This is a genomic window from Nostoc favosum CHAB5714 (assembly GCF_020829495.1).
GTDB classification, from domain to species: domain Bacteria; phylum Cyanobacteriota; class Cyanobacteriia; order Cyanobacteriales; family Nostocaceae; genus Nostoc; species Nostoc favosum.
Genome location: NZ_JAIVFQ010000029.1, coordinates 1 through 57,671, shown reverse-complemented (window position 1 = coordinate 57,671; position 57,671 = coordinate 1). Strand labels below are relative to the sequence as shown.

The following is a 57,671-nucleotide window of genomic DNA, read 5'->3' as shown; positions in this document are numbered from 1 at the left end:
AGTTGGGCAGAAAGCGACCTCCAAAGCGAAAAATTGGAGTTTAATGCAGATAAAGACCTCAAAGGGCCTCTAACCTTAGGCGTTGCCTTAACAAGAAAACAAACACCCAAATCTGCTTCCACTCCCCAACCTGCACCGACACCTTCACCCCTACCATCACCAACCACTCAAAGCAAGACTTCCCCCACTCCCCCCCCTGCCTCCCCTGCTCCCTCTGCCTCCCCTGCTCCCTCTGCCTCCCCTGCCCCTACTCCCTCATCTCAAACAGCCACCGAGTCCCGTTTAGTGGTTTTAGGAAATTCCGATTTCGCCACCGATGGCTTGTTTCAACAGCAATTAAATGGAGATGTATTCCTCAACTCAGTTACTTGGCTGAGTCAACAGGATCAGCAACCCCTTTCTATTCGCCCCAAAGAACCGAAAAACCGTCGGATAACCTTGACAACCACACAAGGCAATCTTTTAATATTGTCATCTCTGTTGGTTTTACCCTTAATTGGGTTTGCGATCGCAGTTATTATTTGGTGGAAACGAAGGTAAGAAGTGAGTTAGGAGACGCGATTAATCGCGTCTGTACAGGAGAGTAGAGACGCGATTAATCGCGTCTAATGCCCAATGCCCAATGCCCAATGTTTAAAAAATGAAATTGCCGCGAACGACTTTAATTTTAATACTGCTAGCGCTAGGTTTAGGTGGTTTTGTTTACTTCTATGAAATTCGGGGTGCGACTGTGCAAGAACAAACCAAGGAGCAAAAGCAGCAAATTTTCTCTTTTGCCGAAGATGATGTGCAGTCTTTAACAGTCACGACAAAAAAACTCACCCTGAATCTGGAACGGAACCCTGAATCTAGTAGTAACCCCAAGTGGTTAATCAAATCTCCGGTATCGGGGCCAGCAAATGATGCTATTGTTTCTTATTTAATGGATTTGTTAGTCAAAGGTAATAGCGAGCGCACTCTCTCAACTCCAGCAAAAGAGCTTAAAGAATTCGCCCTAGATCAACCCCAAGCAACTATCAACATCACCCTGAAAAACCGACAAAGCCATCAGTTGATTTTGGGTAAATCTAACTTTAACGGTCGTTTCTTGTATGCTCAAGCAGACCCTGCTGCTAAACCTGATGGAAATATAAATGTGCTGTTGGTATCTACAGATTTTGCAAATGCCGTAAATAGGGAACTATCAGAGTGGAAGCAACCTGTAGATAATAGCCAGAAACTTCCTCCGCTCACCATTCCTAATCCGACTCCGACAAACAGCAAATAATTAATTCAAAATCTGGCGATATTATTATGATAAATCCGACAGTAACATTGCTGATTTCCTGCCCCGATCAACGGGGATTGGTGGCGAAATTTGCCAATTTCATCTATTCTAATGGTGGTAATATTATCCATGCAGATCAGCATACAGATTTTGCTGCTGGGTTATTCCTTACCCGCATTGAATGGCAACTAGAGGGGTTCAATTTGCCGCGAGAGTTTATTGCACCTGCATTTAATGCGATTGCCCAACCTTTAGACGCTAAGTGGGAAATACGTTTTTCTGATACAGTACCACGCATTGCTATTTGGGTAAGTCGCCAAGACCATTGTCTATTTGATTTGATTTGGCGACAACGTGCTAAAGAATTTATTGCTGAAATTCCTTTAATTATTAGTAACCATTCTAATTTAAAGGTAGTAGCGGAGCAGTTTAATATCGACTTCCAGCATATTCCCATCAATAAAGATAATAAATCAGAACAAGAAGCCCAACAACTAGAATTACTGCGCCAGTACAAAATAGATTTAGTTGTATTGGCGAAATATATGCAGATTGTTAGTGCAGATTTTATTAATCAATTTCCGCAAATTATTAATATACATCATTCATTTTTACCAGCTTTTATCGGAGCAAACCCTTATCACAGAGCTTTTGAACGTGGTGTGAAAATTATTGGTGCAACTGCTCATTATGCCACTGCTGACTTAGATGCAGGTCCAATTATTGAACAGGATGTGGTGCGAGTTACTCACCGTGATGAAGTTGATGATTTGGTGAGAAAAGGCAAAGATTTGGAGAGAGTTGTATTAGCAAGAGCGGTGCGATCGCATTTACAAAATCGTGTATTGGTATATGGTAATAGAACAGTAGTCTTTGAGTGATTTTATATCCGAAGGAATGCAAGAGAGCGATGCCTACGGCGGGCTACGCCTACGCGGGAAGTTGTGATATGATGTTTTCTAGCCAGTCTTTGTCAATTATCTATCTCCCAATCTTCAATCAGCAAGTTATTAACCCGCTTAAATTCTCTGGTGTTATGGGTAACAAGGGTTAAGTTATTTGTCAGTGCGATGGCGGCAATTTGTAAATCATAAGCTCCAATTGGAGTGCCTAATGCTTCTAGCTGAGATCGAATCATTCCAAATGTCATTGCTGCGAGATCGTCAAACGGTAGTGATATAAATTGAGCTAAAAATTCTTGCTGTAAGGTAAGATTACGTTCTGGGTTGGCACTTTTCATTGCACCATAAAATAGTTCAGCTTTGACGATTGAGCAAACGGCAATGTCTTTGGTAGCAGTGGTTTCTAGTTTCTGCTTTAAAGTGAAATTTTTACCACGCATATAGATAATGCAAGTGTTAGTATCTAGCAGAAATTTCACAGGATGGGTTCGCGTTCTTGTTGTTGTCCTTGGGGATGGCGAAAGAATGTTTCATCTTGGATACATCCATAGAATTTAGTCAGGGGATATTCTGGGGTTTCGGTTTGGGTTTCTGGTTGTAGGGACTCAATGAGGGTTTTTAGCAATGTCCAGCCTCGGCTAAGGTCGAGTTCTTCGCTGAGTTCAGCCAGGGGGGATTGACGAAAGAATTCTGAGAGTTTGGTGGGTTGGTTTGGGTGGATGTTGTGTGTGGTCAGGCTTTGGGCAAGGAATTGGATAATATACAGTTTATCGTTGGGGGAAAGCTGAAGGAGTTGTTGTTCGAGTTCTGGGATAGCCATGATGGGGTTTAAGTGGAGGATAATTTTATTTTACTTTCACTCTTCAGGGGTTAATCTAGTTTGACTGGTTTTTTACTTGTTAATAGTTATTGCATTATTGGTGCAACTGCTCATTATGCCACTGCTAATTTAGATGCAGGCCCAATTATTGAACAGGATGTGGTGCGAGTCAGTCACCGTGATGAAGTGGATGATTTGGTGAGAAAAAGCAAAGATTTGGAGAGAGTTGTATTAGCAAGAGCAGTGCGATGCCTACGGCGGGCTACGCCTACGCACTTGCAAAATCGTGTTTTAGTATATGGTAATAGAACAGTAGTATTTGAGTGATTTGTAATTATTAACTAGTTCCGTGGGTTTAAGTCCCCCGGTTCAATAAAAAAGCAAGTTTTGTGTTGGGGTTAAATCCCCATTACAAAACAAAATTTACGAAAGCGTTGCGGGGCGAAGCCCATTACGAATTACGAATTACGAATTATTTAACTACCTCTTTCCTTCTCTTCCTCTGTATACTCTACGCCTCTGTAGGATAAATGCTATGAACAAGATACTATTCAAGGTTTTGAGGCAGATTTCGAGATATTATCAATTAAAACAGATAATAAATAACTAATAGTAGCAGCCCCGAAAGAGAATATAGCAATAATCGCATCACGGGGTAAAATACCATCTAACCAGCTTCCTTGAATACTGGAAACAGGAAAATCCTTATCTAGACCGATTTTAATCTGTTGAGTTTTACCAGCAATGCGAACTTCTAACCCCTTGTTGGGAACAATCTGAAGATGGCGTATCAGTTCTATATTTAGGGGAATATCAGGTTTTTCTCCCATGAGAAACTGATTGTCTTTAATTTTCCTTTCCTGTTCAATCATGCGGATTTCACCTTCAATAATAGTGGAAATAGCTAAATCATCTCTGATATCGCCACTCCTATCTATTCGTTGAAACTGTACATCTTTAGTTGTTATTTTTCCTCTAAACCATTGCTCTGAGTCATTTTTAATAGGTGCAGATGTGGTGAGATAAATATTAGTATCTTTTGCTAATTCTAATTTGAATTCTTGATTATCTGGAGTGAAAGTAAATTCTAGTGGTGTTTGTTCATCTGAGCTATTTAGTAAATTTAAGCTTGGGAATTTATAACCTTCCAAACTAACTTTGAGTGGTTGATCTCCCCAATAAAGTTTTAAATTATTCGGTTTATTACCTGACTCTAACGTCGGATGAGGTTGGAGAGAAAAAGCAAGCCTCTTATAATAAGAGTCGTAGCTTAGTCCAGTTACTTTTGTATTTGGTTGCAGCCGCAGTTCTGCAAGGTCTATTTCACTGGGTACTTTGGGATTTACTGGAGCAATAATCAATTTACTTTTGCTATTCTTCAGCTCGATTTTAAGGTTTTTTAACTGATTAATTTGAGGAAATGATTCACTTTCAAATTTTCCTGTAAAATTCAGAGTTTGAACACCCTCACTTTCCAAGTTACTGATACTACGCATTGATTGGAGAAAGAGTTTTGGTTGTTGCCCATTCTACATGGCGATTAGTAACAATCCAGGCTTTGTTTCCCTCTCGTTTCACTACCCAGCCAGCAGCAATATTATTCCCCGTAGGAATCTCGGCAATAATTCGCACAACAGACCGCAACACACCAACCAAAGGTTCCTCTTGTGGACTGGGTAACGATTCTTGCTCAACCTCAATCGGAAGCTGCAACTCCGGTTTTTGTCGTAACGCCAACAACCTCTGCGCTTCCTTGAGATTGTTTTGGGCAATTACATAATTCGGGTCTAACCTAGTCGCTTGCTTAAACTCCTGAATTGCCTCTTTTAACTTCCCTTGCTGCTGAAGTGCGTAGCCCAGACCATTGTAAGCATAGGCATATTTGGGGTCTAGTTGGATGGCTTTTTGGAAAGCAGCCATCGCTTCATCATGTTTCCCCTGGTTTCCCAGCACATAGCCCAAACCGTCGTATGCATAGGCATATTTGGGGTCTAGTTGGATGGCTTTTTGGAAAGCAGCCATCGCTTCATCATATTTCCCCTGGTTTCCCAGCGCCCTTACCAAACCGCCGTATGCATAGGCATATTTGGGGTCTAGTTGGATGGCTTTTTGGAAAGCAGCCATCGCTTCATCGTGTTTTCCCTGGGTTCCCAGTGCATAGCCCAAACCGTCGTATGCATAGGCATTTTTGGGGTCTAGTTGGATGGCTTTTTGGAAAGCAGCCATCGCTTCATCATATTTCCCCTGGTTTCCCAGCGCCCTTACCAAACCGCCGTATGCATAGGCATTTTTGGGGTCTAGTTGGATGGCTTTTTGGAAAGCAGCCATCGCTTCATCGTGTTTTCCCTGGGTTCCCAGTGCATAGCCCAAACCGCCGTATGCATAGGCATTGTTGGGGTCTAGTTGGATGGCTTTTTGGTATGCGGCGATCGCTTCATCATATTTCCCCTGGTCTCCCAGCGCCTTCCCCAGACCGCCGTATGCATAGGCATTGTTGGGGTCTAGTTGGATGGCTTTTTGGAAAGCAGCCATCGCTTCATCATATTTCCCCTGGTATCCCAGCGCATTCCCCAAACCGCCGTATGCATAGGCATTGTTGGGGTCTAGTTGGATGGCTTTTTGGAAAGCAGCGATCACTTCATCATATTTCCCCTGGTCTCCCAGCGCCTTCCCCAGACCAACGTATGCATCGGCATTGTTGGGGTCGAGTTGGATGGCTTTTTGGAAAGCAGCCATCGCTTCATCATATTTCCCCTGGCTTCCCAACGCCTTCCCCAGACCAACGTATGCATCGGCATTGTTGGGGTCGAGTTGGATGGCTTTTTGGTATGCGGCGATCGCTTCATCATATTTCCTCTGGTATCCCAGCGCCCTCCCCAGACCAACGTATGCATTAGCATTTTTAGAGTCAATTTGCAGAACTCTACGCCAAATTGCTTCGGCTTCGGAGTATTTATTGGCTGTTTGGGCAGCAGTACCTTGTTGAGATAGCTGTTCAACACTGGTTTGGGCAACTGCCACTTGGGGCATTGGGCATTGGGCATTGGGCATTGGGCACAAGAGGCAGAGGGGCAAAGGTCTGGGGAAAGACTTACTGCAACTTCTCCCCTGCTCCCTGCTCAAGAGCTTGTCCCCAATCCCCAGTCCCTTTTACCGTTGGTAACAAAAACTTCGATGCTAGCAACAAATATTTCAACGTTTGTAACAAATGCTTCGATGCTAGCAACAAATGTTTAAACGTTTATAACAAATATTCAAATATTTGCAATAAATCTTCAAACCTTTGCAACAAATGTTTGAAGATTTCCAGCAAATGCTTAAACCTTTGCAACAAATGTTTAAACGTTTATAACAAATGCTTCGATGCTAGCAACAAATGTTCAAACATTTCCAACAAATGCTTAAACATTCGCAATAAATGTTTCAACGTTTGCAACAAATGCTTCGATGTTAGTAACAAATATTTCAACGTTTATAGGACTTACGCAAATTGAACGTATTTTCGTCATTGCAAGCAAAGCGATGTCTACGACGGGCTACGCCCAATACCGTTCGGATAAGCAGGGGAGGCTCTTGAGGCTCTTGAGGCTCTTGAGGAAAGAAGGTTATTGTTCAGCAATTCTTCTCTCAAGAACAGCTTCTCTTCTCCCCCTGCTCAAGAACAGCCTGCCTCAACCAAAAAATTCCTTAACCGAACGGTATTGGGGCTACGCCTACTAAGGGACTTCCAACTAAAAAAATATCCTATCGCGGTGTAGGCAGGGGGAGAAAGAAAAATATTATCTGAGTAAATTGGATAATTTATTTTCTGGAAGTCCCTAAAGGTAGATTCTTTGCGTCTTTGCGCCTTTACGCGAAACAAAATTCATCCGATTAATCAGCAACGCCGATTTTTGCAGCTTTTAGCTTTTAACAAGGGCTGCGATCGCAGCTACCAGTTTGGCAGGATCGGCTGGTTTAGCAATGTGGAGTTGAAATCCGGCTGTAAAAACCTGTTTTTGTGTCGTTTCTGCGGCGTAAGCAGTTAGGGCGATCGCGGGAATTTGTCCACCTAAATTGGCGGGCATTGCTCGTAACTTTCTGATCAAAGTGTAACCGTCAAGATTTGGCATACCTAAATCGCTTAACAGCAAATCTGGCTTTGACTGCATAATTGCAGTAAGTGCTTCAGTGGCAGATGCTGCGATCGTCACGATTGCTCCCTGCTGTTCTAATAGAAAAGCCAGAAACTCACGGGTATCAGCATTATCATCTACAACTAACAAACGTATTCCTTCTAGTGGAGCATAAAGCATACAGGATGGATAGGAATCGTCTAATACATTGTGATTTTCCCTTCCTAATTCCAGATGTTGAAACACGGGTAGGGTAACTGTAAATGTCGCACCTTGCCCTTCTCCTAAGCTCTCTGCCAAAACTGTACCGCCATGTAACTCGACAAGTTGGCGCACAATCGCCAAACCAAGTCCTAGTCCACCAAAACTTCTGGTTGTACGACTATCTGCCTGACGGAAATACTCAAATACGTGTGGCAGAAAGTCAGGACTAATACCTTTACCCGTGTCAGTAACTCTCAGTTCTACCTCAGAACTAATCTGTTCTAAGTAGACTTCAACCTGTCCACCGGATGGTGTGAATTTAACAGCGTTAGAGAGCAGATTCCAAATAATTTGTTGAATACGATTACTATCACCCTTCACCTGTCCAATTTCTCTATCCAAATGAAGATTAATTTGAATAGATTTTGCTTCTGCTGCTAATTGCACTGTCTCTAAGGCAGCTTCAATAGTAAAAACAAGATTAACCGTTTCTAAATTAAGTGCTAGCTTGCCCTGGAGAATGCGAGAGATATCCAACAAATCTTCAATCAACTGAGCTTGTAGTTCAGCATTTCGTTCGATTGTCTCAAGGGCACGCACAGTAGTAGCTTCGTTTAATGAGCGATTTTTCAGTAGCTTTGCCCAGCCCAAAATTGGATTAAGAGGAGAACGAAGTTCATGAGAAACAATTGCTAAAAATTCATCTTTAATTCGGTTTGCTGTCTCAGCAGCTTCTTTCGCCTGTTGACGTTGTTCTGCTATTGCTAGAGCCTGATCGCGTAGATTTTTATATTCTTGAACTCGGAACGTTAAATCTGTCAAATCTTCAATTGAAAACAGAGCATAAAATCTATCTCCATCCAACGCAGACACAGCAGTAACAGTTGTGTGTTGAATACGGTATTTATCTTTGGATATAGGTACTGGAATGATATACTTATGTAGTTGAGAAGAAAAAATTGTCGGAGGCCCGCCTTGAAAAATTTGGTACAAACGGCTAGCATAACGAGGTTGATTCAGATGAGGAAAATATTCATGAATAGAATTTCCCAAAATCTGGCTTTTCGGAATTTTTGTCCATTCCTCTAAGCAGCAGTTCCAGAAGATAACAATATAATCTGACTGTAGAACAAAAGCTCCTAAAGGAATTTTATCTAAAAGGCTAAATTTTTCCTGAGCTTGTTCAATTATATTCATTGTATTCTCAAAGTTTTTTAAGACTTTTTTCACCGATTTTTGCTAATATTATATTATTGGATTATTCCAATTTCCTCATTCATTGCATTGATGAGCGCATCAAAAGTACCCACTAGAAAGATTAAAATAATATCTCCGATAATTTCTAAGCGTTCAATTGTGAAACTAGCTTGTGCCAGTAAGATTTTTGAATCGCTCTCGTATGCAGATAATAATAAATTTTCAAGGGTATCTTCTAAATAAACGGGCAATGTGTAGTTTAGATGCCTCTTTAGCACATTACTGAGTGAACCCATTACCCCATTTATGACAATGTTACCAATTTCGCTCAGAGTGCCAATTTTCACCGTATCTAGGTCAGCCGATCCTGGCTTTTCGCCTGTAAGGACTGCAACCAATGTTGATGCGCTGTCAGTTGGAAAAATTAAGCTAGCAGTGCCATAGAAAGAGCCTGTAAAGCGTAGTTTTACCGATGCTAAAGTATCATCATGAAATCGTTTTGTTAATTCTTGATAGGCATCGGTAGCAGTTAACACTTTAACAACCGGAATTTTCAGACGAATGTGAGAGTCTACCATTTCATTAAGTAGGCTTGCTGCTCGACCGACTCCAATATTAATTAACTCTTGCAGGGCATCCAGTTCTTCTTCTGTCACATTCATGAAAACTTATTCCTTGGTATTAAGAACTTGCTGGACTGCCTTTCGCAATTCACTTTCTTTAGGCGGTTTATTAATAAAGTTGACTGCCCCCAAGTTATAACTTTGATTGCGTGCCCCATCTTGGATATCGGCAGAAATGATAATGGTCGGAATTTTTAATTCTTTATCTTGCATAGCTTTCAGAAATTCAAACCCATTCATATCTGGCATGAGAAGATCCGCTAATACACAATTTGGCTTATGGTTGTAAACCATTTCTAATCCCTCACGCCCATTAGTTGCTTCGATAATTTCATAACCATCGATTTGCAGAAACTTACGGATCATTCTGCGAGAAAAAGCTGCATCATCGATAATCAAAACCATTGCCATCAGCTTTATCCTTTTATGCTTTAGCTTAATAATTCTTGATTTAGACTAATTAGCCTATATTATTAATTAAAAATAATCAATTAAATAATAAATAAATATAATTTTACAATTATCAATAATGAGAGTTTCGGAAAAATTATCAAACTCGCTAAAACTATAATGGTATGCTGGGGAGCTAAAATTATTAATAATGGGAACTTTTAAAATTTTGTTAAGTATTTAAAATTCGGTCTAATTCCAGCTTTCCTATCCGTTGCCAACGCACAATTGTTGTGTGTTGGATATCGGTTACTTGCTGGATTTCTCGCACGCTTATGGCATTAAGATACATTTTGAGGTATACCTGCTTGACATCGTTTGAGTAGTACCAAGGTTGGTAAAATTAGAGAAACTGACGTTAGCGTTCGCGTAGCGTCTCGTAGAGAAGCGGGGCGGAACGCACGTCGCATTGTTTGCACTTGTAACACTGTCTGTCTTGACGACGACTATTGTTGAAAGTTTAAGTTGAATGGCAACGAGAACATTGCCTGTCTTTTAACTATATCATTAGGGCAAATATAATGTCTTCAACCGGAGAAAAGCCAAACATCTCTCTTTAGATAGAGATTGGTGAGGTGGAATATTAAATTAGTATTAAAGTAAAATATATAAAACTTTACTTTATTAACCAATGGAGTTAAATGAAATTGACGATGATATAGAAGCATTTCTCGTTGAAAGCTATGAGAACTTGAATCAAATTGAAGGCGATATTATTGAGCTAGAGAAAGCATCTGGTAATGGAGAAGCATTAGTTCGGATTTATCGCTCACTCCATACGCTTAAAGGAAATTGCGGTTTTTTACCGTTTCCTAATTTAGAATCACTTGCTCATGCTGGAGAGAATTTGCTCTCGTGTCTGCGCGATCGCCAGCTAGCAATCACCCCTGACATTATTAGTACTTTACTACAAACAGTTGACAGCATTCGGCAAATTCTGTCTCAAATTCAAGCTACAAAGCATGAGGGCGATCGCGATTATTCAGCAATAATTGGGGCTTTAACCCAATTGTCAGAAACTAAACAGACTCCAAAAGCCTCTCAATCTGTTAATACCCAAACGCCACAAATAGATGCAGAAGCTCAAAAAGATCCAGCAGGTAGTGAGTCTGTTGAGTCTTTCAATCACGAACTCACAGAAATATCAACTTCGACAACATCAGAATCTGCTTATATCCGAGTCAATGTTAATCTGCTAGATCAGATGATGAACCTAGTGGGTGAACTCGTTTTAGCGCGTAACCAGGTAATCGGATTTAGTACGAAGTTTAAGGATAATGGTTTTGCTGCTACCTGCCAGCACCTGAGCCTACTTACAGCCGAGTTGCAAGAAGGGGTGATGAAAACTCGCCTGCAACCAATTAGTTCCATTTGGCAAAAGTTTCCTCGCGTCACCCGCGATTTAGCGATCGCTTCCGGTAAAGAAGTTGAAGTAGAGATGGAGGGGGCAGATACTGAACTAGACAAAAGTATTATTGAAACAATTAAAGACCCCTTGACGCACTTATTACGCAACTGCATCGATCATGGAATTGAATTACCAGCCGAGCGGGTTGCTTGTGGAAAGCCAAGCTTAGGACGGCTATTTCTCAGAGCCTTTCACGAAAGCGGCAAAGTCAATATTGAAATTGGCGATGATGGTCGCGGTCTGAATTTAGAACGGCTGAAAGGGCGAGCGCAGCAACTTGGTTTAGTGAGCGCTGTGCAGGCTGCAACCATGAGCGAGTCAGAAGCGATGAACTTAATTTTTTTATCCGGCTTCTCGACTGCTGAACAGGTAACTCACCTTTCCGGGCGAGGGGTTGGGATGGATATTGTCAAGAGTAATATTGAGAAGATTAACGGAACGGTTGAAATTTACAGCCAACAGGGACAAGGAACGACTTTTAAAATCAAGATTCCCTTGACATTGGCAATTATTCCAGCATTGATTGTCACTAGTGGGGGCGATCGCTATGCTATTTCCCAAGCGAGTCTACAAGAGCTAGTACGCCTAGAAGCACTCAATAGTATTGAGATATTATACGATGTGCCTGTGTATCGCTTGCGGGGTAATCTTGTACCCTTGATTTATCTCAACGAAGTATTGCAACAGGATAGTGTCAGCAACTTAGAAACGCTCAGTCTGGTAATTGTGCAAGTTGATAATTATCGCTTTGGACTGGTCGTAGACACAATTGAAGACATTCAAGATATTGTAGTTAAACCTTTAGGAAGACAGTTAAAGGCACTATCCCTATTTGCAGGAGCCACCGTTTTAGGAGATGGCACAGTGGCATTAATTATTGATGTTGTCGGTCTGGCAAACCGAACTGGTATAACCGCCAAACAAAAGCAATTGTTGAGCGAAAATGCTGCAAATAGCCAAGAGCAAGGAGGCTCACGCCAAACAATTTTGCTGTTTGAGGGCCCCCAAGGCGCACGCATGGGCATTCCACTAGCGCTCGCATTTCGGCTCGAAGAAATTCTTGCTTCTGCTGTCGAAAAAGTGGCTAATCAGGATGTCTTCCAGTCTTACGGTCAAATTCTGCCGCTAATTGATCTTCACAAGATATTTTGCGATGGCGATCGTAATCACCTTAATGATCAGGCTTTGGCGACAGTTGCAGAAACGCTCCAGATAATTATTGTCTCTCCATACTCAGAACTCAGTGTTGGGCTAGTGGTCGATCGTATTCTTGATATTGTGGAAGAACCACTAACCATTAAAGGTATCCCTAGTAGACCTGGTGTGCTTTTCTGTGCTGTAATTCAAAGACAAATCACAGAAATTCTTGACATTGAGACTGTAATTCGGATTGCTAACCCTCATTTGCTGCAACTAGCGACTCATGGCTGAACAACAAATTTGCACATTTTTTCTCAAAGGAGTTTACTTTGGTATTGACGTGCAACACGTTCAAGAAGTGATTCGTCCACAAGCAATGACTCGTGTACCTTTGGCACCACCAGATATCTGTGGGTTGATTAATTTACGTGGACAAATTATTACTGTCATCGATTTGCAGCGTCGATTAGAGATGAGCGAACCGCAGACACAATCAACTACAAAACTTGTAGATGAGCCTGACTTTTCAAGCTATGTGGAAAAACCAACGCGAAACCTAACCCCCCAACCCCCTTCCCTACCAGGGAAGGGGGAGAATTCAAAGCCTCTCTCCTTCAAGGAGAGAGGTTTGGAGAGAGGCTTTCCAAATCACGTGAAAAGTCAGGTAGATGCAGCCCAGGGATTTAATATCATTGTGTGTTCTGATCATGAAGTAGTCAGTCTGCTGGTCGATTATGTGGGAGATGTTTTAGAGTTCGCACAAAACACCTTTCAACCCCCACCCGCAACGTTAAAAGGTAGAATGCGTCAGATGCTAGCAGGAGCTTACCCGCTCCCAGACGGATTTCTGTTAGTTCTAGACGCCGAGAAAATTCTAGATGTTAATTTAACAAATTAGATTATCGAGTAATTAATTTAGGAGCGCTTTGCAATGACTACAAATCGGGCTGGGAAAACAGCCAACTCTAAATCTCCCTCGGTGGATAGTGCAGATTCGCAACCGACCGATGACAGTGTGATAAAAGTGCAATTGCAAGCGTTACTAATAGCACTTAAGGCTGCAAAAAACGGTGATTTTACCGTCCGTTTGGCTGATGAGAATAATCAACTGGGTGAAATAACCTCAGTTTTTAATGAATTGGTGAGTTTAAATCAAAACTTTGCTAACGAAGTTAATCGCTTGGCATCCGAGATTGGTATCCAAGGGAAGCTTGGTTCTCAAGCCGTTGTCAAAGCAGCAGGTGGGAGTTGGAAAGAATCGCTCGACAACTTGAATCAGATGTCTACAAATTTAAGAGAGCAGATAAAAGGTATTAATGAGGTCAGCCTTGCCGTTGCTCAAGGAAATTTGTCCAAGCAAATCGAGGCAAGCAATGCAGGAGAGTTTAAGCAGCTCACGGATAATGCAAATCAGATGATTAGCAGCCTGAGGTCTTCAATCAGACAGATGACAGAGGTGGCAACAGCAGTTGCGTCTTCGGCAGAAGAACTGACCGCAGTCAGCAAAGAAATGACTGAGAACGCCGAACAAACAGCCGAACAGGCCACTTCTGCATCCGCCTCTGCTGAACAAGTAAGTCAGAATACCAATACAGTTGTGACTGCCGTGGAAGAGATGAATGCTAGCATTCGAGAAATTGCTAAGACCGTTACTGAAGGAGCAAAAGTCACGACTGAGGCAGTTAAAACGGCTGACCGCACAAACGAGACAATTAACAAACTCGGTCAAAGCAGCATCGAAATTGGCAAAGTTATTAAAGTCATTACCTCGATCGCAGGGCAAACAAACTTGCTAGCACTCAATGCTACGATTGAGGCGGCTAGAGCCGGGGATGCAGGTAGAGGATTTGCCGTAGTCGCAAACGAGGTGAAAGAATTAGCCAAACAAACGGCAAGTGCTACTGAAGATATTAGCTTGCGAATTGAAGCAATTCAGACAGATACAAAAAGCGCCGTTCAAGCCATCACTCAGATTACTAGTATTATCAATCAAATCAACGACTTCCAAAGCACCATCGCCACCGCTATTGAGGAACAAACTGCAACTACAAATGAAATTGGTCGAAATATGGCTGAGGCAGCCAAAGGAACATCAGATATTGCCAAAAGTATTGGAATTGTGGCACTTAATACTCAAAGTACGACTACTGGAACTAGTAATACCTTAGAGGCAGCCACAGAACTATCCCGAATGGCAGTAGATTTGCAGAAAGTCGTCAATCAGTTCAAATATTAAGAGGAGGCAGGGGGCAGGGGGCAGGGGGAGCAGGGGAGGCAGGGGAGGCAGGGGAGGCAGGGGGAGATTAACGATTCATCAACCAAGGTAATGGATGATTAATCATATTTACTAGACCAGATAAAACTTGGTTGTAACTTGCGTAAAGCTCTCGTCCTGTTTGCACATCCATATAGTTGCATTTGACGGCAAATTCAATCCAAGTTTGAGTTTCAGATGCCTCAGCCTCACAATCATTCAACTTAGCTACAAATGCTGCCTCATAACGGCGTTTCCGCCAAGCTTCTGCCATGTTCGCACATACAGAGCGAGAAGAACGACGAATTTGGTCAGTTAAAGAATATCGTTCTTCCACAGGAAACTTTTTTGATAGCTCAAAAATTTTCATTGCTGTTTCAAAGGCAATTTTATAAATTCCCAAGTCTTTATGGTCTTTAATAGCTTCTTTAGTCATTGTCTTGCCTCCTCTGCTCCCCCTGCCTCCCCTGCCTCCCCTGCTCCCCCTGCCCCCTGCCCCCTGCCTCCCCTGCCTCCCCTGCCTCCCCTGCCCCCTGCCTCCATTCCCCAATCCCCAGTCCCCAATGCCCAAAATCCGGGTACTCGTTGTTGATGACGCCGTTGTAGTACGGAGTCGATTAAGTAAAATTTTGTCTAGCGATCCAGAACTGGAGGTGGTAGGAGTCGCGGCTAATGGTCGCATTGCTCTTGCCAAGATTTCCCATGTTAATCCCGATGTCATCATCCTGGATATTGAGATGCCGGAGATGGATGGTTTGCAAACTCTGTCGGCTATCCGACAAAAGTATCCACGTTTACCAGTGATTATGTACAGTACCTTCACACGCAGTGGAGCGATCGCAACGCTGGAAGCTCTTTCTTTAGGTGCTTCAGACTATGCCACAAAACCTAGTAACTTAGGAAGTGTAGAGGCAGCAACCCAACATATTCGGGATGATTTAATTCCTAAAATTAAGGTATTTGGTGGATTTTTCACACCCAGCAGAATTACCCATCCAGTTGTTTTTCCCGTTCGTAGCGATATACAGCAGGTGGAGGTTGTGGCAATTGGGGTTTCTACCGGAGGCCCAAATGCTCTGGCTGTAGTGCTTAAGCAGTTTCCAGCAGATTTATCAGTGCCGATTTTGATTGTGCAACACATGCCGCCAATGTTTACAAAACTACTAGCTAAACAATTAGCTTCCAAGTGTCACATCCCAGTAGATGAAGCGGTTTCTGGACAGATATTAAAACCAGGACATGCCTGGATTGCACCAGGAGATTTTCATCTAATTGTGCAACGCGACAAAACTGGGGTTAGACTTGCTACCCATCAAGCATCTCCCGAAAATTCCTGTCGTCCTTCAGTCGATGTGCTGTTGCGATCGGTTGCACGGGTTTATGGTGCTGGGGCGATCGCAGTTATCCTCACGGGTATGGGGCAAGATGGGTTACATGGCTGTCGGTGCATACGGGAGGCGGGTGGACAGGTACTTGCACAAGACAAAGCTACTAGTGTCGTGTGGGGAATGCCTGGTTTTGTCGTTAATGCCGGGCTTGCCGATCAAATTCTTCCGCTTAACCAAATCGCAGATGAAATTATGCACAGAATTCGTTTCAATCAAGTTCCTCTTTCAGACCTGTAATGACACAGATTATGGGTGTAAGCACCACTGATTTTGAGTATCTTCGTCAATTAGTTCACGATCATTCAGCCGTTGTGTTGTTTGGTGATAAAACTTATTTAGCAGAGTTACATTTGCAGCCAATTGTCGAATCGGCAGGATTCGCTGACATCCCTGATTTGGTTACTTACTTGCGAACTCAGCCGTTTAATAGTCTTCACGTCCAGACAATCGAGGCACTAGTCACTAACGAAACCTCATTCTTCCGTGATAGCCACCCTTTTAAAGCACTGAAAGAATACGTGCTACCAGAGTTAATTAAACAACGAGCAATTGAGCGATCGCTCAACATTTGGTGTGCTGCCTGCTCTAATGGACAAGAACCTTATAGCATCGCCATATTAATTCATGAACATTTTCCCATGCTTACCAATTGGTCGCACAAGCTAATTGCGACTGATTTTTCTACTAAGGTTTTAGCGCGGGCCCGCGAAGGGCATTATAACCGACTTGAAATGAATCGTGGACTATCTAAAAATATTCGCGATCGCTACTTTCACAAGCTAGATTCTGACTGGCAAATAAAGGAACACATTCGCCAGATGGTTGATTTTCGTCAGTTAAATCTTTTGCAATCTTGGTCATCTCTGCCGCAATTCGATGTTATCTTTTTACGGAATGTTTTAATCTACTTTGATGTTGTTACCAAGAAAGCCTTGCTAAAAAAGATCAAGCAGCAATTAAGGCCAGATGGCTACTTGTTTCTTGGTAGCGGTGAAACGACTATCAGCCTAGATGAATCATTTAAGCGGGTTTTATTTGACAAGGCTATCTGCTATCGATTGCACAATCCTGATGTTAAAATTGCCGATTGAGTTAAAAATCAGCAAACTGCTGTTTCCCGACATTCCCCTCATAATCATTAAGGGTTTTCACGGCATCTGGAAAACCTCACTTCTATTTCTCTCTTCCTTTAAGGAGAGAGACTTTGAATTTTCCCCCTTCCCGCCACGGGTTGGGGGTTAGGGGGTTAGATTTTTGGTGGACTTTTCCACATAACGTGAAAAGTCAGCATAATCATTAAGGGTTTTGACAAAATATTGACAGTCACAAGTTATACCAATTCAAAATTCAAATTACTCCTCTACTTTCTTAAGAGCATCAGGCTTGTGAGCAGCTTGTTTTCCTGTCTTATCACTTTCAACTAAGTACTCAGGGTTATCTTCACTTGCAGCAATATGGTGTTCTTTAATATCTGTAGGTGAAGTTAGTTTCTTTACTACTTTGCCAGTTGTCTTGCCTTGTGAAGTGTTCCATTCAACCCGATCGCCCTTTTTGAATTGTTCAGCCACATTCATCTCCTATTTGATGTTTTATACACCTACTAAGGTCACATTATGTCTGCGACTGGAAAAGCAGCCATCATTCTAGTGATAGAGAAAAAATCCCTTATAAAGCCAGTATAAGATGAAAAAATTAGGCGATCGCTCCAACCACCTTGATACAAAAGCTGTGCGAACGCCTGATAATGAAAAAAGATTAAGCTGCATTCAAAAAACTCTCAATGAGCCAGACTAGCCTAAATTTAGTTGCAATATCTATCTTTCTGATGACTGTATCGGTACTGCTGGGGCCATTCTTGAATTTATCACCAGCAGTACCGGCGATCGCTACCTTCGCTATTTTGGGAATAGCCACTTTTGACAGTTTTAGCTTGCAAGGCAAGGGTGGTACTATCTTTTTAGATTGGATTGCTGGATTTTCAAGTGAACACCGCGATCGCATCGTCCACCACGAAGCAGGGCATTTCTTGGTTGCTTACCTGTTAGGTATTCCCGTTAGCGGTTACACCCTCAGCGCTTGGGAAGCCTGGAAACAGGGTCAACCTGGGCAAGGCGGCGTTAGCTTTGATGACGGCGAATTAGCATCTCAACTAGAAGTGGGTAAAATCAGTGCCCAAATGCTAGACCGCTACTGCACTGTTTGGATGGCGGGTATTGCTGCTGAAACCCTAGTTTTTAATAATGCTGAGGGGGGATCTGATGATAAAAATAAGCTGATAGGAGTCTTGACAATTTTGGGATTTTCTGAATCAGTTTATCAGCAGAAATTGCGGTTTCATACCCTGCAAGCAAAAACCCTACTGGAAGAAAATCGCTCTAGCTACGAGGCTTTAGTTAATGCCATGCGACAACGTACTTCGGTAGAAGATTGTCATGCAAAGTTAGGAGTTAGGAGTTAGGAGTTAGGAGTTAGGAGTTAGGAGTTTGGAGTTAGGAGTTTGGAGTTTGGAGTGGGGGAGGTAGGGGAGAAGAGAATAACTATTGATTATTGCCCAATTCCCAATTCCCAATTCCCAATTCCCAATTCCCAATTTTAAGAAGAAACAACTTTTAGATGTGGGACATGACATAAATAGTTCGAGGCAATAACCCGATTACGCCCAGTAGTTTTAGCTTGTAGCAAGCATTGATCGGCACGATGTAACAGACTTACTCCTTGATCGTCATCCTCAGTTTGCAGACAGGCTGTGCCGAGACTAATGGTGATATTAATTATCAGTTTATTGCTGAGTGAAAATGGTTCTTCCCTGACTACCCGATTAAGACGACGGGCGACGACTACTGCTTCCTCATCGTTAGTGGAAGCCAGAAGAATCACAAATTCTTCGCCACCATAGCGAAATGCTGTGTCTTGACAGCGCAGATTGTGTCGCAGACGCTTACATAGCAGCTGTAAGATGCGATCGCCAACTAAATGCCCGTGAGTATCGTTAACTTTTTTGAAATGATCTACATCCAGAATAATCAAACTCATGGAAGTCTTTTGACTCCTAGCTTTTTTTATTTGCCTGGGTAAGTCCCATTCTAAAGCACGACGATTATTTAATTCTGTCAAGGAATCAGATAAAGCGATCGCTGATAACATATCATTTGTCCGAATCAAATCTCGGTATTTTTGTGCTTTTCGCAAGCCAACAGTCAATTGAGCAAGTATTAGTTCATGATTGGCGGTCAATTCTGCCAAGCTATGGTCTGTTTTTTCATCAAGAAGATGCCAAATATAAGCATCGGCTCCTTGCTTGAGTGCCGCAGCACTCATCTCTAATTCCCTGTGCCAACCCTTATTTCTATCAATAAGCTGCTGGGGACGATCCTCGAAGAGAATACAGTATATCCAGGATAGTTTTGCCTGGTCTTTCAACCAACTGCAAAGTTCCATACTGCCATCCAGACTAGCCTGCACAAGTATTATATCGGGGGGCGTAATTTCAATCCGCGACACTGCCTGATTAAGATTGTCTATAACTTCTACACTAAAAGCAGTCGCATAACGGATCTGATCTGGAAGTGTAGCGATAAAGTTATTTTTTCCCAAGACCAGAATAGACATATTCATTGCTTTATTTTTTACCCTATTTAACTTTTAAAGAGATTAACTTTTTAAGACTTGCTGCTCTTGTTGGGTAATACCAAATATGATCTTTTAGGTTGAGTTATATTTGCTGATATATTATTTGTTCGCAGAATTAGAAGATTTTTACAATAGTAATGTCCTCTTTAGACTTTATTTTTACTACTACCGTTTCTGAAACCTCCTCTTCTGACAACTAATGTCTTCTTTACAGTATTTTTTTTAAACAGTAAAAATACTGAATATTATTGAGATGTATAAAAACTGTTTCTGTACTTTCTTAAGTGTTCTTCTCCTCAACTAATTACTAAAATAAATAATTTGTAATAACTGTCATATTAAGCAGATAATTTTATCCCTAAGTAGAAAAATAAATAACTTATAACTTTTTTCCATTTAATTATACAAGCCAAAAGTTTTTCATTGAAGGATAAATGTTATTAACCAAACAGTAGTTAAGCCTTTTTCTTTAAAGAATAGGCTTTTATGAAGTATCAAGGTAGGGGTTGAATTGCAAAAAAATGCGAATTAAATAGATAGCAAAAGTTACCACTACTAAGGCAGTAAGCTTATAGCACTAACCTACCCTACAATTCCAGAGTTAATTTTTAAGGTAAAAATTCACAATTTAAGTGAAGTTCCACAATGTGTTGGTAGAAAACATAAATGGTTTCTGTATACACTTTTGCGATGTTGGTTTATTTACTTAATTCACATCTTTTTTTTGTTTACCGCAACCTCATAAATCTAGAAGACAAAGCTAAATAAAAGAGTTTATGTTAAAACCTGCTCCTAATGTGGGGAAATTAGTTCAATTTTGCCCGGAGAAAGGGCGGAAAAAATATAAAAAATTTTGTTAGCGTACCCTAAAATATGAAATTCTCAACTTCTGTGAAAAGCTAGAACCCGATCAATAACCCTCAACAGCAGAACCAGCAGCAACAATTACCTGTTTGATTGACTCTTCAGAAGCTGCGGATTCCACCGTGACAGTTTTAGCATTACAGCAGTTTTCATGTATTTCAACCACATCTGTCGTAAGGGCACAGCAATGCTGTGCCCCTACCGCGTGGTCTATTTACCTGAAAATAGCTGTAACATCAATATCCATCTTAGCCTCAGGTTCCATAACGTGGATTGATTCAGTAATTATTTCTGCACATCTCTCACAAGCAATATTTGATACTTTCAGTTTTAGTGCCATTTGCTACCCTAGTATGGGATTTTTAAAGTATCTCTTAAGGATTAATTTTAAAGATCAAAATGCGATGTCTACGACGGGCTATTGGGCGTCGCGCATCCTGCCAGAGTCGGATTATGGTGTAAAAGCTTCCTAATCGCTGCATTTTGCTCACCGACTGGCACAATTCGCTGGCAGTAATATGAAACAAAATGCAAGAATATATAAAGCTATTTATGAAAATACACTTACCTAGTGCCGCTACGCCCAAGTCTGTAAAGTCTAAAGTTAAAAACACCCATGTCTTCAAATCCCCAGTACCTAAGCGGTAACGAAATTCGCAACATATTTCTCGACTTCTTTGCCCAACGGAATCACCAAATTCTCCCAAGTGCCTCCCTCGTGCCAGAAGACCCAACCGTGCTGCTGACGATCGCGGGGATGCTACCATTTAAGCCGATATTCTTGGGGCAGCGCACACCAGAATTTAAGCGGGCTACGACTTCGCAAAAGTGTATCCGCACCAACGATATCGAAAATGTCGGACGCACCAAACGACATCACACGTTTTTTGAGATGCTGGGCAATTTCAGCTTTGGTGATTATTTTAAAGAACAAGCGATCGCTTGGGGTTGGGAAATCTCTACACAAGTCTTTGGCTTCTCACCAAACAATCTTGTCGTCAGCGTTTTTGAAGATGATGATGAAGCTTTTGGCATTTGGCGCGATCAAATCGGTGTGCCGATAGCGAGAATTAAACGCTTGGGCGAAGATGATAACTTTTGGGTATCTGGGCCGACTGGGCCTTGTGGGCCTTGTTCAGAAATTTATTACGACTTCCACCCAGAACGGGGTGACGAAAATATAGATTTAGAAGACGATTCCCGGTTCATCGAGTTTTACAACCTCGTGTTCATGCAATATAACCGGGATGCGTCAGGCAATTTAACGCCACTGCAAAACAAGAACATCGACACCGGCATGGGTTTGGAGAGAATGGCGCAAATTCTCCAAAAAGTACCCAATAACTACGAAACTGACCTGATTTTCCCAATTATCCAAACAGCCGCGCAAATTGCTGGCATTGATTACCACAAAAGTGATGAAAAAACCAAAGTTTCTCTAAAAGTCATTGGTGATCACGTTCGTTCTGTTGTCCACATGATCGCCGATGAAATTCGCGCCTCCAACGTAGGACGGGGTTATGTGCTGCGGCGGTTAATTCGGCGCGTGGTGCGTCATGGGCGATTAATTGGGATTTCTGGCGAATTTACTACCCAAGTTGCCGAAACTGCGATCGCTCTTTCTGAATCAGCTTACCCCAATGTGCGTCAACGGGAAGCCGCAATTAAAGCTGAGTTGCAACGGGAAGAATCGAATTTCCTCACAACTCTCGACAGAGGCGAAAAACTACTGGAGGAAATCGTCCAAGAACTGAAACAGCAAGGAAGCACCCAAATCAGTGGTAAAAGTGCCTTTAAACTTTACGACACCTACGGTTTCCCACTCGAACTTACTCAGGAAATTGCTACTGAAAATGACCTCACAGTTGATGTTGAGGGATTTGAGGTAGAAATGGAAATCCAAAAAGGACGTGGTAGAGATGCACACGAAACCATCGATTTAACTGTGCAAGGTTCCCTGGACAAATTGGCAGAACACATCCAAGTCACCGAGTTTTTAGGCTATACCCAACCTGCGACGACGGCGAAAGTCGAAGCGATTTTGGTAGAAGGTGTTTCTCAAGAGGAAGCAGAAGCGGGGACAGAGGTGCAAATAGTCCTTGACAAAACGCCATTTTATGCTGAATCCGGGGGACAAATTGGCGATCGCGGTTATATCTCTGGTGATGGAATCGTAGTTCGGGTGGAAGATGTGAAGAAAGAATCTGATTTCTTTGTTCACTTCGGACGCATCGAACGCGGTACACTGCGCGTAGGCGATAATGTAACCGCTCAAATTGATCCGGCTTGTCGCCGTCGCGCCCAAGCTAACCATACCGCAACGCACCTGTTGCAAGCGGCTTTGAAAAAAATTGTTGATGATAGCATATCTCAAGCTGGTTCCTTAGTATCCTTTGATAGGTTGCGCTTTGACTTCAACTGTCCCCGCGCGTTGACAGCAGAGGAAGTGCAACAAATTGAAGAACAGGTGAACACTTGGATTGCTGAAGCACATGCTGCAAAAGTGGAAGTATTACCTTTAGCAGAGGCGAAAGCTAGGGGTGCTGTTGCGATGTTCGGCGAAAAATACGGCGAGGAAGTGCGGGTGATTGACTTCCCTAGCGTATCAATGGAACTATGCGGTGGAACTCATGTGAGTAATACGGCTGAAATTGGCGTATTTAAAATTATTTCCGAAGCTGGTGTGGCTTCTGGGGTGCGGCGCATTGAAGCTGTTTCGGGGCCAGCAATACTAGATTATCTCAACCTGCGGGATAAAGTAGTTAAAGATTTGAGCGATCGCTTTAAAGTTAAACCCGAAGAATTGCCAGACAGAATCACAAGTCTGCAAAGCGAACTGAGAAATAGCCAAAAGGAATTGGAAACCTTGAAGGTACAGTTAGCGATCGCAAAATCTGACAGCTTGCTGCAAACAGCCGAAACGGTAGGCGATTCTAAAATTATTGTCGCCCAATTAGAAGATGTTGATCCAGAATCATTGAAAACCGCAGCCGAACGCTTACTGCAAAAAATCGGTAATGGTGCGGTGGTGCTGGGTTCTGTTCCTGAAGAGGGGAAAGTTAGTATAGTTGCAGCTTTTAGTTCAGAAGTGAACAAAAAAGGTCTGCAAGCTGGTAAATTTGTGGGTGCGATCGCTAAAATCTGCGGTGGCGGTGGCGGTGGAAGACCGAACTTAGCCCAAGCAGGCGGACGCGATGCAACTAAATTACCAGAAGCGTTGGAACAAGCGGAAAGTGAGTTAAAGTCCGCTTTAGAGCCTTTTTGATGTTGCTTGGGCAACTCACCTCAATTCGACCCACCCACAACAATCCTTCCTCATTGAGCACTCGTTGTACTTCTCTTAATCCGGCTATCTGCCGATATATCAGACTCAATACTACTGCCATCATGATTGGCAATGTCAGTATCCGCTCGCACAATTTTTTCTTGTCTTTGCCTTCACATAGTTTGAGTGGCTTGAAGCTGCGTGGTGATAGCAATAGACCTCTTGCAAAAGTCCTTAACACCCCACCCCCAACCCCTCCCCAAAGCATCGGGGAGGGGAGCGTTTGCTTTACTCAAATGCGGGGTGGGGTTCTTTATTTTTGATTTATGCAAGAGGTCTAATGAATATAGTTGTTTTTCGATTTATTCTATTGGCGGCGCTGGTACATGTTTTTGTTGCCGCAAGTCTGGGTTTCCTTTTCGCACTGGGCGTTTTGTACTCATGATGTATCACTAAGGACATCAATCAAGATGTTCTTAGTGATACATTTTATGGTTTCTGTATGCTTAAGTTGACACTAATGCCCATCACCGCGCTCCCCCTGTGCCGCCACCACCGCCATTGCCGCCGCCACCCCCACTGCCACCATTGCCACCAATGGCAGTGCCCTGACCCGATCCGATAACAATGACAATTGCATTGCCGCCATTGCCGCCGCTACCCCCTCTGCCGCCGCCACCGCCATTGGCATTGCCGCCATTGCCGCCGCGATTGGCATTGCCGCCGTTGAACCTGTTGTTACCCCTACAACCACCTACCAAGCTGGCTTCATCACTCAGAGTGAGTTCAGTGAAAAGTGTGCCTTCCATAGTTCTCTCTATAAATTTACTTAATGCAAGTTACCTGGGAGCATTAGACCCCCTGCGTGAATATTAAGTACCACGACAGAATTAATTACATATTGCTTATTTGCCAATTCTTTACCAGTCAAAGATTTCAGACCAGATTTTGTGTAATTAATTTTGTACGATTACTTAAATTAGGTAGATCGATACCTTCACCTATTTACGAAGCGTTAACATTAACTGGAACGGGATGAATACGACCCAAATCTGTAAGCTTGTGGAAAACCTTGGCCAATAAAATAGGCTCAGGTTTTTGAGCAAGCATTTTTATGGTTTCGTGGACATAATGAAAACGTATCTTCTCAATAGATAAATTCAGGGAAAATTGTCTTTCTTATTGCCTTATACCTCCTGCTTACTGCCTTATCCCAACGACAAATTTTTACGCTGACCTACTTATTTTACTAACTGGGTGTTTTACCTCACTAAAAGAATAACGAGTATCATTGCTATCTGTAATATCTGTCACTTAATTTACTTTTTAAAGTGTTCAGGTTTCTAGACTTTTGCTGTTCGTTATTCATCACAAATTAATATTCTCAACAATCACAAAAAAATACGAGGGGGGTTTTGTGGGATTAAGTGGGAAATTAGCAAAGATTAATATTCATGCCAATAGACCTCTTGCAGAAAAGTTTTGTGGTATGATAAGGAGTTTTATAAAAATCCATATCAGAACCTATATAGAGAACTTTTGTTACCTCGTTGGGATGTCTGATAGAGATAGAAAGCAAATTGCAAGTTAGATTTCAACCTTGGTGAAATGTTTTATGGCATCCAAAATATACATACATTTATCTAACGGAGTTTTGCAACGCTTGCAAAATGTGAAAGATTTTGTAGGTGAAAATGTTAACTCTCTAAGTAACTCAGCACAACAAGTTGGGGAGTCTTTGAAGGCAACAGCAACTACAACGACTGATAAAGCAATTGATACAGTTACGACAAGTTTAGAGGAAACTTGGCAAACTGCTGAGAAATTTAAGAGTACAACATCAGGCGCAGTTAAAGATGCGATGGCATCTTCTGTAAGTGATTGGCTGACACAACACCCCATATTATTTAGGTTAGTTCAAATACTAGGTTGGGCGACTAATCACCCAATTGTTAGTATAGCGATTTTGCTGTTTGCGATCGCTCTCATCTGGAGCATCATCAAAGCAATTGTCCGCTTGATTGAAACGGCTAGTTGGTCAATACTGCAAGTTCCGTTAAAATTGCTTCAGGCTTTGATTAAAGTTAGTTTTCTATCCTTAACTAAAGTTGGTAGTTTTACAATTCAACGAATGACAGTTACTAAAACAGTTGATAACCTGCCAGCTTTGCCACCTGAAAATTTCCAACCAAGTAAGCAACAACGATTAGCAGAAATATCTCATCGTTTAGAAGCAATTCAAAAGGAACAGCATGAGCTTTTACAAGAAGCCGCAGACTTGATTGCTTCAGATACAATTGATATAGAACTATCAAAAATTAAACAGCTAAAAAGCGTTGAATCACATCTTGGCTGAGTTCGGCTGTGGAACCGGAGGCGACAATACCACCTTTTTGCATAGCGTAATAGTAATCAGCCTGACGGACAAAGTGTAAATGTTGCTCTACCAATAAAACCGAAATGCCTGTGGTTTCGACGATGCGACGGACTGCGGCTTCAATTTCTAGGATGATGGAGGGTTGAATACCTTCGGTGGGTTCATCCAATACAAGTAATTGAGGTTCTCCCATTAAAGCACGAGCGATCGCTAATTGTTGCTGCTGTCCTCCACTCAAATCACCACCCATCCGCGAAAGCATGGTTTTTAACACCGGGAATAAGCTAAAAACTTCCTCTGGAATTTCTGCTTTTTTTACTGGTTTGCGTCTAGCTTCCAACCCCAGCAGCAGATTTTCTTTAACTGTCAACCGGGGGATAATTTCTCGTCCTTGGGGGACATAACCAATTCCCAACTTTGCCCTTTGGTCTGGAGATTTCGAGTTGATTAATTCTCCAGCTAAGTTAATAGTACCACTGCGGGGTTTGAGTAAACCCATTATTGTTTTAAGTAATGTCGATTTACCTACGCCATTGCGTCCAATTAGGCATATCATTTGCCCAGATGGTACGCTTAAATCTACATTGCGGAGAATATGGCTTTCACCGTAGTAAACGTTAAGGTTAGAGATTTTTAGCATTAGAAATTACCTGTATATGAAAATTTCACCCAGAGGCGCAGCGCAGTGTTAGCCTATTGCCCCAACAAACGAGTAAAACCTTCTTGCTCAAAGTGTTTATCAGTTGTTAATGCCTCCATAATTCCTTGCCTACGCATTAACACAAAGCTTACAGCATCACATAACGAATAGGTTTTATCCTGTCTTGCTAACAATAAATCTATTGCTTCTCGATGTAGCGGCTCATCAACCCATACAATTTGAACGTTTGAATTGTTGATCAGTTCAAGGCTGTATGACAGTACAATTGAACGGGAAAAGCCTCGAACCAATGCTAGAGCCACTAATTCTGCTAAAACATAGTTGTGCGTAAGCCGAGTTCTGCTTGTACTAGCAATCAGTTCAACTGCCCTTTCATGTTGTGGCTCATCTTTATGGAGAAAGCAGAGCAATCCTGACGTATCAAGCAGCATAATCTACATCCCAATGCTTAAAAGTCATTGGTGTAAGCTTTTGCCAAGTCAGCATCAATGCTTTCGTTATCTATACCTGTGGCATAACCCAAGCTAATTGCACCTGCATAACTAAGTAAACGTTGATGTGCTTCTTCTGGCTGAACTTCTGGTTGTAGCTTTGCACCAGTCAGAAGACGATGCTGCCCATCAAGAGATGTCACAATCAATTCTGCTACCGAAAGCCCGATGGCATCAGCTTGCTGCTGCAAAGCTGCATAGACATCATCACTTAATTCCAGTGTTAGCAGTTGGCTCATAGGAATAAACGATTGCAAGTAAAGCTAGGGCAATTATAGCTCAATACAGTTCAGTTAAGCCCCAAATCATTTGTAGAGACGTTGCAATTGCTAGTCTCTACATACCTAAAATCAATACCAAAAATCCTTAACCCAAGCATATTGCTATATAGAATACTGTAGTGGCTACTCTCAAGTCTGTAGCGACTACTCTCAAGTCTGTAGCGACTACTCTCAAGTCTGTAGTGACTACTCTCAAGTCTGTAGCGACTACTCTCAAGTCTGTAGCGACTACTCTCAAGTCTGTAGCGACTACTCTCAAGTCTGTAGCGACTACTCTCAAATCTGTAGCGACTACTCTCAAGTCTGTAGCGACTACTCTCAAGTCTGTAGCGACTACTCTCAAATCTGTAGCGACTACTCTCAAGTCTGTAGCGACTACTCTCAAGTCTGTAGCGACTACTCTCAAGTCTGTAGCGACTACTCTCGTGTTTCCTACCTTTTGCCTTATTACATGAGTAATTATATACCGAAATATTACTGAGGCAAGCTCAAAAATTTTATTATCAGAAATTGCGATTTATGCTGAAGCGGAATCGGGCTTAATTGAGGCAAGCTAGCTCTAGAAGTATCTTAAAAGAGAAATTGTATGTCTCGTCAAAAACGTACATCCCGTGTTTTAGAAAAAGCTGAATTAAGAGCATCTGGGATGAAATCGATTGTTCCAAGCATTAAATTTGAACAAGATTATACATTAGAAAAACTGATTGAGTCAATCCAACAGTTACGCAACAAACTTGATGTTCATAATAGCGCTCTGGCTATAGTTGACTCTTCTTTAACAGAAGTTGAAGAGATGGAAAAAAACTTGAGACAGCTTTCTGAGAAAATGTTAATGGTGGTTGCTATCAAGTATGGTAAAGACAGCGCTGAATATGAAATGGCGGGTGGTGTTCGCAATAGCGATCGCGTCCGCAAAATGAGATCGAGCCGCTTAAAAAATATTGCAGAACAAGCATCAGATAAAAATGCTAAAACTGCATAGAAAATTATGCTTTGCCTCCCCTCTCCGATGCTTTGGGGAGGGGATTAAGGAATGGGATGTTAGAGATTTGTCTAAGATAGCTAATATTATTCTTTTGTAACTTTGGAGGAATAAAAATAATTGTAGGTTAGCAAACTATAATTTTTACACTTTTGTACAAGATGGGATTATTCAACAGTTAGACTAGGATAAACAACCTTATAATATTCAGTGGTAGTCTATGTAGGGTAAGAAGGCAAAGCAAATGACCCAAACGACGAAAACCCAAAAACTGCTGACCTTTGAGGAGTATCTTACCTATGACGATGGTACAGACACGCGCTATGAGTTGGTGGATGGAGAACTAGTCGAGATACCACCAGAAAGTCAGGAAAATAGCAATCTGGCAAGATTTTTATTTGTTGAACTCCTAAAACATTTCCCCTTTTATTTAGTTGCTCACAAGGATACAGAAATTGAGGTGGCGGGGCGACGGGCGAGATGTCGTTTACCTGACTTAATGGTTCACACAGAAGAATCTTATGCTGCCCTTATCGGTGCTACTCGTGCTACCCTCACCCGTGATATGCCGCCGCCTGCGCTAGTGATTGAAATTGTTTCACCGGGAACAGCGAACCGTGTTCGTGATTATCGCTACAAGCGGACGGAGTATGCCGCTAGGGAAATATTGGAGTATTGGATTGTTGACGCACAGATGCAACAAATTACGATTTGCCAGTGGGTGGAGGGACAGTATGAGGATAAGGTATTTACAGGTGCGACTTACATGGAATCAGTGGTAATTGCTGATTGGGTGCTAACAGTAGAGCAGGTGTTTAATATCATGTCCGGATAAATAGTTATGATTCCCACAGTCATTGCACCCCACCCCCAACCCCTCCTGCTTGCGGGGAGGGGAGACAAAGCGACGATTGTCGGGGTGGGGTTCTTCGGGTTTAATAAGTAATCAAGCGGACATGATATAACAGCGCAATCCGACTAGAATTACCAGGCGAATAGAATCTTATTGAAAAATAAAAACTGGGATGCACTCCGCATCAAATTGCAGAAACAAACTCGTTGACTGTAAGCCCAGCAGTGCGAATCAAACTTCGCAACGTTCCTTTTGCTACTTCACGATGCTCAGGAACAGACAGTGTGGCTAACTCTCCTTCCTTAACCAGGATGATATGGCTTCCACTTTGACGTGCAACTTCCCAACCAAATGATATCATGTCCGCTTGATTCCTTATTAAACCCCAAGAACCCCACCCCTTAATCCCCTCCCCGCAAGCGGGGAGGGGAGACAAAGCGTAGCTTTGGCGGGGTGGGGTGGAATGACTGTGGGAATCATAACTAATTATGCGGACATGATATGACTCAAATACACGAACAACTTCACGTCCGCTAAGAACAGGAATGTCAAGCTACTCACGACCGTGATGCAAATGCAGCATTAAATATCAGAACTGAAGGCATACGGATATTACAAAACAATGGCGGAGGGAACCCCGTTATTGCCGAGTCGAGGCAGCGTAAGACCAATAAGCCACAAGGTGGAAAGGCTGTTGTCGTTGAAACCGGAAGCCTACACCGACCCGCAAGGGCGGTGTAGGTAGTTCACTCTTCCTGTTTTCCTAGATATACTTCAATAACACGAGAATCATTTTGCACTTCCTCAAAATTCCCTTCGCACAGCACCGAACCTTCATGTAACACCGTTACTTTCCGGGCAATTTGACGCACAAATTCCATATCGTGTTCAATTACTAAAATGGAATGACTTTGTGCTAGTGCTAAAAGTAATTCACCGATGTTATAGGTTTCTTCATCTGTTAAACCCGCAACTGGTTCATCAACGAGTAATAAATCTGGTGACTGTGCTACTAACATCCCAATTTCTAAACGCTGCTTTTCGCCGTGGGAAAGTAAAGCTGCTCTGATATCTGCTTTCGGCGTTAAGCCGATGGTTTCCAATAATCCTTTAATATTATTCTTTTCAACAGCATTAGAACGCTCAAACAAAGTAGAAAAGACATTTTTATTCTTGTTACTGGTAATTTCTAGATTTTCACGGGGCGTTAAATTTAAGTAAATTCGGGGTGTTTGAAACTTGCGCCCAATTCCTAACCGCGCAATTTTATATTCAGGTAAAGAACGCAGGTTTTTACCTTTGAATAAAACTCGCCCAACAGTTGGTTGCACTTTCCCCGTAATCACATCCAGAAATGTTGTCTTTCCCGCACCATTGGGGCCAATTACTACTCGTAATTCACCCACATCCATGCTAAAGTTAAGCTGATTTAGAGCCTTAAAACCGTCAAAACTAACAGTTACGTTTTCAGTTTCCAATATTTTCGCGTTCATGTTGCACTTCGGCGTCTTCTTCCAAGGTGGGATATGTAGCAATTTGTTGACGGCGGTTGAAAAGAGAAATATTCTGGCTACGCAACCATCCCACTATGCCGTCAGGAAGCACTGTAACGACTATCAAAAATAGTGCGCCTTGGAAAAATAGCCAGATTTCAGCAAATTGTTCACTTAAAAAAGTGCGGGCATAATTTACTAACAAAGTTCCGACAATCGCCCCAATTAAAGTAGCGCGTCCTCCCACCGCTACCCAAATCACCATTTCAATCGAAAAGGCAATATCCATTGATCTGGGTGAGACAGAACCACTCTGGATGGTGTAAAATGCTCCTGCGATGCCTGCGATCGCACCTGAAACTGCAAACACCAGCACCTTATAATCTGTAGGATCGTAGCCAGAAAATCTTACCCGACTTTCATCATCACGAATAGCTATCAACAATCTCCCAAAGCGTCCAGTTGTCAACCAGCGACAAATTCCGTAAGTGGCTGCGAGAAACACTACCGTCAAAATGTAGAAAACAAATTGCGTCTTCGCATCACTGACTGTTGCCCCAAACAAAGTTGTAAAATCTATCAGTCCATTTGTACCGTTGAAAAGCTGTTGTTGACCGTTAAAAAAATTAAAAAATACAATAGTTCCGGCTTGAGTCAAGATAGAAAAATAAACTCCCTTGAGGCGATTTCGGAAAACCAAATATCCCAATAATCCCGCCAATAACCCTGGAATTAGTACCACAAAAGCTATTGTCAAAGGAAAAGAATAAAAAGGTTGCCAAAACGCGGGAAGTTGCGTAACCCCATAGAGCATCATGAAATCAGGCAATTCACCAGTGGGAACTTGCAGCTTCAGGTACATTGCGATCGCATATCCACCCAAACCAAAAAAAATACCATGTCCCAAACTTAGTAAACCAGTATAACCCCAAATCAAATCGATACCCAAAGCCACAATCGCCAGCGACAAAAATCGCCCCAACAAATTTAGACGAAACTCCGTAAGCAACAGTGGCATAATGATAATGAGGAAAAGTGCGATCGCAACCACCACCCCCACCTCAATTAATAACCCTCCTCCCCTCTTCCTCATTCTCTGTGTCCTTTGCGTCTCTGCGGTTTAAACATCAACAGTACGTCCCTTCTGCGGAAAAATCCCCCCAGGCTTCCACTGTAAAAACACAATAATCAGCGCAAACACCATCACTTTAGCCATACTCGTCGTCGCAAAAAAACTAAACAAATCAGCCAAAGGCTTCACAGGACTCAACAGCAAAGCTAAAGTCCCAGAACCAATTAAAAAATTAGCCGTACCAATACCCAACGCCGCCACAATCGTCCCGGCTAAATTGCCCACACCCCCAACAACAACCACCATAAAAGTATCAATAATATAATTTTGTCCCGTATTTGGCCCTACAGAACCGAGCAAACTAATTGCACATCCAGCCACACCAGCTAAACCAGAACCCAGTGCAAAAGTAATTGCATCAACCTTTTGAGTTGGAATACCCAAACAAGCACTCATACTCCGGTTTTGCGTCACAGCCCGAATTCTTAAACCCCAGCTAGAACGTTGTAAGAATAGATAAATTCCCGCCACACAGATTACCGTTAAACTAATAATAAATAACCTAGCAAAGGGTAATTGTACACCACCCAAAGATATCCCCGCTTGTAACCAACTAGGCGCTGTTACATCTACATTTTGAGCGCCAAACCAAGGTTGAGTAACTGCTAACTGATAAGTTTGACTCAAGAAATTGCCCGTTGTGATTGTCACCCCCAGCGATAATAAAAATATTACCGCCACAATCCAGTTACGAACTCTTCCCAAATCAGTGCGAGAATTTAAAATCCATAAACCTCCAAAAAACAACAGAGAAAATAAGCCTATGCCAATTATCAATACCCAATTTACGCTGCGAACAAACTGTTGAAAAATCAAACTTACTCCCCAAGTTGCCAAGAGAGTTTCTAGAGGCCGTCCATAGAGATAACGAATCACGCCTCTTTCTAGAATTAATCCCACAGCAGCCGTGAAAATAAAAGCGATAATCAAAGCCAAAAATATATATATTTCAAACCACACTCCACCCAATTGTTTGCAGGCATTTTGCACAACATAAGTTGTATAAGCGCCGAACATCATCAATTCACCATGCGCCATATTGATAACGCCCATCAATCCAAATATAATCGCCAATCCCAAGGCAGCAATTAATAATACAGCGCCAATACTAATGCCATTAAATACAGCTTCTAAAAATCCTGCTAACACTTATTTCTCCTACATAGCATCTCTTTTTCATTAGTCATGTATCATTTGTTATTCACTAATGACTAATGACTAATGACTAATGACTAAGAAATTAAACTTTATTGTACTTACCACCCTTAGCCGGGTCACTCCAATCACAAGCAAATCCCTTAGTCTCTTTTACAAATTGATTCCAAGGAACTGGCTCAACGGCTGTCGGAGTAGCATAAACAATATCAAATAAACCATCTAGCCTTACTTGACCAATCCGCACAACTTTGGATATGTGATGATTGGCATCCATTGTCACTTTACCTTCAGGTGCATCTATAGTTTGACCATACGCCGCAGCCCGTACCTTCTCTAAATCAGTAGTGCCAGCTTTTTCTACTGCTTGCTTCCACAAATAAACGGCGATGTATGCTGCTTCCATTGGGTCATTTGTTACCCGATTTTCACCGTATTCTTTTTTGAAAGCTGCTACAAATTTTTTGTTAGCAGGTGTGTCTACTGTTTGGAAATAGTTCCAAGCTGCATAGTGACCTTTGAGATACTCTACACCAATTGCTTTGACTTCTTCTTCAGCAATACTTACAGACATAGAAGGATATTTTTCTGGTGTCAATCCAGCCCCTTTTAATTGTTTGAAGAAAGCGACATTACTATCACCATTTAGGGTGTTATAAATCACGCCACCATTGGGCAAATTTTGTTTTATTTTAGTAATGATAGGCGTAACTTCTGTATTGCCAAGAGGTAAATAATCTTCACCAACTGTTTTCCCACCTAAAGCTTCTAGTTGAGCTTTAATAATTGTGTTAGCAGTGCGGGGAAAAACGTAGTCAGAGCCAACTAAGAAGAATTCTTTTCCTTTATTTTTTAACAGCCAATCAACAGATGGTTCAATTTGTTGATTTGGAGCAGCACCAGTGTAGAAAATATTTTTAGAACACTCTTGACCTTCATACTGCACAGGATACCAGAGCATGTGATTTTTGCTCTCGAATACTGGCTTAACATTCTTGCGGCTAGCAGATGTCCAACAACCAAAAACTACACTGACTTTATCTTGATCAATTAGTTTAGTTGCCTTTTCTCTAAAAGTATCCCAGTTAGAAGCACCATCTTCGGTAACTGCTTCAATTTGTTTACCTAAGATACCACCTGCAGCGTTAATTTCTTTGATTGCTAATTTTTCAGCATCGACAACGCTTTTTTCACTAATAGCCATTGTGCCACTAAGGGAGTGCAAAATACCTACTTTGATTGTGCCTCCAGCAGTAGCAGCAGCAGGAGATGCAGCAGGAGGTGCAACTGGACTCTCTGTAGCAATTGGGGAATTATTCGCGCAAGCCTTCAGAAAAAAGCTGCTTCCAAAACTTAGAGAACCGTAAACTAAAAACTTGCGTCTGTTAAATTGTCTTCTCATCTTTTTATGAATTTTCCTCTTGATCAATCAGCCAACTTAATAGAAAGCTGACAATATTAAACTTTAAAGTGTGATGATAGTGCGATAGTTTACTATGAAAAAGTTACTTGTTATACAAAATGTCTGAACTTTGTAATAAAAAAATAACTTTACAAGATTAATTTTTGTGAAGCTGAATATTGTGAAATTATTCTCAGTAATGAAGAGATAGCTGGATAATAATCTCATCTTTCTTGCCAGATGCAAAATTAGCAAAGCGCTTTGCCAAAGGTGGTATAATCACCAAAGGATTGCTAAACCCAGAGAATAGATGAACGCTCTCAAATCCTGGGATAGTACCAATCAAGGGCAGGCGATCGCTACTAAATGCCACCAAGCAATGATGCCAAGTTCCTGGTAAATTCTCCAATGCTGGTAAAATTTGACCAACACTTCTTCGCAACCATTTTTTACTTTCCTCTGAGTTTACCTTGGCATAAGGATCTGTGAGAACGCGGCTAATTTGACCGATGCGAAAGCTACCATCTTGAAACTGAATCGCACCTGCATCTAAAATTGGCGGTACTGGCTCATTACCTAGTTCATTCCACAATTCATCAACTTGAGTAGATTCAGCTTCTAGTTGAAACCGTTGCAAATTAGCTGGCATAACTAAGGTGCGTAACTGCACATCCACAGGTGGGGTTTCAATGATTTCTGCATGGGTAAAATACAGTTTGACGGTAATACCAGCAGATTTTAGTAGTTGGCGGCTGAGTCCACCCGCACAGATGACAACGTTAGCACTGTGAAAAGTTCCAGTAGTTGTTTTTACACCATCTTGCAATACTTGCAATACTTGAGTAATCTGCATTTCACCCCCAGCACGCTCAAAAGCTTGGATGTAGGCTTGTGCTGTTTTTTCTGGATGAATATGGCCGTGTTTGGCAGTTAAAGCACCAGATATCGCCTCTCGATTTAGCAGTGGTTCCAACTCACAAGCTTCTTGGACACTCAATAAACGGGGTGGAATGGCAAAATGATTATATGATTCAGCCGTTGCTTCTGGGTCATTAGCGGCTGAAATAGTAAGTAATAAATCTAATTCCCGAAACTGGATATCAGCGTCTAACTCTTGAGATAGGATATGGTAACGCGCGATCGCTTCTTCGCACAATTGACGAGTTAGTGGTGTAGTACCCGACCAATAGGCAAGCCCACCATAACTATAGCGAGTTGCATTTTGTGGTCTGCTGTCTTGCTCCAACAAAAGTACACAAAAGCCAGTTTTAGCCAGTTCATAAGCAAGTGCAGCACCCGTAATTCCAGCGCCAACCACAATCCAGTCGTAGGTTTTCATACTTAATTACTGGACTTTAGACTAAAGAGTACAGCCACGGTGGTGAGTGAATAAAATATCATCTATAGCAGTCGCTTTTTAACAAAGATTATACCTGTAGTTGGTTATAGCCCTGCAATCATAAGCAAGTTTAATCAGCCAACGAAGTTATGCGGGTTGTAGCGGTTTTGATTGATAAGTTGGATTTGATGGGCAGATCGCACGTTGGTGATGCTAACGAAGGTACAATACTTTCGGTCATCAATTATACGTTTTGCGAATAACGTGTAATTCCAAATTTTGCCCCAATTGCGGAATCTATAAAAGAAAGCATGTAATATCAGTAAAGTGTGATGTTGCATTCATGAGGTAGTACATGGAGTCACTAACAGAGGGTGTGATCGTAACTCTGGCTTTAACCATTGAGAGGGCGCAAATGATGTTTATTTCTCGTGGTCTTTTAGCTAAAGCTTGTGTTTTAGGATTGCTCAATGCCAGAGCTTACTTTAATGGATTAATCTTTACTCACTAAAGAAAAAGTTGGATTCTCCCAATTTCAACTATACTAATTTCCAAAGTAAAAATTCATTAATACTAACTTTAAAAATTTTAAATTCAATTATGTTAACACACTTGAAAAATTACTACTGCGCTGTATTGACTATTATAATCTACTTGGTAGTTGGCATTAATTCAGGAAACGCTCATATCGTTTTAGATAAAAACAATGAAGAAACATTGAAGTGTACTGACGCAGAACGTAGAAAGATTAATGAGTTTAATCAAGAAATTGATAAATTTCAAGATATATTGGATGATGAGGAATTTACATACAACCCTACTGAAGAAAAATATGAAAAGCTTGCAGCATGGCGTGAAGCTTTGGTTGCTTGTAATTATAGTTTAAACGACGTACCCACTCTCCTTGCAAATCTTAGTAGTAAAAATAAAAACACTAGGGCTGTGGCGGAAGACGTTTTTATAGAAATGGATCTAAAAGCCTTGCCAGCTCTCCTTGCAGCCCTTAAAAAGGATGACACAACTATTCGCAATAATGCAATAGAAGTTCTAACTAGTTATGAAATGTCTATCGGTGATGAAAGATACACTAAATCATTGGCTAATGCTCTAAAAGAAGACAATCAAAACTTTCGTATTTCCGTTTTATCTATCATAATTACTAATCTAGAGAATTGTAGAAGAGGAGAAGTCAATGATGAAATTTTATTTTATTCTATAGCTGAAAATCTTGATAATAAAAATCCCAAAATTCGCACTTTAGCGGCAACTATTCTTTACAACAGCGAATACTCGGAAAAGATATTAGATAACTATAAAAATAGTCCAGACCAGAATACCCGTCAACGTGCTGCTGAAATTATCAAAAAAATTGAACAGGAACCAAAGATTGCAGTTGGGATAAGTTGTCCTAGTAGGATCAGAGATTTCCGCACAGCACTTTTAAAGTATTTTGCAAATCAACATAAGAAAAGACGTAATAATCAACGTTATAGATGACACAATCATTAATTAAATAAATAAAAAACAGCAAAGCCTTTTTCTATAAAAATTGCCAGATAAGAAAAGATTTTTAACATTATTTACAGGTGTAGTATTGTGATGTTTATTTCTTTCCGAGCGTTGATACCTACTTGAGATTTACTATTATAATTTATGTCTCACAACTTCTACCGCGTTCAACTTCAAGGCAAATCTTTTAAAAACCAAAATCTTACTGGTGCAAACTTTAGTTACGCTGACATTAGAGGTGTAGATTTTTCTAAAGCCATTCTCATTGGTGCTAACTTCGATCATGCTGAAGCTGGATTGCAGCGCTGTTGGGTAATTAGTTTGGCAATTGTCGCATTACTTCTATCAACAATGTCAGGATTTGTTTACACTTACGCCGGCTTTACCATAGCTCATTTAGGCATTTTATCGCGTATGGTTATCTTGCTGACGTTAATTGCCTTCTCTGTTGTCGCTATCTACCAAGGTTTAAGAGCAGCAATAGGAATTATAGCTGTTATCTCTAGTATTTTGATGCTCTTCACTGTCGCTATTAGTTCAGAAAATCTAGAAGTGTTGATAGTTGAATTGGTATTTGGAACTTTGAGTATGGCTGGAGCTATAGCTGGGGCTATAGTATTTGCTGAAGCCGTAGTTATGACTAAGGTTATCACTGTGACTCCAACTACGGTGTTGGCTGTAGTCATGGCTTTGTTTGGTTCTGTACTTGGAGTTTTACCTACAGGTTTTGATAAGGAAGAATTTATTGTAACTGCACCTCTAGCTAGTTTTATAGCTTTATTTATGGTTGCTCTTGGCACTTATCTTGGTGAGAAAGCATTCGCTGAAGATGAGAAATATTCACTGCTCAAAAAAATAGCTGTTAATCTCTGTGCTAAAAAAAGCACAAGTTTTTGTGGTGCAAATTTGACCGATGCTGATTTTACATTTGCAACACTCAAAAGTACAGATTTCCGAGATGCTCTTCTTACTCGTACCTGTTTCTATCAAGCAAAAATGCTCAACCGTGTTTGTGCTGAGAAAACTTACCTTCAAGAGGCACAAGTGCGCCATGTGTTGGTTACGGGACAGGGACAGGATAAGAATTTTGACCGCCAAGACTTGCGCGGTGTCAACTTCAAAGGCGCGAATTTGGTGGACGCCAGTTTTATTGGTGCAGACCTCAGTCAAGCGAATTTACAAGAGGCAGATTTATCCAGGGCAAAGCTAGTCCAAGCACAACTTAATGAAACGGATTTCACAGGCGCTACTCTCACCGGGGCATACATTCAAGATTGGGGCATTACTACTGATACAAAGTTTGATGGGGTGCGGTGTGAATACGTTTATATGCGACTGCCCACTAAAGAGAACCCTGATCCACTTCGCAAACCTGATAATCACAAGGAAGTGTTTGCAGATGGGGAGTTCGGTGATTTTATTCAACCAATATTTGACACCCTTGACCTTTACCATAACCAAGAAGTTGACCCAAGAGCGATCGCAATTTCCTTTAAGCAGTTAGCAGAAAATCATCCAGATGCTGAATTAGAAATTGTGGCGATGGAAAAACGGGGACAGGATAAGTTTCTGCTTCGTGCCAAAACAGCGATCGCGGCTGATAAATCCTATCTGAGTGCAGAGTATTTCGATACTTACAATGAGATAAAAGGCTTGCCGGAGCGGGAGATTAAATTACTACTAGAAGAAAAAGATAGCAGAATTCGTAGTTTAGAAAATTTTGTTAATCAGGCGCTACAACGCCCTAGTTTTTATTCAAATGTAGAACAGGTAGGTACTATGACTAACAACCCTGGTGGATTTTCAATTGATGGTTTAGTTGGCGGCAACGTCAACAACGTTCAAGGTGAAGGCAACCGAGTATTTCAAGGAGATACAACAATGTCTGGCGATCGCAATATCAACACAGGTGGCGGCAACTATAACGAACGCATTGAACGCGATTATATCCAAGGTAATTACTACGCTGCTGGAGTGCCCCAAAGTCTTGCTGAAGCTGCTGCCGAGATTCAGCTATTGCTAAAACAATTAGAGCAAACTTACCCGACCACTACTACATCACAGCAAATGGTAGTAGCAGCAGAAGCCATAAATCGAATTGAAAGCAACCCAACCTTGAAAAAACGAGTAATAAATGCTGTTAAGGAAGGTGGTTTAGCTGCGTTTGAGAAAGCTATTGATAACCCAGCAGGTGCTTTTATTGTTGGCGCTATCAAAGGCTGGCAGGAAGTGGAGTTTCGCACCGCGAACTAGTCTAAAGTCCAGTAATTACGAATTACGAACTTGTATTGAGCGCAGTCGAAATATTACGAATTACCATAAGTTGCTTGTAAACGACTTAAAAGATATTCTCCCGCCAAGATAGGCGGATAAATAGGTGGTTGTTCTTTCTGGCAACTTTCCAGACAAGCTATTTCTGTATCATCATTAGGATGACAGAAAAAAGCGATAGAATAACGGGACTGCTTCACCTTGTTATTACTGGGAATCATTACTCGATGCTTAGTTGAGCAAAACATATCATTTGTCCACCGTTGCATTAAATCGCCAGTATTAACTACCACAGTATCAGGAATCGCAGGTGCGGCAATCCAATTTCCAGATGCTGTCTGTACTTCCAACCCGCCAACGTCATCTTGGAAAAGTAAGGTAATACTGCCATAATCGGAATGCTCACCAGCACGCACCTGTCCAGGTTTGGGTGGTGTCTGCAATGGGGGATAGTGGAGTGATCGCAAGGTATGATTTTGTTGATTGTGTCTTATGATAAAAAAATCTTCTGGCAATTCCAACGCCAAAGCATAAGCTTGTAACACTGTGTTAGCAAGTTCTGTGCAATTATCATAAAAGGCGAGAATAGAAGCATCTATTGTTATAGCCGCTTGTTTGTTTACATTAAACGCCTCTTTCAAGTCGCCTGGTTTGTTGGGGTCAAGACGTTCTCTCTCAAGACCAACGTATCCTGTATTATTAAACTCATCACTCCAAGCTTGCTTTTGCTTAACTTCTAAAGGTAAATTAAAGAAAGATTTGCTGTGAGCGAATACTTGCCTGATTAGGTCTTTTGATATTCCTGGATTCTGCAAATACATGAAACCAATTTCATGGCAAGTTTGATAGATTTGTTTGATAATATTTCGCCGAGTTATTGTGTCGCCATTGGTAAACGCAGTTAAATCTATTATTGGAATTGTAACCATTTATTATATATATTTAGAAAATTTGTGTTTTTGTTTTGTTAACAGTAGTATAATCAATAATTAGGTACGTAACTTTATAATGACTCTTGCTCCTTGGCGAAGCGCGATCGCTCATGCACTCCATCGCAACCGCAGCCTTGTTTATGCCCGTTACCTCCAACTAGCAACGGTGCAGCCGAACGGTCGCCCCGCTAATCGTACCCTAGTCTTTCGTGGCTTTCTAGAAGATACAAACCAGCTAAAATTTATCACCGATACTCGTAGCGCTAAAGCCGACCAGATACAGCAACAACCTTGGGCAGAAGTTTGCTGGTACTTCCCCAATACACGCGAACAATTCCGAATCACTGGCTGTTTGACTCTGGTAGGTAATGATGATTCGCACCAGGATTTACAGCCAGCCCGCATTTCCATTTGGCAAGAACTGAGTGATGCTGCACGTTTACAGTTTGCTTGGCCCTATCCTGGTAAACCCAGAATCCAAGAAGTAGCAGTTTTTGAGCCACCAGCGCCCGATTGTGTTGAGCCAGTAGCTAATTTTTGTCTACTGCTACTCGACCCAGTGCAAGTAGACCATTTAGAATTACGCGGCGAACCACAAAATCGATGGCTTTACTGCCGTAATGACCAGCAAGAGTGGTCTAGCGAAGCGATTAATCCGTGATTTAGTCAAGAGTCAAAAGATTGACCCTAGCCCTTTCAAGGTGGATAAGAATTTTAGACCAGAAATTCCTCTTTAAGCTCTTTACTCTGTGTTCTCTGTGCCTCTGCGGTTTAAAAATAATTTTTCTAACCTTATTAGGCGCAGAGAACACAGAGAGAAAAAAAGAGATTTTACTAGTCACCTTGAAAGGGCTAAAGATTGACCCTTAACCCTTGACGTTTAACTAAATGCCAGCACCATCTAGAAATTGCTGGATAGTCTTATCTTTGAGGTTGCACCAGCGAGTATCGTGGGTTAGCTCATCCTCTTTGGTGGCTAAACAACCTACTAAAACAGGAGTTTTTTCTGAAGAATTGGTGCGCTGAAAAGTTTGTATTTGTTCTTCCAACGCCTCAATCCTGTCAACTAAAGCACGAATTACTTGGGCTTCTGAATCTGGTAAGTTATTGTGTTCAAGAGGTGCAACCCGAACTCCAGAACGATACATAATGCGCCCAGGCACGCCTACCACAGTACAGTCTGAAGGCACATCCCTTAGAACAACAGACCCAGCGCCAATACGGACATTATTACCAATTTGGATATTGCCCAGTACCTTAGCTCCAGCCCCAACTACGACGTTTTCACCTACAGTTGGATGGCGCTTACCACATTCTTTACCAGTACCCCCAAGGGTGACACCTTGATAAATTAGGGCATAGTCTCCCACGATCGCAGTTTCACCAATTACTACACCCATCCCGTGGTCAATAAACACACTTTTTCCAATTGCTGCACCAGGGTGGATTTCAATTCCAGTCAAAAACCGAGCCAAGTGAGAAATCAGGCGGGGAATAAAGGGAAGACCAACAGTATACAGCCAGTGAGCCAGCCTATGGAATAGCAGGGCTTGCAAACCAGGGTAACAAAATAAAACTTCCAACCAGTTACGAGCAGCTGGGTCACGTTCAAATATGATACGAAAGTCAGCACGCAGTATAGATAGCACGAGATAGCACCCTCGGAAAGCACAACAAGCTACTCTCCCATATTATCCTCTCAGACGTTACACCTCAAAATGGGGAATGGGGAATAGGGAATGGGGCATTGGGCATTGGTTATTAATTCTTCTCCCTCATCTCCCCCTGCTCCCCCTGCTCCCTCATCCCCCACTCCCTACTCCCCACTTCACTGCTGCTCCACTTTCAAAGTGTAATCGTGCTTGGCCCCAGGATTAAATGTACCCACCCAAATCCGATAGGTGCCACTTTTCCAGTTGCGATCGCTAACGCTAGCATCTTTACTTTTACCAGTGTCATCGCCGCAACGAATCGTAGTTTGGTCTGGCCCTTGGATCAGCAAAGTGGTGTCATTGCCGTTGCTATCGACTTGTATTGTCATCTGGGAAAAGTCCTTTTCCAAAACCATAATATGATCTGGATTAGGATCGGCAAAGCCAATACAGGCTTTTTGATCGCGATCGCGGTTACTTATAGCAGACAATGAGTAAGAACCACCTGTAAACCCCTGCACTGTTCCTTGTGCTGGATTAAAGTTTGTTGACAGGGTAAAAGTCCCAAAATTCGCTGTCTCTGCTATTACAGGCGTAGCTGTGATGGCAGCAAGTATAGCCAACAGCCAGCCGTTGCGAAACTGAAGTCGGGGGCGACAGTATTTCATAGTAGCCCTCCAACAGGCTGTTAGATTAGTAATGATATATACATATTCTAATGAAAAAATTCCAGTGAAATTTCAGTTGGTTGTGCCACATTCAAATGTGCCACAATAAAGGGTTGTACAAGCAGGCAGCTAAGAGGATGTTTGAAAAGTCTTCTTACCGATATCAAAAGTTTTAGATATCTCGAAATCTCCCTTAAAAACGGGGACTTTGATTCCGGTTTCCCCCTTTTGAAGGGCAGGGCTGTTTCATTCCCGAAAGAGCTTTAAAAATCAAGGGTTCTAGCAATTAAAAATTGGTTATTTTGTTCCTAGCGTGCCGATAAAATGAACTATTTTACTGATCTTTAAGTGCTTAAATGTTCATCTCATCGTCACCCTCACTTACCATTTTTCCCACTAACCATCTTGACAAATCCTGTTTGAAATGGAATGAAACAGCCCTGCTTTTGAATGCGTGAATGCGTGACTTCCGCCTTGCGCTACTAGGCTGTCTCTTAATATAAACAGCAGCTACAATTCTCCAACTTCTAATTTGGATGTGATTACCTCTGTTGGACGCAGGGTTTTTTCTCCTAAAGAAAACCCTCGACGGACGATTTTAGTAATTGTTTGGTCTGGCATATCATTTCTTACTTCACGATCAACAACACGGCATAAATTAAAATCTGGCTGTATACTTTGCAGTTCTATAGGTAAAATTTGGCGCTTTTTTAGTACACTGAGAAACTTACGATTAACCGCTCCTACAGACTGGGGTAAACGCTGGATAAATTCTGGGCTGGGGTCGGGATTCTGTTCTAGATAATCCAGCAAGGCTTCTAGTGCATCACCAATTTCTAGCATTTCTAAGAATAAATCTTCTGTATCTGCTGTGGTTTGGGTTTGCTGTTCTCGCAAAGACTGTTGTAGTAAAACATTTTCCTTTTGGAGGTTGCCAAATTTTTGTATGCTTAAGTCGCGCTTCTTTTTACTGAGAATAAAATTAAACATGAGAAACCTCTTTTGATAACATCGCTAGAGTTTTAGTTGCCCAAGTTTGCACTTGCGGGCGGGTATGGTTACTCAAAAGCTGACAAAGCGCGATCGCTCTTTCTAACTGTCCAACTATTTTATACACTTTAATTAGCCACATTTGGGCTTGAATGTAATCTTTACTATTCCGGTCTGTACAGCCTTGGCAGTAGTCTTTGAGATATTTTATCGCTTTGGGGTAACGGCCTTCTTTACAAGCTATAATGCCCTCAGTGAATAACTCTGATAGGCTCATCGGTAAAGGCTCTCGCTCTAGGCGTTGTTCTTGGGCAGATTGAGCGATCACTTGCTCTAATCCATCAAATTCTGGTAATAATACCAGTCTAGGTGCTGGCTGAAGCAAAGCCGATAAATCACTATATTTGAAGTGCTTAATAGTAGGCAGTATAGGACGTAAATAGTCGGCTATGATGCGTTCTTCTGGTTTTAGTAAACTTTTTTGAGCTTTAGCAATGATATCCACAGGATGTTTTTTGTGCTTCATTGCCACTGCTACAGCTTTTGCAATTTCAGCTTTGGATGCTGCTGGGGATACACCCAGAATTTCATAAGGATTATATTCCATTACATACCTTTAATTAACGAATTTTCAGGCTGCGGTAAATTTCTTGAAAAGCAGGTTCGTCTGGACAAAGTTCATAAGCCCAGCTACCTAATTGCTGAATTAAATTAAAAGATAAATCGCGGTTTTGGATACCTTTAAGCAAGGTTTTAATAAAAAAGTCAGCGACATAGTAACGAATAGAGTCATGTTGTGAGTATTTGGCACGATGAACGGCTTCATCAAAGCTATCGCATTTCATCAGATTTTTAATATCCTTTAGTTCTTGGCTAAATTCGTAAACTTCTTGGACATTTGGATCGTCTGGACAGAGTTCATAAGCCCAATAGCCTAATTGATAAATATCTTCAAATCCTAAATCCCGATTTTGGAAACCCTTGGCTAATATTTCTATGCAAATGTCTGACACAATATTCCGTATACGTTGATGCTGGGATTCTTTGGCACGTTGGACAGCTTCTTCAAATTTACTCTTTTTTAATAAATTATCAATTAATTCTACTTCTTGGTTAAATTCAATTCTCTGAATTAAATCAATTACAATAGGATTTTGATTGTCAATTTGTTTAATTTTTTGTAGTTCTCTCAGCGCTGTTGCTAATGAAATTTGTTCACTAGCAATTTGTTTGCGTATTTGTTCCGCCTTATACTCAGCTAGATAACTTCTAGCATCTCGACTTTCTAAAAGGTCATACCAAAACTGGGCAAACTCTAAATGTTCTTGAAATTCTGATATTGCTTGACGTTGCAATCCACAAAGTCTGTTTATTTCTTGTTGCCAATCCTGACTAGCTTGAATTTCTGGCTTTGCTTGCTCTAGAGGAATAATTGCCTCTCGCCATTTTTGTTGTTGTAGCTGATAGGAACCTTCATGATAAGCGACAAATTTCTGAGCAAATGCTGCGATATCAGACTTATCTGTGGTTGAAGGTTTAAGTTGAATTGCTCTTTGATAATCTCCTTCTAAACAAGCAGCCATAGCCAATCCCCAATTTGTATAAAGGGAATTTAATATTTTTTGGTTAGCATGTATTTTATTGTCGAAAATCCCTTGCCATTGAGGAAGGTAATGCTGATAACAGCCAGGTGTAATAAATACATCTTTTATTTTCATTCCCCACTTTGACGGCTCACCCATGAGGTTTAGAGATACTACTTCTAATCGGTAGCGATCGCGCAAATTCAAATAATTAATAATATTTGTATCTTTCAAAGTATCTATTGCGGTTGCTATTCGGCGTTTTAATTCTAAAGAGACTGAGGTAAATTCTACAGGTTTATTTTCTAGCCAAGGCACATCTTGAAGGCTAGGATCTTCCGTTATATTTGCCAAAGCTGTTGATAAATAAAATATCAAATTTAACAGATTTATAGGGGAAGTTTGAGCAAGATAATAATTTGCTACTGCCAAATTATGTAATGTAGTAATATTAGGCTGTGAAATCCAGGCTTTTTCAGTCTTCTCGGCAATAATTCTCCAGTCTTTATCTTTCCATAGTTCTGCTTCTAAACGTGGCTGAATATGTTCTTTGAGATTTTTCTCAACTAAGGGATGGGAACCAAATTTTCGGAGAAATTGTGTACTCTCTGCTTTAGCCTTCTCCCAATTTTCAGCTTTTACCAGTTGCTCTATATTCTGTAGTCTTAGCAGCCGTTGACGTTGGGAAAGATTTTTGAGAATCTCTCGTTGCTTGGCAATGTTAGCAGTAGATAACCCAAGCCATTCTTTATAAGCTACCTGTAAATCTTCTTGTTGGGCGTAGGCAAATCCCCGCAAGTAAGCAGCTTGTTCTCCAGGTATAGCTTCGAGGTGATTTAGTGCGGTTGCCCATGCCTGAGTTTTAATTGCCACAAGTGCTAACCGGATTTGGCAGTATGTAGAGTTGGGCAAGAGCAATTTAGCATTTTTATAGAGAGATGCAGCCGCTTTAAAATCACCCGCTTTTTCTGCTGCTAGCCCTTGGCGAAACTGTTCTCTTCCTTTTAGTGTTTTTTGTAGCTTTTGTAGTAAATCAAGTCCGTCAGAGCGAGAAAATTTAGTCAGGGCATTTTTTAAGAGTGCGATCGCTCCCTGTAATCTTCCTTCACTTTCAGCTTGTTGCACCTTTTGAAAAGCAGCATTATAAATTTCTTCTTGTTGGACTTGAGCAATACTTGCAGCGATCGCCTGTCGTAGAAACTCAGTAGAATAAAGCTTTTCAGCCTCTCGGTAAACTGCGATCGCATTTTTATAAAACAGATTTTCTGCCTGAGACTGTGCCTGTGTCACTAAACTTAAGAACTGCTGTCGCCGTTGCAATTCTTTTTGGCACTGCTTGATTACCCGCGATATGCGATCATCATGGAGAATTTTGGTACAGCGCTGATAAATGGCGATCGCACTTGCAAGTGCTTGCGTTTCTAGAGGATCGCCCGTATCTTGCTTGAGAAAGGTTTTGGCATTAGCAGCTAGTTTATCTACTTCTGCGACTTGATAGCGCCACTGCTTTAGTTGCTGAGTAAGATTGTCTAACAGCTTACCCAGCAGCAATTGATAAATTAAACGCTCCCAAAAACCTGGTTTCCTAGACCAGACAGCGAGAGCTTTTTCTGCAATAATTACTGCTTCTCGCAGGTGTTTTTTTTGGGCTAATTGTGCTGCTTTTTCGCTGGCTTCTTTAGTTTGTGGTGCTTGCTTCCAGGCATCAACAATACCCACTCCCAGCAAAGTTTTAGTTAAAGCGTTCAAGCTATCAACGATGCTCATCAAGCGCCCTCCTTGCAGTTGGGGATTTTTAACACCTCCCCTACATCTATATAGTCATAGTCTTGCCGTCCTTTGAGTTGGGGATTGGCTTTAACCATTACTTGCCAAGAGGTTCCCTCACCACAAAATTTTTGGGCGATCGCGCTGAGGTGATCTCCCGATTTGACAGTATAGGTAATTGGTTTTGGGGGTTCCTTAGCTGTCACAGGGGCATGATTAACTGGTAGTTTTAGGCGATCGCTACTAACTAGATTGGAAGAAGAGACAGGTAATGTGTGTAACTGTGGTTGCAGGAAGATAAAACTGCCCATTACACCCAACCCAATCCCGATAATCAGCAGGAGTAAAGCAACTCCTAGTTGCCATTTGGCAGTTTTCACTTGTTGCAGAGGGTTTTCCACCTGCGGTAATTCTTTGAGCATCCGAATTACAGAAAGGTCGGTATCACAGTTAGGACAAGTGTCACCTTCAATTTCTTGGTAATCACACACAGGACAGTTCAGCTTCATCTTCATCGCGTTAATCCTGTGACAATGCTGTTGCTGGGTAACTCATGATTTAGCCAACGCTGGATATCTGGTTGCAATTCACTCCACAAGCGATTGGCTTCCTGTCCATCATCACTTTTCATAGCGGCAAGCATCCGAGAAAGTTTGTCAGACATGGCATTTGCTTGAGTCGGTGCAACCGCGTAGGCTTGACGGATTGCTAAAAAACAAGCTTGAATGAGCTTGACCTCATCAGGTAAATTGTCAAGTTCTCGTCTTGCATCTTCACTCTTAGACTCCATCTTGGAGAGGTTATTGGTGTTGATGGCATCTTGCAATTCTTGACTGAGCTTTTGCAATCGTTCCTGCTGTGGTTGGGGAATTATCGATCCGCAAAGTTGAACTACGCGATCGCATTTATCGATTAGGTACTCTGCTTCTAGGCGTTCCTTAGACATGGATACCTGGAATTTTTTCAAGTTTGCACTAGCGTCATCGCGTAAATAGCCGCGTTCCTCTCCCGTATTCGGATCGATGATTTTGTTGGTTGACTCCACGACCGGTAACGCTAACTTCAGCGCTTCTTCCACACCGAGATGAGTTAGGTTTTGGTTATTGAGTTCTGCGATCGTTTCTTCTAATTCTTTATATATTTTCTCGTCTGATCGTCCCCGCGAGAAGGTGCAACTCACTCTCTGTGAAGGGTCATTTTTCAATGTAGCGGTCATCTTTAGTCCACTATGTTTTTCATCTAACTCCAACTTGACTAAGACTTCCGTCCCGCGTGGATAAGATTGATTTAAACCCAACCAAATATCCCCAATACTGTCATCTTCATATATCCCATCCAAATCTTCCCTTACTTGATCGGGGCTGAAAAATTGAAAGTGAATCAAGCGTTGTCCATCAGCAGCAGTTTTAAAAGTGTGGGGTTTGGTCAGTGGTAAAATCTCACCTCGCTTAATTACTTTCTCTTTGCCATCCACCAACTTGATAAAATAATCACGGGATACTGTTGTGACTTTCTCTGTTAGTCCAGCCGCGACAATTGCTGCACCCTCCGCCACCGCATACATTGGACGGGGATGCACCACTACTTTATCTGCTCCAAAAGCTTCTCTGACTTTGCGTTGGACTACAGGAATTTGGCAAGAACCGCCAACCAGCAATATTACATCCACCATATCTAGGTGATCTTCAGCAGCTTCACGGCAAATTTCAATCGATCGCTCTACCAAGTCAGAAATTATTTCCTCAAATTGTTTGCGGGTGATTTCTACTTCAATGGGAATGGCAATACCCAATTCATCTAATAATTGAGTCGCAGGAGCAATGCAAGATACTGTAGCAGTGCTTAGTTCAATTTTGGTGCGTTCTACTGCTAACTTCAAGTCAGCATTAAATCGTACCCGTTGATAGTGGGGCATTTTGGCAATCAAGCCATCAATATCAGCAATTCTTTCTTGCTGGGCAAATTGCTGTTTAACAAATTTGATAATGCGAGAATCAATGTCATCTCCTCCCAACCATAAATCCCCAGCTTTTCCCAATTCAATAAATGAAGTTCCTGCTGCTTGAATCACCGAAGCATCAAAAGTACCACCACCAAAATCAAAAACTAAAATCGTTTTAAAATCTTCCCCAGTTGGAGAAAAGCCGTAAGATATGGCGGCTGCTGTAGGTTCTGGTATCAGTTCTAAAGGAGTGATTCCAGCTTTAAGTGCAGCTGTGCGGGTAGCATGGCGTTGTTTATCGTTGAAGTAAGCGGGGATGGTAATAACTGCTTGGTCTATAACTTCGCCTGCTTTACCAATTCCTTGGCGATAAGTTTGGGCATTTTGCACAACTTTTTTGAGAATTTCAGCAGAAATATCCTCTGGTTGATATTCTTTACCTCCTAGCCAAACTGCAATACTGTTGTCTGTTCCCTGACTCGGTTCAGCAATTTTGTAACCAAATTCCGACTTTTGTTTTTGTACGGCTGGATCGCCAAAACCTCTTCCTATTAGGCGCTTAATGGAAACAACCACGTTTTCAGGATTAGCCCTGAGTTGGTTGTAAGCTTGATCTCCTACCAAAAATTTATTTTGCTCACAAGCAACGACCGATCGCGTCAGTTTCCTGTCTGGGGGCGTGTTATCGTTAGCTGTCACCACTTCAACTTCTGCTAACTTAAAAGCGGCGACAGAATTAGTCGTCCCTAAATCAATGCCAATTGCTTTGCCCATTACCGATCGCTACCTGGGTATTGTGTAAATTATTCACGCGATGTACAACTTGGAACCCCGCTTCCATTCCTCTCCCCCACAGTCCGAGAGGCTTTGATTCTCCCCTTCCCTGGTAGGGAAGGGGTTGGGGGTTAGGTTTGAGAGAAAGTTGCACACAGCCTTATTTCTGATGTATTTGAGACTCACTGCCACATCGAACCTAAATTTCTATGTCAGCAGCCAGTACCTATCCAAAGATTACAAATACAAATAGCAAATGCTACAGAAAATCTACGTAAATATCACGGGAAAATAAAATGCAGAAGGTAAAATAATTTTTAACCTTCTGCACTTTGACTCTCTTAGGACTTACGCAAAATACCTCTCAAACTCTCATTTCTCCGTGTCGCGCCAGTTGCTTCAAGTCGGGGAACCCGCCCAACGCACTGGCTTCTCTGCGCCTCTGTGGTTCGATGGAAGTCCTATCTCCATGAAAATCTCACGAATTATTGAGTTTGAAGAAAACGCCACCTTTGAGCGATCGCGTGTCAGTTCCATAACTACTAACTGTGAGCGATCGCAAATTGTTAAAAAACGGTTTCCCTAAAACTTCCACTAGCTTGAGAACCGGTACTTGACGCTCTAACAAATTCTGGCTTTTTGTCCAGTCAAGATATATATAGCCTTGATTTGGTAGGGGAATCGCAGCAATACTATCTTTGAAATTGGGATTGTCAATTAAGGAATTATCCTTGGTTGTGAGGATTTCATCCATTGTTTCTAAGTCAGAGGTGAAAATTTCGTAATTTTCTAAGTTTGTATGTAATCCTCGCACTTTTGTTTCAATACTGAAAGATGTCCCCTCTTTAACATCACTTTTTTTTGTAGCCGTAGTTAACTCCGTCCAAGCAGAGATTTTTTGCTTGTCTATAGTCAGGGGATTAATGCTGAGTCCATTTGATGAGGCGATCGCATCTAATCGAGCAACACCTTTTTCCACACTCTCGGATTTTTCCACCACAAAAATCCAATGAGGGGTTGTTTGCTCTTTCGCAGGTAACAATGCTATAGCATATTCTCCTTGTACCCAGCTAAAAATATCCTCTGGTAAGTTTATACCCCAGCTTTTTTGAACATCCGCCAAAGGTTTTGCTAACCGAGAAACCACATCTTCCCCAGAACCATATATAGTAGCTGTGGCTTGTCTCCAGAGTTTGGCTAAATCACTGTTACCCAAATTACTTAAATTTGAACCGGAAATTGCCAAACCTGCCGACGCTGGAACATACTGCAATGCTCCTACAGGTTTAGATAGTGGTGAAGATGGGGAAACAATTTCCGATGAAGTTAAAAAGCTGGTTTCTGCTAGCAAACCTTTGGGGTTCAACGCCAGGGAAATAATTTCGCTGTTATATGTTTGTTCTGGCAATTCTAAACCTTGCCATTTTGCCACGATGGGAAGATTCAAGAAAGCTACAGCTAAACCCCCTTTGGGAAATTGTTTTGTCGCTTTTTGGTATTCGCGGGAGCTAGTCAAATTTAGATCGGGCGCTTGGACATTATTGATGGCATCTCGCAACACTTTCGGATCGTTGGCAAACAACACAAAGCCTTCACCAACAACAGCACCTGCAAGCAAGTCCTGCTCTGGTTGAGAATTGTCAGAAATCAGCTTCACACCTTTGTATTGTTCAACAGCTAAGTTTGCCCCACCTAACGCCCGTTTAGAAAACAACAACTCGACAAACTCGCGGCTTTTCTCCGGTTGCTTGGTTGCTAGTGCCAACAAATACCCTGGCTGCTGTCCGTTTTCTCGGTCGCGATCAATATCTAAGGTGGTGATAGCTAATGTAATTTCGTTCCCTAACCAGGGTTGAACGTCTTCTTTGTAATCTATACCACTCTTGGCGAATAAACTGGTTTTGAGTTTAGATAGTTCTCCTTCACCCTTTAATGCCTGCAACCGATCAGGATTCGTCAGCAATGAAACCATTGCAGGAGACAGTTTCGACACGAATATGGCTGCATTAGGCTGTCCGGTAGAAGCAATGAGGTTAGCCGGATTTTTGGCGAAAAACCAGTAAAAACTAGCGATCGCAATTACTAGCAGTGCGATCACACCAGCTACGATAAAACCAATAAATGAGCGTTGCCTATTCACATTAAACCTTTAAAAAGACGGTTTACAGCCATTTAAGCAGAAAGCCTACCAGGATCTATCAGCCTTCTTGAGAATGGATACTCATGCAAAGACAGAGATTTTCTGTCACCATAAATAGGATTAAGACTGTTTATAGGGAATTCTTTTAGTTAACCCATGAACCAGATTAGTGTACAAGAACTGGCACAACGTCTTTCTTCTGGTGATGTAAGTATTCAGCTAGTAGATGTACGCGAACCACAAGAATTGGAGATTGCTAGCATTGAGGGCTTTGTCAATCTACCCTTAAGTCAATTTGCCGAATGGGGAGATCAAGTCCCTAACCTCTTCAATCCCCAAGCTGAAACCCTTGTACTATGCCACCACGGCATCCGCTCTGCCCAGATGTGCCAGTGGTTAATTGCTCAAGGTTTTACAAATGTGCAAAATATTTCGGGTGGTATTGATGCTTATTCCGTCTTAGTAGACCATTCAATTCCCCAATATTAGCTTGTATTTAGGTGCATTACTCAGATGGAAGAATAACTTCCATCTGACTTTTGCTATGCTAAAAATAGCAGTACATAAAAACTTAGGGGCTTGCCAGGAAAGCTTGCAACTTTCTCCACTGGCTAAATATTTACGAAACTTTTCGACCCCAATCTTAGCTGCGATCGCCGCAAAAAGACGTATACAATAATACATTTATAAATGTATTATTATGCAAAAATAGGGCAGAAAAGGATGTTGTAAATTCAAACTTTCAACTTTTGCTGCAAAGATCCTTTAAAAGAATGGTGTACCTGAACCTTAAGATTAATGATCACAATATAATTGTATAATTTGTTATCTTAATAAATTATTAATATTCTTAGTTTTCAATCAAATCCAGAAATTTTTACAGACTTTGATTAAAATTTGCCGCCAAGCATTACATACCCTATGGAAGTCCAGTTAACAAATCGACAACAGCATATACTTTGGGCAACGGTACGTCACTACATTGCTACGGCAGAGCCTGTTGGTTCAAAAGCTTTGGTCGAGGAGTACGACCTGGGTGTAAGTTCAGCCACAATTCGCAATGTGATGGGCGTTTTAGAAAAGTCTGGATTACTCTACCAACCACACGCCTCTGCTGGACGTGTACCTTCAGATTCAGGTTATCGCATTTATGTTGACCAGCTAATTACACCTTCCGAAACTTTAGGACGAGAAGTAGAGGTGGCATTGCAAAAGCGCCTCCAGTGGGAAGATTGGAGTTTAGAAACCCTACTGCAAGGAGCCGCACAAATTTTAGCAACCTTAAGTGGTTGCATAAGCTTGATTACTATGCCGCAAACTACCACAGCGCTATTGCGACATCTGCAATTAGTGCAAATTGAAGCGGGGCGGATCATGTTAATTGTTGTTACCGATAGTTATGAGACACATTCCAAGTTGATGGATTTGTCACCAATACCAGAGGAAACACAACGGGATTCAGAGGTAATCGATCGTGAGTTACAAATTGTTTCTAACTTTTTGAATACCCACTTGCGGGGGCGAAGTCTGTTGGAATTAGCCAACCTCAACTGGAGCGAACTAGATCAGGAGTTCCAACGCTACGGGGAATTTTTGAAAAATTCAGTAGCCGAATTGACTCGTCGCACTCATGCGCCGACTGCAACTCAAATCATGGTTCGGGGTGTGTCAGAAGTTTTGCGCCAGCCAGAATTTTCCCAGTTACAGCAGGTACAAACGATTATCCACCTGCTGGAAGAAGAACAAGACCAACTGTGGCGATTAATATTTGAGGAACCAGAGCTTGAGGATGTGGGTAAGTCAAAGGTAACGGTTCGCATTGGCGCAGAAAATCTTCTAGAACCGATACGCACCTGCACCTTGATTTCTTCCACCTATCGCCGAGGTTCAATACCAGTAGGAAGTGTGGGAGTTTTAGGGCCAACGCGTCTAGATTATGAAAGTGCGATCGCAGTAGTAGCATCTGCTGCTGATTACCTCTCAGAAGCTTTCAGTTATTTTAATCCCTAATAGAAACAACCTACTACGGGTTTAGACAAAAGAACAATACCATAGCAGGTAGATAAGCCGAATTTATAGTGGCAAAATCAATAATTAATACCTTTTAACTCTTTCATGGTTAGAAAAATTGCCTTTGGCGTGCTGTGGCTGGGATTCACTACCTATGCTTTTTTCCTCGCTCCTCCTGAGCAACCTGGTACATTCGAGTTAATTAAAAACCTTTCTACTGGCCAATGGCAAGGCGTTAACCCATTAGTCGTAGCACTATTCAACCTCATGGGCATCTGGCCTCTCATCTATAGTGCAGTAGTATTTATTGATGGTAGAGGACAAAAAATACCTGCTTGGCTATTTGCTAGTGCCTCTTTCGGAGTCGGGGCATTTGCCTTGTTACCCTATTTAGCCCTTAGGGAACCAAATAATAAGTTTGTCGGTAAAAAGAATGCCTTGCTCAAGCTGCTAGATTCTCGTGTGACTGGGGTTGTCTTGACAGTAGCCACGGTTATTCTAGTTGCCTATGGTTTAACAGGAGGAGATTGGGGTAATTTTGTGCAACAGTGGCAAACTAACCGCTTCATCAATGTCATGAGTTTAGATTTCTGTCTACTTTGCCTATTATTTCCAGCTTTGCTAGGGGATGATCTGGCGCGTCGCGGTTGGAAAAATCCACAGATGTTCTGGTTAATAGCGTTGATACCTCTATTCGGGCCATTGATTTATTTGTGTGTGCGTCCACCTCTACCAGAAGTGGGTGTAGAGGAAATGCCCAGTCAGCAGCCAGCTGTAAATTAAAGCAATTTTGAATTCGTAATTTAAAGACAGTTTCAGTCGGGGTCTAAATCCTCAACTGAAACAAAAATCAAGTATATATGTCAATACAGTTCAGTTAGTGCCAAAAACCTTAAATTGTGTAGGTTGGGGAGCCACTGCGCCCTTGCGGTTTCCCGACTTGAAGCAAGTGGCGTTTGAGGAACGAAACCCAACATTTCCGGTGCTTTGTTGGGTTGCGCTTTGCTTAACCCAACCTACAATTTTTCTTAACTGAACCAATACAGTTCAGTTAAACATTTCTTCCTTCTCTTTGCGTCCTTTGCGTCCTTTGCGGTTCGTTAAAAAAATTGACTTTGACAAAGAGTTTTAGCCTTAAGTGAACCGTATTGGTATAGATGTACCTCTCTTTTTAAGCAAGCTCAGGACAGCGTTCTACAAAAAGGGGGATTTAGACGCAAAAAATACGAATTATAAATTAGTAATTATGTTAAATGCACACCATCTAAAAATGATGAATAGAAAAGTTGCATTGTGGTTACTATGGGTTGGATTTATCGCCTATATTTTACTGTTAGCACCGCCCCTGCATTTACAAGAAACCCTAATCCTGTTGAAAAATATATTTACTCTTCAGTGGCTTGCGATAAATCCGATTATCCTTTCCTTGTTTTCTCTAGTGGGCATTTGGCTACTAATTTACAGTGGTTTGTTGTTCATTGATGGCAGAATGCAACGGATTCCTTTTTGGCCTTTTGCCTTGGCATCAGTAGGGTCAGGAGTGCTTGGTCTGTTACCATATTTGGCTTTGCGTGAACCAAATCAAGAATTTTCTGGGCAAAAGGATGCTTTTTTACGGCTGCTAGATTCTCGTTTTTTTGGGATTGTTTTGAGTTTAAGCACTGTTGGCTTGCTCGCCTATGCGTTTGTCTTAGGTGACTGGGGAGATTTTGTGCAGCAGTTCCAAGGCGATCGCTTTATTAATGGCATGAGCTTGGCATTTTGCCTTTTTTGTCTTTTACTCCCTACAATCCTTGGCGATGATATCGCTCGTCGCCACTGGAATAATCCCCAGGTGTTTTGGACAGTAGCCTTTGTCTTGCTACTGGGCCCACTTGTTTATCTTTGCTTGCGCCCACCCTTACCATCAACTCTTCGTGAAGAATGGTTAATACCTAATCGGTAATAGATTTTTTCTATAACAGTCCTAAATCATTTGTGAAAATTATATATCTCTTTCTTCCCTTTGCGTCCTTCTCTACGAGCTGACTTTTCCCGTTAAGTCTCTTTTGCAAGCTGCCAACCCTCGCAGAGGTCGTGCAATTTTAACCAGCCTCGCCACAGTACCTGGATACCAATAGGGGTTTTATGTCGATGTTCTAAGTAACCCCCTAAACGAGCGATGCCTACGGCGGGCTTCGCCAACGCTTGCACAGCCCAACTAACTGTTAATGTCTTGGGTAGTTTGGGTGATTTAGCTTTCAAAATGCGAATTTGTTGGGGATTGAGGATAAAAATTGCGTCGGCGGTAGGCTGAGTGCGGTGTAGATAAGTCAAATGCAACAATTCAACAGCAATTACACTCAAAAAACAATAGTATTGTCTTGATCCCATCAGCGGCAAGTCTGTATGGACCGTAACCTTCTGTTTTAGCTGCAATACTGACATAATCAAGAAATGTCGTGTCTCCGACACATAGCACTACATCGTATTCTGCAATAGTTTCCGCCGTCATCTGACAGTGCGGCTCAATCACACTTGAAAATTGCACTTTTGGGTTGGCAAAAACTCATAGGCTCTCTTCAGTACTGTTCCACTGTTGAAAATTTCTGACAGTGCTTTACCAAATCCTTGGCTTAGAGCATAGCCTATCGACATTGCACGCTCATTCAATCGGCGATCGCCTAACTCACAGGTTGCAAAATTCTTCTCCCACCAGTCCAGCATTGCTCGTCACCTTTAACACCAGATTGTCATTACTTTACCGTATATGCTGTGCTGTTTCTTAAATCCTTTGTCAGTAAGCCTTTCAAGACTTAACGGGAAAAGTCAGCTCTACGAGACGCTACGCGTTGGCGGAGCCTCTCGCAGAGAAGGCGTAGGGCAGAAATCAAATAGGACTGCTATATATGATCACCGAGGTTCAATGCCAAGAGGAAGTATGAGAGTTTTGGGGCAACGCACTTAGATGATAAAAGTGCGTAGGGTAGCCCGTCGTAGATATCGCTCTCATCGCTACTGTTGATTACGCAGAACCTCCATTTTTTCAGTAAGTTGCGGATTTTCCACTTTGGGTGCGTAAATCCCAAGAGAAAATTTTTTCTCAAAGTACTTTACAAAACGCAATAAATTCTTTAAGATGTGTAACAGGTAGTCAAAGCTACCTAATTCATTCACAAATAATCGCATTTATAAAACCATGACAGCAACCTTACAACAGCGCTCAAGCGCCAACGTATGGGATAGATTCTGCGAATGGATCACCAGCACCAACAACCGTATTTACATCGGTTGGTTCGGAGTAGTAATGATCCCCACCCTGCTAGCCGCCACCGCTTGCTTCGTAATCGCCTTCATCGCCGCACCTCCAGTAGACATCGATGGAATCCGTGAACCAGTAGCAGGTTCCTTAATCTACGGAAACAACATCATCTCCGGTGCAGTAGTACCCTCCTCCAACGCCATCGGCTTGCACTTCTACCCAATTTGGGAAGCAGCATCTCTAGATGAGTGGCTCTACAACGGTGGCCCTTACCAATTGGTAATATTCCACTTCCTGATTGGCGTATTCTGCTACCTGGGTCGTGAATGGGAACTATCCTACCGCTTAGGAATGCGTCCTTGGATTGCTATTGCATACAGCGCACCAGTAGCAGCAGCAACCGCAGTATTCTTGGTATACCCCATCGGACAAGGATCATTTAGCGATGGTATGCCCTTGGGAATAAGCGGAACCTTCAACTTCATGATCGTGTTCCAAG

General features: G+C 41.8%; 53 protein-coding genes and 4 pseudogenes (1 of these 57 running past the window's edge). 23 read left to right on the top strand and 34 right to left on the bottom strand.

Annotated features, from left to right (window positions below):
* The 3 genes from LC586_RS19435 to purU form a co-directional block, all read left to right on the top strand.
* Positions 1-540, top strand: the end of a protein-coding gene (locus LC586_RS19435) for a GldG family protein (RefSeq protein WP_229486379.1). Its footprint begins 1,155 nt before the window's first position; only the last 540 of its 1,695 coding nucleotides appear in the window; the start codon falls outside the window, past its left edge; it ends in the stop codon at positions 538-540.
* A gap of 100 nt (positions 541-640) precedes the next feature.
* On the top strand, positions 641-1,267 hold the full coding sequence (locus LC586_RS19430) for a DUF4340 domain-containing protein (protein ID WP_229486362.1): 627 nt from the start codon (positions 641-643) through the stop codon (positions 1,265-1,267).
* A 26-nt stretch (positions 1,268-1,293) separates the two neighbouring features.
* A complete protein-coding gene (purU, locus tag LC586_RS19425; protein WP_229486361.1) occupies positions 1,294-2,148 on the top strand; it encodes a formyltetrahydrofolate deformylase in 855 nt (284 codons plus the stop codon).
* A gap of 92 nt (positions 2,149-2,240) precedes the next feature.
* On the opposite strand, the gene vapC is transcribed toward purU, so the two are convergent.
* Both vapC and LC586_RS19415 read right to left on the bottom strand, forming a co-directional pair.
* The gene (gene vapC / locus LC586_RS19420) at positions 2,241-2,648 is read right to left on the bottom strand and encodes a type II toxin-antitoxin system tRNA(fMet)-specific endonuclease VapC (protein WP_229486360.1); all 408 of its coding nucleotides are present in this window, start codon (positions 2,646-2,648) and stop codon (positions 2,241-2,243) included.
* On the bottom strand, positions 2,645-2,989 hold the full coding sequence (locus tag LC586_RS19415; RefSeq protein ID WP_229486359.1) for a hypothetical protein: 345 nt from the start codon (positions 2,987-2,989) through the stop codon (positions 2,645-2,647). The genes vapC and LC586_RS19415 overlap by 4 nt, the downstream gene beginning before the upstream one ends.
* 93 nt (positions 2,990-3,082) lie before the next feature.
* Between LC586_RS19415 and LC586_RS19410 the strand changes: the two are divergent.
* A pseudogene (locus tag LC586_RS19410) lies at positions 3,083-3,316 on the top strand (formyltransferase family protein); the annotation flags it as partial.
* A gap of 224 nt (positions 3,317-3,540) precedes the next feature.
* Here LC586_RS19410 and LC586_RS19405 read toward each other — a convergent pair.
* The 5 genes from LC586_RS19405 to LC586_RS19385 form a co-directional block, all read right to left on the bottom strand.
* Positions 3,541-4,485: a hypothetical protein gene (locus tag LC586_RS19405; protein ID WP_229486358.1), complete on the bottom strand. Its 945-nt coding sequence runs from the start codon at positions 4,483-4,485 to the stop codon at positions 3,541-3,543.
* Positions 4,478-6,040, bottom strand: a complete 1,563-nt coding sequence (locus LC586_RS19400; protein WP_229486357.1) for a tetratricopeptide repeat protein — start codon at positions 6,038-6,040, stop codon at positions 4,478-4,480. Before LC586_RS19400 ends, LC586_RS19405 begins: the two co-directional genes overlap by 8 nt.
* A gap of 851 nt (positions 6,041-6,891) precedes the next feature.
* Positions 6,892-8,505 carry a hybrid sensor histidine kinase/response regulator gene (locus tag LC586_RS19395; RefSeq protein ID WP_229486356.1) on the bottom strand — a complete coding sequence of 538 codons (1,614 nt, stop codon included), beginning with the start codon at positions 8,503-8,505 and terminating at the stop codon, positions 6,892-6,894.
* Between the two features lie 53 nt (positions 8,506-8,558).
* Complete coding sequence (locus LC586_RS19390) at positions 8,559-9,167, bottom strand: chemotaxis protein CheC (RefSeq protein ID WP_229486355.1); 609 nt, start codon at positions 9,165-9,167, stop codon at positions 8,559-8,561.
* Between the two features lie 6 nt (positions 9,168-9,173).
* Positions 9,174-9,539, bottom strand: a complete 366-nt coding sequence (locus LC586_RS19385; protein ID WP_229486354.1) for a response regulator — start codon at positions 9,537-9,539, stop codon at positions 9,174-9,176.
* Between the two features lie 670 nt (positions 9,540-10,209).
* Here LC586_RS19385 and LC586_RS19380 point away from each other — a divergent pair.
* From LC586_RS19380 to LC586_RS19370, 3 genes are read left to right on the top strand one after another with little or no spacing between them, the layout of a single operon-like run.
* On the top strand, positions 10,210-12,417 hold the full coding sequence (locus LC586_RS19380; RefSeq protein ID WP_229486353.1) for a chemotaxis protein CheA: 2,208 nt from the start codon (positions 10,210-10,212) through the stop codon (positions 12,415-12,417).
* Positions 12,410-13,024, top strand: coding sequence for a chemotaxis protein CheW (locus LC586_RS19375; RefSeq protein ID WP_229486352.1), 615 nt, complete (start codon positions 12,410-12,412; stop codon positions 13,022-13,024). The genes LC586_RS19380 and LC586_RS19375 overlap by 8 nt, the downstream gene beginning before the upstream one ends.
* A gap of 33 nt (positions 13,025-13,057) precedes the next feature.
* Positions 13,058-14,362 (top strand): methyl-accepting chemotaxis protein, encoded by a 1,305-nt coding sequence (locus LC586_RS19370; RefSeq protein WP_229486351.1) that lies wholly within the window; start codon positions 13,058-13,060, stop codon positions 14,360-14,362.
* Between the two features lie 67 nt (positions 14,363-14,429).
* Here LC586_RS19370 and LC586_RS19365 read toward each other — a convergent pair whose 3' ends face one another.
* Positions 14,430-14,816 (bottom strand): four helix bundle protein, encoded by a 387-nt coding sequence (locus tag LC586_RS19365; protein ID WP_229486350.1) that lies wholly within the window; start codon positions 14,814-14,816, stop codon positions 14,430-14,432.
* A 127-nt stretch (positions 14,817-14,943) separates the two neighbouring features.
* Here LC586_RS19365 and LC586_RS19360 point away from each other — a divergent pair, with 127 nt between their 5' ends.
* Both LC586_RS19360 and LC586_RS19355 read left to right on the top strand, forming a co-directional pair.
* A complete protein-coding gene (locus tag LC586_RS19360; RefSeq protein ID WP_229486349.1) occupies positions 14,944-16,005 on the top strand; it encodes a protein-glutamate methylesterase/protein-glutamine glutaminase in 1,062 nt (353 codons plus the stop codon).
* On the top strand, positions 16,005-16,859 hold the full coding sequence (locus LC586_RS19355) for a CheR family methyltransferase (protein WP_229486348.1): 855 nt from the start codon (positions 16,005-16,007) through the stop codon (positions 16,857-16,859). The genes LC586_RS19360 and LC586_RS19355 overlap by 1 nt, the downstream gene beginning before the upstream one ends.
* Before the next feature lie 261 nt (positions 16,860-17,120).
* Here the strand turns inward: LC586_RS19355 and LC586_RS19350 are convergent, their stop codons facing one another.
* A complete protein-coding gene (locus LC586_RS19350; RefSeq protein WP_094348753.1) occupies positions 17,121-17,336 on the bottom strand; it encodes a hypervirulence associated TUDOR domain-containing protein in 216 nt (71 codons plus the stop codon).
* 212 nt (positions 17,337-17,548) lie between these two features.
* Between LC586_RS19350 and LC586_RS19345 the strand changes: the two genes are divergently transcribed.
* Positions 17,549-18,226 (top strand): ATP-dependent Zn protease, encoded by a 678-nt coding sequence (locus tag LC586_RS19345; RefSeq protein ID WP_229486347.1) that lies wholly within the window; start codon positions 17,549-17,551, stop codon positions 18,224-18,226.
* 134 nt (positions 18,227-18,360) lie between these two features.
* On the opposite strand, the gene LC586_RS19340 is transcribed toward LC586_RS19345, so the two are convergent.
* Both LC586_RS19340 and LC586_RS41170 read right to left on the bottom strand, forming a co-directional pair.
* Entirely contained in the window at positions 18,361-19,383 is a 1,023-nt protein-coding gene (locus tag LC586_RS19340) for a GGDEF domain-containing protein (protein WP_229486346.1), read from the bottom strand.
* Between the two features lie 925 nt (positions 19,384-20,308).
* A pseudogene (locus LC586_RS41170) lies at positions 20,309-20,602 on the bottom strand (copper chaperone).
* A 276-nt stretch (positions 20,603-20,878) separates the two neighbouring features.
* Between LC586_RS41170 and alaS the strand changes: the two are divergent.
* Entirely contained in the window at positions 20,879-23,527 is a 2,649-nt protein-coding gene (gene alaS, locus LC586_RS19330) for an alanine--tRNA ligase (protein WP_229486344.1), read from the top strand.
* Here alaS and LC586_RS19325 read toward each other — a convergent pair.
* Positions 23,516-23,741 (bottom strand): annotated as a pseudogene (locus LC586_RS19325) (IS4 family transposase); the annotation flags it as partial. The gene alaS and the pseudogene LC586_RS19325 overlap by 12 nt on opposite strands.
* 313 nt (positions 23,742-24,054) lie before the next feature.
* Positions 24,055-24,336 (bottom strand): hypothetical protein, encoded by a 282-nt coding sequence (locus tag LC586_RS19320; RefSeq protein WP_229486343.1) that lies wholly within the window; start codon positions 24,334-24,336, stop codon positions 24,055-24,057.
* A gap of 806 nt (positions 24,337-25,142) precedes the next feature.
* Here LC586_RS19320 and LC586_RS19315 point away from each other — a divergent pair.
* The gene (locus LC586_RS19315) at positions 25,143-25,883 is read left to right on the top strand and encodes a hypothetical protein (RefSeq protein ID WP_229486342.1); all 741 of its coding nucleotides are present in this window, start codon (positions 25,143-25,145) and stop codon (positions 25,881-25,883) included.
* On the opposite strand, the gene urtE is transcribed toward LC586_RS19315, so the two are convergent.
* From urtE to LC586_RS19295, 4 genes are all read right to left on the bottom strand, one after another.
* The gene (gene urtE / locus LC586_RS19310) at positions 25,846-26,544 is read right to left on the bottom strand and encodes an urea ABC transporter ATP-binding subunit UrtE (protein ID WP_190733880.1); all 699 of its coding nucleotides are present in this window, start codon (positions 26,542-26,544) and stop codon (positions 25,846-25,848) included. The two genes, LC586_RS19315 and urtE, sit on opposite strands and share 38 nt — an antisense overlap.
* A gap of 53 nt (positions 26,545-26,597) precedes the next feature.
* Positions 26,598-26,996 (bottom strand): type II toxin-antitoxin system VapC family toxin, encoded by a 399-nt coding sequence (locus LC586_RS19305; RefSeq protein WP_229486341.1) that lies wholly within the window; start codon positions 26,994-26,996, stop codon positions 26,598-26,600.
* A gap of 17 nt (positions 26,997-27,013) precedes the next feature.
* On the bottom strand, positions 27,014-27,295 hold the full coding sequence (locus LC586_RS19300) for a hypothetical protein (protein WP_229486340.1): 282 nt from the start codon (positions 27,293-27,295) through the stop codon (positions 27,014-27,016).
* Between the two features lie 127 nt (positions 27,296-27,422).
* Positions 27,423-27,743 (bottom strand): hypothetical protein, encoded by a 321-nt coding sequence (locus tag LC586_RS19295; RefSeq protein WP_229486339.1) that lies wholly within the window; start codon positions 27,741-27,743, stop codon positions 27,423-27,425.
* A 180-nt stretch (positions 27,744-27,923) separates the two neighbouring features.
* Here LC586_RS19295 and LC586_RS19290 point away from each other — a divergent pair, with 180 nt between their 5' ends.
* Together LC586_RS19290 and LC586_RS19285 are read left to right on the top strand one after the other, a co-directional pair.
* Complete coding sequence (locus LC586_RS19290; protein WP_229486338.1) at positions 27,924-28,319, top strand: hypothetical protein; 396 nt, start codon at positions 27,924-27,926, stop codon at positions 28,317-28,319.
* Between the two features lie 244 nt (positions 28,320-28,563).
* The gene (locus tag LC586_RS19285) at positions 28,564-29,154 is read left to right on the top strand and encodes a Uma2 family endonuclease (protein WP_229486337.1); all 591 of its coding nucleotides are present in this window, start codon (positions 28,564-28,566) and stop codon (positions 29,152-29,154) included.
* 202 nt (positions 29,155-29,356) lie between these two features.
* Here LC586_RS19285 and LC586_RS19280 read toward each other — a convergent pair whose 3' ends face one another.
* The 6 genes from LC586_RS19280 to LC586_RS19255 all read right to left on the bottom strand — a co-directional run bounded on the left by LC586_RS19280 (position 29,357) and on the right by LC586_RS19255 (position 35,693).
* Positions 29,357-29,533: a type II toxin-antitoxin system HicA family toxin gene (locus LC586_RS19280; RefSeq protein ID WP_229486336.1), complete on the bottom strand. Its 177-nt coding sequence runs from the start codon at positions 29,531-29,533 to the stop codon at positions 29,357-29,359.
* A 385-nt stretch (positions 29,534-29,918) separates the two neighbouring features.
* Positions 29,919-30,665, bottom strand: a complete 747-nt coding sequence (gene urtD, locus LC586_RS19275; RefSeq protein ID WP_229486335.1) for an urea ABC transporter ATP-binding protein UrtD — start codon at positions 30,663-30,665, stop codon at positions 29,919-29,921.
* The gene (urtC, locus tag LC586_RS19270) at positions 30,640-31,758 is read right to left on the bottom strand and encodes an urea ABC transporter permease subunit UrtC (RefSeq protein WP_229486334.1); all 1,119 of its coding nucleotides are present in this window, start codon (positions 31,756-31,758) and stop codon (positions 30,640-30,642) included. The genes urtD and urtC overlap by 26 nt, the downstream gene beginning before the upstream one ends.
* A gap of 27 nt (positions 31,759-31,785) precedes the next feature.
* Entirely contained in the window at positions 31,786-32,946 is a 1,161-nt protein-coding gene (urtB, locus tag LC586_RS19265) for an urea ABC transporter permease subunit UrtB (protein ID WP_229486333.1), read from the bottom strand.
* Between the two features lie 91 nt (positions 32,947-33,037).
* Positions 33,038-34,354: an urea ABC transporter substrate-binding protein gene (urtA, locus tag LC586_RS19260; protein ID WP_229486332.1), complete on the bottom strand. Its 1,317-nt coding sequence runs from the start codon at positions 34,352-34,354 to the stop codon at positions 33,038-33,040.
* Between the two features lie 193 nt (positions 34,355-34,547).
* Entirely contained in the window at positions 34,548-35,693 is a 1,146-nt protein-coding gene (locus LC586_RS19255) for an NAD(P)/FAD-dependent oxidoreductase (protein ID WP_229486331.1), read from the bottom strand.
* Positions 35,694-36,048: 355 nt separating this feature from the next.
* On the opposite strand from LC586_RS19255, the gene LC586_RS19250 reads away from it, so the two are divergent.
* From LC586_RS19250 to LC586_RS19240, 3 genes are all read left to right on the top strand, one after another.
* Positions 36,049-36,204, top strand: a complete 156-nt coding sequence (locus tag LC586_RS19250) for a hypothetical protein (RefSeq protein WP_229486330.1) — start codon at positions 36,049-36,051, stop codon at positions 36,202-36,204.
* A gap of 8 nt (positions 36,205-36,212) precedes the next feature.
* Positions 36,213-37,190, top strand: a complete 978-nt coding sequence (locus LC586_RS19245; protein WP_229486329.1) for a HEAT repeat domain-containing protein — start codon at positions 36,213-36,215, stop codon at positions 37,188-37,190.
* A 156-nt stretch (positions 37,191-37,346) separates the two neighbouring features.
* Positions 37,347-39,455: a pentapeptide repeat-containing protein gene (locus tag LC586_RS19240; protein WP_229486328.1), complete on the top strand. Its 2,109-nt coding sequence runs from the start codon at positions 37,347-37,349 to the stop codon at positions 39,453-39,455.
* 53 nt (positions 39,456-39,508) lie between these two features.
* Here LC586_RS19240 and LC586_RS19235 read toward each other — a convergent pair whose 3' ends face one another.
* Positions 39,509-40,402, bottom strand: a complete 894-nt coding sequence (locus LC586_RS19235; protein ID WP_229486327.1) for an isopenicillin N synthase family dioxygenase — start codon at positions 40,400-40,402, stop codon at positions 39,509-39,511.
* 79 nt (positions 40,403-40,481) lie between these two features.
* Here LC586_RS19235 and LC586_RS19230 point away from each other — a divergent pair, with 79 nt between their 5' ends.
* Positions 40,482-41,066: an Npun_F5749 family FMN-dependent PPOX-type flavoprotein gene (locus LC586_RS19230; protein WP_229486326.1), complete on the top strand. Its 585-nt coding sequence runs from the start codon at positions 40,482-40,484 to the stop codon at positions 41,064-41,066.
* A 223-nt stretch (positions 41,067-41,289) separates the two neighbouring features.
* Here the strand turns inward: LC586_RS19230 and cysE are convergent, their stop codons facing one another.
* The 8 genes from cysE to LC586_RS19190 all read right to left on the bottom strand — a co-directional run bounded on the left by cysE (position 41,290) and on the right by LC586_RS19190 (position 51,921).
* Complete coding sequence (cysE, locus tag LC586_RS19225) at positions 41,290-42,054, bottom strand: serine O-acetyltransferase (protein WP_229486325.1); 765 nt, start codon at positions 42,052-42,054, stop codon at positions 41,290-41,292.
* A gap of 179 nt (positions 42,055-42,233) precedes the next feature.
* Entirely contained in the window at positions 42,234-42,725 is a 492-nt protein-coding gene (locus LC586_RS19220) for a hypothetical protein (RefSeq protein WP_229486324.1), read from the bottom strand.
* Between the two features lie 510 nt (positions 42,726-43,235).
* A complete protein-coding gene (locus tag LC586_RS19215; RefSeq protein WP_229486323.1) occupies positions 43,236-43,715 on the bottom strand; it encodes a nucleotide exchange factor GrpE in 480 nt (159 codons plus the stop codon).
* Positions 43,708-44,322, bottom strand: coding sequence for a J domain-containing protein (locus LC586_RS19210; RefSeq protein WP_229486322.1), 615 nt, complete (start codon positions 44,320-44,322; stop codon positions 43,708-43,710). Before LC586_RS19210 ends, LC586_RS19215 begins: the two co-directional genes overlap by 8 nt.
* A 13-nt stretch (positions 44,323-44,335) precedes the next feature.
* Positions 44,336-47,065, bottom strand: a complete 2,730-nt coding sequence (locus LC586_RS19205; RefSeq protein WP_229486321.1) for a peptidase M, neutral zinc metallopeptidase site — start codon at positions 47,063-47,065, stop codon at positions 44,336-44,338.
* A complete protein-coding gene (locus LC586_RS19200; protein WP_229486320.1) occupies positions 47,065-47,580 on the bottom strand; it encodes a LysM peptidoglycan-binding domain-containing protein in 516 nt (171 codons plus the stop codon). The genes LC586_RS19205 and LC586_RS19200 overlap by 1 nt, the downstream gene beginning before the upstream one ends.
* Positions 47,577-49,781 carry an Hsp70 family protein gene (locus tag LC586_RS19195; protein ID WP_229486319.1) on the bottom strand — a complete coding sequence of 735 codons (2,205 nt, stop codon included), beginning with the start codon at positions 49,779-49,781 and terminating at the stop codon, positions 47,577-47,579. Before LC586_RS19195 ends, LC586_RS19200 begins: the two co-directional genes overlap by 4 nt.
* A gap of 478 nt (positions 49,782-50,259) precedes the next feature.
* Positions 50,260-51,921: a DUF3352 domain-containing protein gene (locus LC586_RS19190; protein WP_229486318.1), complete on the bottom strand. Its 1,662-nt coding sequence runs from the start codon at positions 51,919-51,921 to the stop codon at positions 50,260-50,262.
* A 156-nt stretch (positions 51,922-52,077) separates the two neighbouring features.
* On the opposite strand from LC586_RS19190, the gene LC586_RS19185 reads away from it, so the two are divergent.
* The 4 genes from LC586_RS19185 to LC586_RS19170 all read left to right on the top strand — a co-directional run bounded on the left by LC586_RS19185 (position 52,078) and on the right by LC586_RS19170 (position 55,876).
* Positions 52,078-52,410, top strand: coding sequence for a rhodanese-like domain-containing protein (locus tag LC586_RS19185; RefSeq protein WP_229486317.1), 333 nt, complete (start codon positions 52,078-52,080; stop codon positions 52,408-52,410).
* Between the two features lie 432 nt (positions 52,411-52,842).
* A complete protein-coding gene (gene hrcA / locus LC586_RS19180; RefSeq protein ID WP_229486316.1) occupies positions 52,843-53,931 on the top strand; it encodes a heat-inducible transcriptional repressor HrcA in 1,089 nt (362 codons plus the stop codon).
* 105 nt (positions 53,932-54,036) lie between these two features.
* Positions 54,037-54,714: a DUF2834 domain-containing protein gene (locus LC586_RS19175; RefSeq protein WP_229486315.1), complete on the top strand. Its 678-nt coding sequence runs from the start codon at positions 54,037-54,039 to the stop codon at positions 54,712-54,714.
* A gap of 490 nt (positions 54,715-55,204) precedes the next feature.
* Positions 55,205-55,876, top strand: a complete 672-nt coding sequence (locus tag LC586_RS19170; protein ID WP_229486378.1) for a hypothetical protein — start codon at positions 55,205-55,207, stop codon at positions 55,874-55,876.
* 92 nt (positions 55,877-55,968) lie between these two features.
* Here the strand turns inward: LC586_RS19170 and LC586_RS19165 are convergent.
* A pseudogene (locus tag LC586_RS19165) lies at positions 55,969-56,320 on the bottom strand (hypothetical protein); the annotation flags it as partial.
* A 122-nt stretch (positions 56,321-56,442) separates the two neighbouring features.
* Entirely contained in the window at positions 56,443-56,637 is a 195-nt protein-coding gene (locus LC586_RS19160) for an IS4/Tn5 family transposase DNA-binding protein (RefSeq protein WP_229486314.1), read from the bottom strand.
* A gap of 472 nt (positions 56,638-57,109) precedes the next feature.
* On the opposite strand from LC586_RS19160, the gene LC586_RS19155 reads away from it, so the two are divergent.
* Positions 57,110-57,671 (top strand): photosynthetic reaction center family protein (locus tag LC586_RS19155; RefSeq protein ID WP_498072181.1); only part of this gene is annotated, 562 nt, incomplete at its 3' end.

Excerpts from the sequence above, each read along its gene's own strand:
- urtE (WP_190733880.1), bottom strand. The coding sequence starts at position 26,544 with ATGCTAAAAATCTCTAACCTTAACGTTTACTACGGTGAAAGCCATATT.
- LC586_RS19185 (WP_229486317.1), top strand. The coding sequence starts at position 52,078 with ATGAACCAGATTAGTGTACAAGAACTGGCACAACGTCTTTCTTCTGGT.
- LC586_RS19315 (WP_229486342.1), top strand. The coding sequence starts at position 25,143 with ATGGCATCCAAAATATACATACATTTATCTAACGGAGTTTTGCAACGC.
- LC586_RS19280 (WP_229486336.1), bottom strand. The coding sequence starts at position 29,533 with ATGATATCATTTGGTTGGGAAGTTGCACGTCAAAGTGGAAGCCATATC.
- LC586_RS19365 (WP_229486350.1), bottom strand. The coding sequence starts at position 14,816 with ATGACTAAAGAAGCTATTAAAGACCATAAAGACTTGGGAATTTATAAA.
- LC586_RS19385 (WP_229486354.1), bottom strand. The coding sequence starts at position 9,539 with ATGGCAATGGTTTTGATTATCGATGATGCAGCTTTTTCTCGCAGAATG.
- LC586_RS19160 (WP_229486314.1), bottom strand. The coding sequence starts at position 56,637 with ATGCTGGACTGGTGGGAGAAGAATTTTGCAACCTGTGAGTTAGGCGAT.
- LC586_RS19370 (WP_229486351.1), top strand. The coding sequence starts at position 13,058 with ATGACTACAAATCGGGCTGGGAAAACAGCCAACTCTAAATCTCCCTCG.
- urtD (WP_229486335.1), bottom strand. The coding sequence starts at position 30,665 with ATGAACGCGAAAATATTGGAAACTGAAAACGTAACTGTTAGTTTTGAC.
- urtC (WP_229486334.1), bottom strand. The coding sequence starts at position 31,758 with ATGAGGAAGAGGGGAGGAGGGTTATTAATTGAGGTGGGGGTGGTGGTT.
- LC586_RS19405 (WP_229486358.1), bottom strand. The coding sequence starts at position 4,485 with ATGCGTAGTATCAGTAACTTGGAAAGTGAGGGTGTTCAAACTCTGAAT.
- LC586_RS19395 (WP_229486356.1), bottom strand. The coding sequence starts at position 8,505 with ATGAATATAATTGAACAAGCTCAGGAAAAATTTAGCCTTTTAGATAAA.
- purU (WP_229486361.1), top strand. The coding sequence starts at position 1,294 with ATGATAAATCCGACAGTAACATTGCTGATTTCCTGCCCCGATCAACGG.
- LC586_RS19390 (WP_229486355.1), bottom strand. The coding sequence starts at position 9,167 with ATGAATGTGACAGAAGAAGAACTGGATGCCCTGCAAGAGTTAATTAAT.
- LC586_RS19345 (WP_229486347.1), top strand. The coding sequence starts at position 17,549 with ATGAGCCAGACTAGCCTAAATTTAGTTGCAATATCTATCTTTCTGATG.
- LC586_RS19415 (WP_229486359.1), bottom strand. The coding sequence starts at position 2,989 with ATGGCTATCCCAGAACTCGAACAACAACTCCTTCAGCTTTCCCCCAAC.
- LC586_RS19285 (WP_229486337.1), top strand. The coding sequence starts at position 28,564 with ATGACCCAAACGACGAAAACCCAAAAACTGCTGACCTTTGAGGAGTAT.
- LC586_RS19210 (WP_229486322.1), bottom strand. The coding sequence starts at position 44,322 with ATGGAATATAATCCTTATGAAATTCTGGGTGTATCCCCAGCAGCATCC.
- LC586_RS19340 (WP_229486346.1), bottom strand. The coding sequence starts at position 19,383 with ATGAATATGTCTATTCTGGTCTTGGGAAAAAATAACTTTATCGCTACA.
- LC586_RS19355 (WP_229486348.1), top strand. The coding sequence starts at position 16,005 with ATGACACAGATTATGGGTGTAAGCACCACTGATTTTGAGTATCTTCGT.
- LC586_RS19290 (WP_229486338.1), top strand. The coding sequence starts at position 27,924 with ATGTCTCGTCAAAAACGTACATCCCGTGTTTTAGAAAAAGCTGAATTA.
- LC586_RS19360 (WP_229486349.1), top strand. The coding sequence starts at position 14,944 with ATGCCCAAAATCCGGGTACTCGTTGTTGATGACGCCGTTGTAGTACGG.
- LC586_RS19230 (WP_229486326.1), top strand. The coding sequence starts at position 40,482 with ATGACTCTTGCTCCTTGGCGAAGCGCGATCGCTCATGCACTCCATCGC.
- urtA (WP_229486332.1), bottom strand. The coding sequence starts at position 34,354 with ATGAGAAGACAATTTAACAGACGCAAGTTTTTAGTTTACGGTTCTCTA.
- LC586_RS19250 (WP_229486330.1), top strand. The coding sequence starts at position 36,049 with ATGGAGTCACTAACAGAGGGTGTGATCGTAACTCTGGCTTTAACCATT.
- LC586_RS19305 (WP_229486341.1), bottom strand. The coding sequence starts at position 26,996 with ATGCTGCTTGATACGTCAGGATTGCTCTGCTTTCTCCATAAAGATGAG.
- LC586_RS19205 (WP_229486321.1), bottom strand. The coding sequence starts at position 47,065 with ATGAGCATCGTTGATAGCTTGAACGCTTTAACTAAAACTTTGCTGGGA.
- hrcA (WP_229486316.1), top strand. The coding sequence starts at position 52,843 with ATGGAAGTCCAGTTAACAAATCGACAACAGCATATACTTTGGGCAACG.
- LC586_RS19175 (WP_229486315.1), top strand. The coding sequence starts at position 54,037 with ATGGTTAGAAAAATTGCCTTTGGCGTGCTGTGGCTGGGATTCACTACC.
- LC586_RS19240 (WP_229486328.1), top strand. The coding sequence starts at position 37,347 with ATGTCTCACAACTTCTACCGCGTTCAACTTCAAGGCAAATCTTTTAAA.
- LC586_RS19320 (WP_229486343.1), bottom strand. The coding sequence starts at position 24,336 with ATGGAAGGCACACTTTTCACTGAACTCACTCTGAGTGATGAAGCCAGC.
- LC586_RS19375 (WP_229486352.1), top strand. The coding sequence starts at position 12,410 with ATGGCTGAACAACAAATTTGCACATTTTTTCTCAAAGGAGTTTACTTT.
- LC586_RS19300 (WP_229486340.1), bottom strand. The coding sequence starts at position 27,295 with ATGAGCCAACTGCTAACACTGGAATTAAGTGATGATGTCTATGCAGCT.
- LC586_RS19195 (WP_229486319.1), bottom strand. The coding sequence starts at position 49,781 with ATGGGCAAAGCAATTGGCATTGATTTAGGGACGACTAATTCTGTCGCC.
- LC586_RS19380 (WP_229486353.1), top strand. The coding sequence starts at position 10,210 with ATGGAGTTAAATGAAATTGACGATGATATAGAAGCATTTCTCGTTGAA.
- alaS (WP_229486344.1), top strand. The coding sequence starts at position 20,879 with ATGTCTTCAAATCCCCAGTACCTAAGCGGTAACGAAATTCGCAACATA.
- LC586_RS19215 (WP_229486323.1), bottom strand. The coding sequence starts at position 43,715 with ATGTTTAATTTTATTCTCAGTAAAAAGAAGCGCGACTTAAGCATACAA.
- LC586_RS19235 (WP_229486327.1), bottom strand. The coding sequence starts at position 40,402 with ATGGTTACAATTCCAATAATAGATTTAACTGCGTTTACCAATGGCGAC.
- LC586_RS19200 (WP_229486320.1), bottom strand. The coding sequence starts at position 47,580 with ATGAAGATGAAGCTGAACTGTCCTGTGTGTGATTACCAAGAAATTGAA.
- LC586_RS19430 (WP_229486362.1), top strand. The coding sequence starts at position 641 with ATGAAATTGCCGCGAACGACTTTAATTTTAATACTGCTAGCGCTAGGT.
- LC586_RS19170 (WP_229486378.1), top strand. The coding sequence starts at position 55,205 with ATGAATAGAAAAGTTGCATTGTGGTTACTATGGGTTGGATTTATCGCC.
- LC586_RS19255 (WP_229486331.1), bottom strand. The coding sequence starts at position 35,693 with ATGAAAACCTACGACTGGATTGTGGTTGGCGCTGGAATTACGGGTGCT.
- LC586_RS19400 (WP_229486357.1), bottom strand. The coding sequence starts at position 6,040 with ATGCCCAATGCCCAATGCCCAATGCCCCAAGTGGCAGTTGCCCAAACC.
- LC586_RS19220 (WP_229486324.1), bottom strand. The coding sequence starts at position 42,725 with ATGAAATACTGTCGCCCCCGACTTCAGTTTCGCAACGGCTGGCTGTTG.